The organism is Pseudoalteromonas sp. CH_XMU1449-3 (assembly GCF_037027245.1).
Taxonomy (GTDB): Bacteria; Pseudomonadota; Gammaproteobacteria; order Enterobacterales; family Alteromonadaceae; genus Pseudoalteromonas; species Pseudoalteromonas shioyasakiensis.
Genome location: NZ_JAYMDY010000008.1, coordinates 1 through 57,671 on the forward strand (window position 1 = coordinate 1; position 57,671 = coordinate 57,671).

A 57,671-nucleotide genomic window follows, 5' to 3' on the forward strand; every position below is an offset into this window, starting at 1 on the left:
CGCGACCATCTTAACTGTATCTGTGGTGTCTAACGACTCTTGAACGACTTTTATTTTAAATTCGAGGGAATATCTACGCTGTGACTTTACTTTCATGATTACTGACTCCAAAAAGGTGTCTACTTTTATGGAGTCAGATCATTCAGCTTATTAGAACGTCCACTCAACGTGAAGTTGTGGAACTGACTCAGTTGTGTCTGTACCTAGCTTGTTGTGCCAGTATTGCCACTCAAGGCCTAGCAGTAAGGTGTTTTCTTTCATGCTCATTGCGTGACCTAAATCCCACGTAATGATTGGCTGCGCTAAAATCCACGCTTTAACATCTTCGCCAAATTCATTTTCACGCTCTGCAATGTATTCAACATGGCCTGTTACGTTGAACTTTTGTGAGCCAATAGTAAATGGGTAGCCCCAAGCAACATCAATCATCCAGCTGTTTGTTTCAGTTGGTGCACCACCGCGTGCTACGCCTTCACTGTCATCGATGTAAGCGGTAAATAAAGTAGATAAAAAGCTAAAGCCCGGTGCTTGCCAGCTAAGCTTTACACCAGGTAAATACTTAAGAACTTTCGAGTCACCTGCGGCATTAAAACCTGCCGTTAAACCCACATCAGCAATTGCGCCGTATGAGAAATCACTGCCAGAGATTTTTGATAAGCTAAATGTTGAATACCACTCACCGTAAAAGTCTTTGTCTTGATAGCCATCTTGACGGTCGTCGTCGCTGTAATCAATAAAAAAGAAGTTGTCGCCATAGTCATAACCAGACGCATGCTGTAGTGATACAACCGTGGTATTTGACTTAGTTAATGAAAACGGGTTTTTGTGTTCACCGTTATTAACGTGTAATTGCGTAGAGCTCCAATTAGCGGCATAGCTCGAAGTACTTACTGCACAAAGCGCAGCAACAGAAAGGATCTTTTTCAAGTTCATATCTCAATATTGATGGTGTAAAGGGGGATACAAAGGTCGGATTATAGCAGATACACCCATATTTGGGCGTATCTTGAGAAAAATTATTTAACTTATGCTTTATTTCGGCGTAAGCAAATTACTGCAACGGCAGTAAAGGCAAGAATAAAGCAGTAGTAAGAAGAGGTAGAGACTTCCCATGGGCTAATTTTGAATGTTGCACCGAGTAGAAGTGCTTGTGCGCCATACGGCAATGAGCCTTGGGTAACACAAGCAAAAATATCAAGTAAGCTTGCTGAACGCTTGCCTGTAATTTCGCCATCATCTGCTAATTTTTTAGCAATTGGGCCTGCGACAATAATAGACACGGTATTATTGGCAATACATAAGTTACTAGTCATCACCAGTGCAGCAATACCTAATTGATCTGCTACTTTACGGTGCCATTTTGCAATGATTTTTGTAATTGCCTGAATTTTGTTAGCAATATAATCAAGACCACCATTAATACGGATAAACTCTGAAAGACCGCCAATAAACATCGATAGCAAGAAAATTTCCTGCATATCAGTAAAGCCTTTATAAACATCTTTTACAAAGCTTGCACCTTCATAGCTGCCAGTAAAGCCCATAAGTGCAGCGAAGATTATACCGCTAAACAGCACCACGAATACGTTAAAGCCCATTACCGCGAGCACTAAGATAAAGGCATAAGGTAATACTAGTAAGATATCGAAGTCTTGTGTCTCTACAGCTTCTGCTGCAGGCGTTAAGAAGAATAACAAGCCGATAGTTAATGCCGCAGCAGGTAAGGCGATTTTTAAGTTCTCACGAAATTTATCTTTCATTTCACAGCCTTGCGTGCGGGTTGCAGCAATAGTTGTGTCAGAGATGATTGATAAGTTATCACCAAACATGGCACCTGATACAATCGTGCCTGCCATCAGAGATGGATCAATGCCTGTTTTTTGGGCGACGGCATAAGCAATCGGGCCAATCGCACCGATAGTACCCATTGAAGTACCCATCGCAGTCGACACTACCGCAGCAATTAAAAATAATCCTGGTAGTAACAGAGCAGGTGGAATAAGTGATAAACCGGCATTAACTACGGCATCAACACCACCGGTCGCACCAGCAACCGCAGAAAACGCACCGGCCAGCAGATAAATCAAACACATAGTGATAATGTTGCTATGGCCAGCACCTTTAATAAAGGTTTCAACACTGTGGTTGATGGTATTTTTATTTAAGATAAACGCCAGCATGATGGCTGGCAAAATTGCCACAGGAGCAGGCAATTGATAGAAGGCGTAATCGACACCTTGAGACTGTAAGTATAAGCCAGCGCCTAAAAATAAGCCGACAAACACCAAAAGCGGCAGCAAAGAAAGTTTTGCTTTTGTTTTATTAAATGATGGCTGCATCATATTCCTCGTTAGATAACCAATAACACAGCCAAACACTTCTTTTAGCTGTATTTAGTTGTGTCTAAAAGACAACAACAGCGCCCGCAAGCCAAAGACCAAATCGGCGCAAAGGAAGAAGTTTAAATGTATAGATGGCTAAATGCAAAGACTATCTGTTATTATTGTTGTTCTATTAATAAATCTAAACTTAGCTCTGTATTTTTTATAAGCTAACCTGACTATTACATGAGTTTTCGATAAAATCCAGCCAGCTAAGAAGAATAGATAAGGTAACTATATGAACCGCATAGGTGTATTTGGCGCAAACGGCCGCATGGGACTTGCACTTTTAGAAGCTGTCTCAAAAAAAGATGACGCAACATTAACGGGCGCGTACGTGCGTGATAACTCGCCACTTTTAGATATTGCGGTTAATCAATTAAACAGCGCTGCATCAGCAGATGTATCATTTAGTAAAGAAACAGACGTAAAAGATGCAGATGTATTGATTGATTTCACTTTACCGGCAGGAATGCGCAACCATTTAAAAACAGCGGTCGAAAAAAATATCGCCATGGTAATTGGTACTACGGGCCTTAACCAAGATGATCTTGATGCGCTTAATGATGCCGCGAAACACATTCCGATTGTTTTTGCCCGCAACTATAGCGTAGGTGTGAATTTACTGCTTAACTTAGTGCAGACTGCGGCTGTGAAGTTTGGCGATGATATGGATATCGAAATATTTGAGGCCCACCATCGTCACAAAATCGATGCGCCATCAGGAACTGCATTGGCAATTGGTGAAGCGATTGCCGAGGCAAAAGGTTGGCAGCATGATGAAGTCGCGCGTTTTGATAGAAGCAATGACGAACACGCAAAATCGCAAAATGAAATCGGTTATTCAGTCATGAGAGGCGGAGATATAGTAGGTGAACACACCGCATATTTCGCAACTTCTGGCGAAAGGCTAGAATTAACTCATAAAGCAAGTTCAAGAATGACCTTCGCATTAGGTGCTGTAAGAGCTGCGGGCTGGTTGAAAAATAAACCAGCTGGACTTTATGACATGCAAGATGTGCTTGACTTGAAGTAGTTTAGTTTCTTTTTTGGCAGTTTCAGTGAATTTTTAGTTAATAACGCTTATTTTTACTATTTTATTAATTAAGATTAGATCTGAATGCTAATTTACTGTAGAATAGCGCCAATTTGCCAAAAATTCATAAATGCGTGTTTCCAATCGCTATAAACGGGCAGTAGAGCAAATGACTTTACTCCCGTTTTTTACTGTTAGGAGGTTAACTTGACTAAATCCGCTCTGTTAGTCCTAGAAGACGGCACAGTGTTTCGCGGTACTGCAATCGGCGCTGACGGCATGTCAGTCGGTGAAGTAGTATTCAATACGTCTATGACTGGTTATCAAGAAATTTTGACTGACCCTTCATACGCGGAACAAATCGTAACTTTGACGTACCCACATATCGGTAATACGGGTACTAACAGCGAAGACGAAGAAGCGGGTCAAATCTGGGCTAAAGGCCTAGTGATCCGTGATTTGCCACTGCTAGCAAGTAATTTCCGTAACGAGCAATCGTTAAGTGATTACTTAAAAGAACGCAATATCTTAGGTATTGCTGACATCGACACTCGTAAATTAACACGTATCTTACGTGATAAAGGCGCTCAAAATGGTTGTATCATTGCAGGCGACGAGTTAGATGAGAATAAAGCGCTTGAAGCTGCGCAAGCCTTCCCAGGCTTAAAAGGCATGGATTTAGCAAAAGTTGTCTCAACCAAGGAAAATTTTGAGTGGCGCGAATCAAGCTGGACGTTAGGTTCAGGCTTTAAAACGCTAGAAGCAGCAGACGAGAAGTTCCACGTTGTTGCTTATGACTTCGGTGTTAAACGTAATATCTTACGTATGTTAGTTGACCGCGGTTGTAAATTAACTGTTGTTCCTGCACAAACATCTGCAGAAGACGTACTGGCATTAAACCCAGACGGTATCTTCTTATCAAATGGCCCAGGCGACCCTGAGCCGTGTACTTACGCGATTGAAGCAATTAAAACTTTCCTAGAAACAGACACGCCAATTTTTGGTATCTGTTTAGGTCACCAATTACTTGCACTTGCTTCAGGTGCACAAACGGTGAAAATGAAGTTTGGTCACCACGGTGGTAACCACCCAGTTAAAGACCTTGACCGCAATGTTGTAATGATCACAGCGCAAAACCACGGTTTCGCAGCTGACGAAGCAACATTACCAGCGAATTTACGTGCAACTCACGTTTCTTTATTCGATGGTACGCTACAAGGTATTCACCGCACAGACAAGCCTGCATTTAGCTTCCAAGGTCACCCTGAAGCAAGCCCAGGTCCACATGATGCGGCACCATTATTTGACCACTTCATCGACCTGATGCAAGCACGTTCTAACTAATTTAACCGGAGTAACAATGCCAAAACGTACCGACATAAAAAGCATTCTTATCTTAGGCGCAGGCCCGATCGTAATCGGTCAAGCTTGTGAATTTGACTACTCTGGTGCACAAGCGTGTAAAGCACTACGAGAAGAAGGCTTTCGAGTAATTCTTGTAAACTCGAACCCTGCAACTATCATGACTGACCCTGAAATGGCGGATGCGACGTACATCGAGCCAATTCACTGGGAAGTGGTAGAGAAAATCATTGAAAAAGAAAAGCCAGATGCAGTACTGCCTACTATGGGTGGTCAAACAGCATTAAACTGTGCGCTTGATTTAGATAAGCACGGTGTACTGGCAAAACATGGTGTTGAGCTTATCGGTGCAACTGCTGATGCAATCGATAAAGCTGAAAACCGTGAGCGTTTTGACGTAGCAATGAAGAACATTGGCCTTGAGTGTCCGCGTGCAGAAATCGCTCACTCAATGGAAGAAGCACACGATGTACTTAGCCGCATCGGTTTCCCATGTATCATTCGTCCATCATTCACTATGGGTGGTACCGGTGGTGGTGTTGCATACAACCAAGAAGAATTTGATGAAATTTGTGAGCGTGGTTTAGATTTATCACCAACAAATGAACTTTTAATCGATGAATCATTAATCGGTTGGAAAGAGTACGAAATGGAAGTTGTTCGTGACAAAAACGACAACTGTATCATCGTATGTTCTATCGAAAACTTTGACCCTATGGGTGTTCACACTGGTGACTCAATCACGGTTGCACCAGCGCAAACACTGACTGATAAAGAATACCAAATCATGCGTAATGCATCGATGGCGGTACTTCGTGAAATCGGTGTTGAAACAGGTGGTTCAAACGTACAGTTTGGTGTAAACCCAGTTGATGGCCGTATGGTTATCATCGAGATGAACCCACGTGTATCGCGTTCTTCTGCACTAGCATCAAAAGCAACCGGTTTCCCAATTGCGAAAATCGCTGCAAAACTAGCAGTAGGTTACACCCTTGATGAGCTACAAAACGACATCACTGGCGGTAAAACACCAGCGTCTTTCGAGCCGTCAATCGACTACGTTGTTACTAAGATCCCACGTTTTAACTTCGAAAAATTCGCAGGTTCAAACGACCGTCTTACAACACAGATGAAGTCTGTGGGTGAGGTTATGGCGATTGGCCGTAACCAACAAGAATCACTGCATAAAGCACTACGTGGTCTTGAAGTAGGCGCAACGGGCTTTAATCCAATTGTTGCCCTTGATGATCCGAAAGCAAAAGAAAAAATCATCCGTGAATTACGTGAACCAGGTGCTGAGCGTATTTGGTACGTTGCTGATGCAATGCGTCACGGTATGAGCGTAGAAGACGTATTCGAGCTAACTAAGATTGACCCTTGGTACTTAGTTCAAATCGAAGACATCTTAAAAGACGAAGCAACAATCAGCGAAGTAGGTATGGCTGGTTTAAATGCTGAGTTTTTACGCAAGCTTAAGCGTAAAGGTTTTGCTGATGCGCGTATCGCTGAAATTGCCGGTGTTTCTGAAGCAGAAATTCGTAAGAAGCGTCACCAGTTAGATATCGTGCCTGTATATAAGCGCGTTGATACCTGCGCTGCGGAGTTCAGCTCAGACACAGCTTACATGTACTCATCTTATGATGAAGAATGTGAAGCTAATCCATCTGACAAAGATAAAATCATGGTAATCGGTGGTGGTCCTAACCGTATCGGTCAAGGTATCGAATTCGATTACTGTTGTGTTCACGCAGCATTAGCTTTACGTGAAGACGGCTATGAAACAATCATGGTTAACTGTAACCCTGAAACTGTTTCAACTGACTACGACACATCTGATCGCTTATTCTTCGAGCCAATCACGCTAGAAGATGTATTAGAAATCGTACGCGTTGAAAAGCCAAAAGGTGTTATCGTTCAGTACGGTGGTCAAACACCACTGAAACTTGCTCGTGAACTTGAAGCGAATGGCGTGCCAGTTATTGGTACTTCACCAGATGCAATCGACCGTGCAGAAGACCGTGAGCGTTTCCAACAGCTTGTTGAGCGCCTAGATCTTCTTCAACCAGAGAATGCAACGGTTACGTCTTTAGAAGAAGCGATTGTTAAGTCTGCTGAAATCGGCTTCCCACTTGTTGTACGTCCTTCATACGTACTAGGTGGTCGCGCAATGGAAGTGGTTTATGATGAAGACGATTTACGTCGTTACATGACTGAAGCTGTATCAGCGTCAAATGAAGCGCCAGTACTACTTGACCACTTCTTAGATAACGCAATCGAAGTTGACGTTGATGCTATCTGTGACGGTGAGCAAGTAATCATCGGTGGTATCATGGAGCACATTGAGCAAGCAGGTGTTCACTCAGGTGACTCAGCGTGTTCATTACCAGCTCACTCACTAACTGCTGAAGTACAAGACGTAATGCGTAAGCAAGTGACTGATATGGCACTAGAGCTTGGCGTAGTAGGTCTGATGAATACTCAGTTTGCTGTGAAAGACGGCAAAGTTTACTTAATCGAAGTAAACCCTCGTGCTGCGCGTACAGTACCGTTTGTTTCTAAAGCGACAGGTATTGCACTTGCTAAAGTAGCGGCACGTTGTATGGCGGGTCAGTCGCTAGCAAGCCAAGGTATTACAAAAGAAGTAATCCCTCCTTACTACAGCGTAAAAGAAGTGGTACTGCCATTTGCTAAGTTCCAAGGTGTTGACCCAATCCGTGGCCCAGAAATGCGCTCAACGGGTGAGGTAATGGGTGTTGGTGAAACTTTCGCCGAAGCATTCGCAAAAGCACAATTAGGTGCAAGCAACACTTTACCACGCGGTGGTCGCGCGTTACTATCGGTACGCAACAGTGACAAACCACGTATCGTTGAACTAGCTAAAACCATGACTGATCTTGGTTTCGAGCTAGATGCGACAGGTGGCACTGCAAAAGCACTTGAAGAAGCAGGCATTGCAGTTCGTCGCGTGAATAAAGTATACGAAGGTCGTCCTCATATTCTTGATAGAATTAAAAATGGTGAATACAGCTACATTGTAAACACTACTGAAGGCCGCCAAGCGATTGAAGATTCGAAGGTGTTACGTCGTGGTGCGTTACAGCATAAGACTAACTACACAACGACTCTGAACGCGGCATTTGCTAACTGTACTGCAAACCAAGCAGATGACCGTAGCAAGGTGACGTCAGTTCAGGAACTACATCAGCGAATGAACTAAGGAAATGTGCCAAGGGCGAGGCAATCGCCCTTGGGATTAAGTGAGAAAAATATGCAATCAATTCCGATGACAGTTCGTGGTGCAGCATTACTGCGCGAAGAACTTAACGAATTAAAAACAGTTACCCGTCCAAAAATCGTTGCTGATATCGCTGAAGCACGTGAGCACGGTGATTTGAAAGAAAACGCTGAATACCATGCTGCTCGTGAGCAACAAGGTTTCTGCGAAGGCCGTATTCAAGAAATTGAAGCGAAGCTTTCAAATGTGCAAATCATTGATGTAACTAAAATGCCTAACACAGGTAAAGTTATTTTTGGCACAACGGTCACTATCGTTAATGTTGAAACCGATGCTGAAGTAAAATACCAAATCGTAGGCGATGACGAAGCAGATATCAAAAATAACCTGATTTCTGTTAACTCACCAATCGCGCGTGGTTTAATTGGTAAAGAGGTAGATGATGCCGTTATCATTAAAACACCAAACGGTGAAGTAGAGTACGAAATCATTGAAGTTGAGTATATTTAGTAGCTTAACCAAGCATTGAGAAAAACCGCAGTTCATACTGCGGTTTTTTTATGCCTGTTTACAGGCGTGGATTTATTCGGTACGTTGGCTATCATACAGTCGTAATGAAGGAGTAATAATGGCAAAAATTCAGTATCCTAAACCGCTTGAGCAAGGTGATAAAATAGCCATATGTGCTTTTTCATCAGGTGTTGATAAAGCCTATCATGAGCGCTTAGACATAGTACTTAATGGCTTAACAGCCAAAGGTTTTACTGTTATTGAAGGTGCCTGCTTACGTCAGTCACACAACAGTGCAAAGCAACGTGCTGATGAGCTAATGCAGTATTTAACTGATGATTCAATAGCAGCCATTATGCCGCCATGGGGTGGTGATCTTACTATGGAGATTTTACCTCTTCTGGATTTCAATGCGATAAGTAAAGCAAGGCCTAAGTGGTTGGTTGGCTTTTCAGATATCAGCACGTTTGCATGTGCATTAACAACTCGTTGTGGCTGGGCAACTTTGCACGCTGCAAATTTAATGCAAATTCATCCTGACGATCCCGATGTTTATTTAGCAAATATATTCAGTGCCATGTCACTTGAAGAAAAACAGCAACTGCATCAAGTCGCGTCGCCTTTTTATCAGCAAAAGCCTATTGATTATAAAGCTAAGCCTGAGGCTCAATTTGACTATACCGCTCCAAGCCAATGGCGATGTATTAACTATAAAGATAAACGCCAAATTGAAGTGTCTGGGCGCTTAATTGGCGGCTGTTTAGATACGTTAGGTCTGTTGTTACCCTCAAATTACTATGCATTGCATGAATTTAAAAAGCAGTATGCGCCTGAGGGGTTAATTTTATACCTAGAAAATGCTGAGCTTAGTCCGATGGCCCTTGCACGTTGTTTGTTATCGTTAAAGTTGAATGATGTTTTTACTGATGTAAATGCGGTGGTATTTGGCCGCAGCCCTGCAATCAATAACGACTGCTACTTTGATGAATACCAAGCAATAGAGCTCTCATTTAAAGGTAATTTATTCCCAGTTATCGTTGATGCCGACATTGGCCACGTAGCCCCAAACTTAGCACTAATAAATGGAGCTGTTGCCACAATAACAGCAGATTTGTGTGAAGGTATGGCGAGCAATGTGGTTGTAAAGACTGACCTAAAATAACAATTATGCAGGCCAAGCCTGCATAATCTTTAGGCTTTAAACTACAGTAATCACCGCATCTTTATCTAAACGCGATTTTGGTAATGCAGCATTATAATCTTGCTCTGGCTCGTGATAACCAATAGCGAGTGCCACTTCACATACATAACCATCTAACTCATCAGCGAATAGCTCACCAAGTAAGTCTTTATCGACACCTTCCATCGGTGTTGAATCTAAACCTAAACGAGCCACTGTGTGCATGGTATTACCTAATGCAATGTAGGTTTGAGCTTTAGTCCAAGCGGCGTTAACACCTTGCTCATCTGTATTTAAATCAACAAAGGCGAAGGCACCAAAAGCCTGCTCTTTGTTTTCAGCTTTTGTCCGGCCATTAGCAATATCGGCATCAATTACTTTTTCATAATCAGCACGTTTATAGCTTGGGTTATAAGCAAATAAAATGGTGTGTGATGCCGCTTTTGCATGAACTTGGTTAAACTGAAACTTATTTGCAAAACTATCATGCAGACGCTGTTTACCTTGCTCTGATTCAATTACCACAAACTTCCATGGTTGAGAATTAATAGACGACGGCGACAGGCGTAATGCTTCTAAAATTACAGCTAAGTCTGCTTGGCTAATTTGTTTTGAAGCGTCGTAACGTTTACTTGTATAACGGCGTTGTAAGTCAGAAATGATTGGGTGTGTCATGATTTGCTCCCGCATGTATAACAATTAGGTGCAGTTTACGCCTTGCATACTTTGCGATAAAGCGCATAATCGAATAAACATTATCAAAAATTTTTAGTTAATATGTTGGTTGAAGATCTCAAATTAATCCTCAAAGTTGCTGAGTTTCGTAGTATTACAACCGCAGCAGCCAAATTAGACATGCGAGCCGCTACCGCCAGCGCTGCTATTAAGCGTGTTGAAGCAGCGCTGGGTGCGGAGTTATTTGTTCGAACAACTCGTCATTTGCGCTTATCTACGGCTGGGGAGCGCTTTTTACCTCAGTGTCAGCAAGCAGTGCTCATGCTTGAGCAAGCCACACTTGCGTTAAAAGGTGAGCATGATGAAATCGAAGGTGAGCTCAGGGTTGCACTATCTTCAGACTTAGGCCGCAACATCATTATCCCATGGTTAGATGAGTTACTTGATGAATATCCAAAACTGAGTATGCGCCCGCATATTAGCGATAGTAATGTCGACTTTTACCGAGACTCCGTTGATTTTGCGCTTAGGTATGGCTCGCCATCCGACTCAAATTTATATGGCTTTAAAATTTGTAATGTTCCGCGGCTGTTATGTGCAACCCCAGAGTACATTGCCGAACATGGCGCGCCGACACATCCCGATGAATTAAATCAGCATCAGGGTCTATTTTATCAACTGCAAGATATCATCAATAATGTCTGTGAATTTACCGATGGAACCGAGCGTTTTAAGGTGAAAATGCAAGGCCGTCGAGCATCTAATGATGGTGATTTGGTAAGGCGTTGGTGTGTGGCTGGTAAAGGCCTAGCGGTTAAATCATGTATTGATATCAGTGATGATTTACTAAGTGGGCGGGTAGTGCCAGTAATGCAAAATTACCCTCACTTATGTGCAGAGCTTTGGCTAATATGCCCAAGTAGACAGTCCATTACACCCGCGGTTCGTCTAGTGCGTGATATATGCCGAGAAAAAACCAAGGCGATACTCAACCAACTGATTGAAAAAGGCATATTAGATAAGCGGGTACTCGATAACTAACTATTTTGGGTATAGAATAGCGAGGCTTATTCATCTTATTGATTAAGCAACATTCTCAGGGCGGGGTGAAATTCCCCACCGGCGGTATACTTTAAATTTAAGTGAGCCCGCGAGCGCTTTAACTTTGGTTGAAGGTCAGCAGATCTGGTGAGAGGCCAGAGCCGACGGTGATAGTCCGGATGAAAGAGAATATAGTTTATCTATAAAACAGTAATTGGCTGCCTGCGGGTGGTCTTTTTTGCTGTGCCTTTCAATGTCCTGAATCTTTTCATATTTAATTTAATAGGTATTAAAAATGATGATTCAGTCTTCTTTACTCAGCCAATTTGGCGAACCACTTGAACGCGTTGAACGTGCGATTGCTGCTTTGCAGCAAGGTGAAGGCGTACTTGTGGTAGATGACGAAAACCGTGAAAACGAAGGTGATTTTGTGTACTCAGCACAGCACCTGACCACAGAGCAAATGGCCATGATGATCCGTGAAGGCAGCGGTATTGTGTGTCTTTGCATGGGCGATGAGCGTGTTAAACAGCTTGATTTACCACAAATGGTTGAGCATAACACCAGCCAGAACAAAACAGCTTATACAGTGACTATTGAAGCTAAAACGGGCGTGACAACCGGCGTTTCAGCGGCTGATCGTGTAACCACCATTAAAGCGGCAACAGCAGACAATGCAAAGCCTGAAGATTTATCTCGCCCTGGGCATGTGTTTGGACTGCGAGCACAAACCGGTGGTGTATTAGTTCGTCGTGGTCATACTGAGGCATCGGTTGATTTAATGCAGTTAGCGGGTTTAACACCGTTTGGTGTTATTTGCGAATTAACGAATCCAGATGGTTCAATGGCTCGCTTGCCTGAAGTTAGCAAGTTTGCCAGTGAGCACCACATGCCCGTTGTATCGATTGAAGATTTAGTTGCTTATATCCAAGCAACGCAAAAACAAGCATGTTAAAAGCTTTAAGTTTTGAGCTATAAGCTGTAAGTAAAAAATGAGGCCACTCTTGTGGCCTTTATTTATTGTAATTTCTCAATCGCTTGTTTAGCACTTTCACTGTCAGGATTAAGTTTTAACGCGCTTTTGTAACTTGTTAATGCTTTTTGTTTATGACCAGCTGCTAAATATGCTTCACCTAAACTGTCAAACGTATTTGCTGAATCTGGATAAGATTGATTGTTGAGTTCAAACACCTTGATTGCGGCGTCTAGCTCATCCATCTGCATCAATTCATAGCCAAAGTAGTTTAGCGACCTTTCTCTAGGCGTATTACCCTCACTCACCATTTGCTGATAGCTATTCTTTAGTCCTGCAATACCTTCACGTTTAAATGCGTTATATAGTTTACTATCTACATGCTCTGTCGCTTTTTCGTAGGTTTTGCCATAGTAGATTGCAAGTAAGCCATTAGTCATGGGGGTGAGTGGCGCACCACCGGTGTTATTTAAAATAATAACCAGTAATTTGTCTTCGATTATTCTACTTATAAATGCATTAAAACCATTAATACCACCGCCATGTTGGATACGTGTTAGGGGTTTTCCGTAGGTGCTTTTATCAAGGTTTGTAACTTCCCAACCAAGCGCATAATTTCTTTGCTCAGAAACTTGATACATCTGTTTTTTATATTCGTTGTTCAATAACTTATCTGTGTAGAGAGCTTGATCCCATTTTAGTAAATCTCGTGCTGTTGAATACATTGACCCAGCAGCATACGGGATAGACATATCTAAATAATCAGTATTGCTATAACCTGCTAGGTCATTGTCGTAACCCGATACGCGAAATTTAATAATTTTATTGTGAGAATCATAGCCTGTACTCTTCATATCGAGTGGATCTAAAATATTCTTCTGCAATACGTCTTGATATTTTTGACCTGTTACCTTTTCGATTACCGCACCCAAAATAAAATAGCCAGAATTGCTATAACGAAATTCAGTGCCAGGCTCGAACACTAGATCATCACTACATAGTAAGCGAATAAATTCATCAACACTGTAGGGGTTTCGACTGTACTCATCCCGAAACGATTTTGATTGAGTATAATTACCAAGACCAGAGGTGTGATTAAGTATTTGGCGAAGGGTGATTTTAGTGGCTATATCTTGTCTGTAATCAGGGAGGTATGTTGCAAGGTGATCATCGAGTTTAAGTTTTCCATCTTGTGCCAATTGCAAAATTAACATGGCGGTAAATTGTTTGGTAATTGAACCAATTCTAAATTTACTTTTATTACTATGTCTTATATCCCATTCAAAGTTGGCAAAGCCAACGCTTTGTTCAAACAGTACTTTTCCATTCTTTGCAACTAACACATTGCCATTAAACTGCTTAAAGTTATGAAAGCCATTAATAAAGTCAGCCATTTCTGCTTGCATGTTTTGGCTGTGTGCGAGGCTTGAAATTGCGAGTAGATAAAAAACTAGAAGTAGTCTTAATTTCTTAAAGAATATGTTCATTGCTGTCCTTGTTATTTGTTGGTTACATTAATCGATGTAAAACCTCATTGCGCATGGCTTGATTGATAAGGCTTACCATTCTGGTGTGGTCTAAATTACTGTAATGCACTATGGATACACTCTTATTTTGAAGTGCTTGCCAATAACTAGCGGGGCTTATTTGGTCAGCGTTACTGACATAGAGTGTGGTTCTATTAGCTGATTGTTTGCCGTTCAGTAGGGCGATTAAATCAAGTTGTGTTTCATCAATACCACTGCCTTGAATTACATTTTTTGCTGCGTTTTTAAAATCATTATCTTTGACAAAGTAGCTTAAGGTTGGGTGATAACTTTTAGCTACGGACATTAATGCGATGTCAAAGTGCATCATTGGTGCAACCATTACCTGTTGCTTTACATTAGGCATTTGCTTTGCAAGTTGCATAGCAGCAATACTGCCCATTGAATAACTTAAAATATCAATTTGTTGGTATTGGTTGGTATTTAAAAAATGCTTTAATACATCAAGACTATTTAGACCAAACTTGAATTCACTATACTGATTGCTCGCAGGCATGAGGATGACATCTTTGCCGGTAAAATGGCTAAGCCAACGGGCTTGAAAGCTATAAATTAAACTACTCACACCATAACCTGGGAATACTATAATTGCTGAATCGTTTTTCCGTTTAGCGCCATTTATAGAGGTCAAAGTTGTTTCAAATGTTTCCATTTCCTCTTTATATTTTAGTTTAAAAGTTATGCCAAATTGTTCACCTTGCTCAAAATATTCTATTAAGTCATTATGGGAAAATATTCTAACTGCTATACAGTTATGCGTAGTGTTACATGTTTTGTGAGGTATACCTTCGTAAACGGTATTTAACATTGGGTCGTCAGGGCCACCGTAAGATATTTCTTCTACAGGTTGAGTGATTTGATAAGCAATAAAACTTTGACAGCCACTAAGGGCTGAAATATAAAAAATGCAGAGGATAAAGCGCATAATTCCCTTTGTTGTTATTGTAGTATTTCCATTAATCACAACAACTTACCAATCAAGCAGTAATAATGCAATTGGATAATATTTATTCAAGGGTTATATGAAGCTTGCAATTACCACCTAGCGGTAAATCCACGGTTATCTATGTGAACAAAACCACCGTGGTGGGAGGCGGGTTTATAGCGGCCAATACCGCCATTATAGCGGCTCTGTTTTTGGAACTTTTCAAACACTTTATAAAGCACATCAACGTCAGCAATCGTTAGTTTACCATCGCCATTTAAATCGTCCATTCGGCCATCACCATCTTCATCTATATAAAGGTCAAAGGCATCGCCATATTGGTGTCGGCTGTGTTTGCCATTACCAATTGAGCGATTGTAATGGGGGGTTCTATAGCCGCTGATAAAGGCAAATTTGCTTACTTTAATCCCTTCATTTTGTACAAACGTGAGCAGCTCTTCGAGCATCATCAAGCCATCGTTGTTGACATAAAGATACTTTGGAAAGCCACTCACTTGCTTACAAATTACATTTTTAACTTGCACATGAGGAGTCAGCTGGCGTGTTAGGTCTTTCTCAAAAATTTCTATAAACCCGTTTGGCGCACTGTATTGTGTATAGCCTTTATAAGGGGCAGGGTAGAGGCCTATTTGATAATTATTCAATTGCTTATTGCTAGCATTGAATGGTTTTTTCACTATAACGAGTAAGCGTTTGCTCGTTTTGTTGTTACTCAGGACTAGGCTATAAAACCCTGCATTTCCTGGGGCATAAACGGCAATGCTATTTGGCCCTAATCGCTCAGTCTCAACATCTGATACTGCAGTTGGAACAAAATCAGCCGTGTTATCAAGTGTTAGAACTTGTTTTGCATCAAGTACAAGGCTGTGCAGCGAATCAGTTAATTCAATGGCAGCAACAGAGCATGTAGTTAACGCTAAGCACACACTAAAAATAATACGGCTGAAATACATAGTGACCTCTAAATTGTATTGTTTGCTAATGGTGTGGTGAGTGCTTTTAATAATGCGCCATCGCGATTATAAACGTCGGTATAAAATTGTAGGCCCTCGTCGTTACCCGCAACGGTCCAATACATTAAAAGTACGTCTAGCGGTTTTGATAAGCTGACTTTTTTAGTTTCTTTTGCAGCAATAGCGTCATCAATTTCACTACGACTCCAATTATCCGAGGTTTCTAAGATTTTCTCAGCTAAGGTGAATGGATCATCAACTCTTACACAGCCGTGGCTAAATGCACGTTGGTCTTGCTGGAATAAACTTTTTGCAGGAGTATCGTGCAAATAGATTGAGTATTTATTAGGGAACATAAACTTGATTTGCCCTAATGAATTATTCTCTGAAGGCTGTTGTACAAACCAATACGGGAAGTTTTTGCGGCTAGCATTCGGCCAATCTATACTCTCGCTATCAACTGGGTTACGGCGACTATCAACCACAACAAAGTCTTTCTCGTTTAAGTAGTTTGGGTTTTCTTTCATTTTTTTGATGATGCCACCTGAAATACTCCTCGGTACTGTCCAGGTTGGGTTCATCACGATATAGCTCATTTGCCCTTTAAATATTGGCGTTTTGGTGTAGTTTCTGCCTACGACTACATTGGTTTGCCATTTTAATTTATTGTCTTCAAATAAATACAGCAAGTAGCCTGCGATATTTACCACTAAGAAGCGCTCTGTTAGGGTGTTATCAACCCAACGAATGCGCTCTAGGTTTACTAAAATATCATTAACGTACTCACTGTAATCTTTGTTGAGTAGTTTTAACGTCGCATTGCCAATCACACCGTCATCAGCAACTTGATGCGCATTCTGAAAGCGTTTAACTGCTGCGACTAGCTCATCGTTATAATCAGTGGCATCACTGTTACTGCCGTCAAAATACTTTAGTCGTTTTAACTTTTGTCTTAAAAGCGGCACTGCTGGGTCTGATTGCCCGGGTTTTAATACCTTGTTTTGTAGTGCGAAGTCAGGTAACTCGCCAGTAGCATCAAGCTCTCGATAAAACACAAGGGCGTCTTTTAAACGCTTATAATGAGGCAAAACAGGTTTTAGATTTTCAAGTCCCTTATCAAGGCTTTTGGATTTTACACGTTTAAGTAATGAGGCCGCTGCAGCATCTGGGCTGACATCAAACTGTTCATAGTTCCATGTGGCTGCTAGTTGTTTAGGGTTAACTTTTCCGCGAATTAAGTGTTTTGCATAGGTCATGACGGCATCTGTCATCAGAACATCAAACTGGGCTTCTACGGCATCCGCTCCGCGTTTATCTATTTCGCTGGCCAGCGCCATTAATGTATCAAAGTGATAGTCGTTAGGAGATAGCCCTTCAAGTTCTGCTTGCGCAATTAAGTTGAGCGCTTGCTTGGCATATTTTACGTTGTCCCATACTCGTTCAAAACTATTTGCTTTATAGGTGGCAACGGTCATTTCAGGGGAGTGGATTTGTTGTCCTTCTATACTGTGAGATTCACCAATCAGAATAGGCTCAAGCTGTTGTTGTAAGTATTGGTTTTCAGCCAGCACAGGCATACAAATGGATAAACAACTTACCAAAGCTGTGTAGCGTAGAATTTTCATAGCTATGTCCTTATAACGTATTTAGTAATTTCTTGAATTGTTTCTTTTTTGCTCTTTTAAGCTTAGCAAAACAATACGATTTATAGGAACATATTTTTAAATAAAAAACGCTTGGCAAATTTATTGCCAAGCGTTCGGTTGGGATCTTGAGAGGGGCTTAATTACTGGTTGTTTGTAATTTTGCTTCTGGCTCTGCTTTTTTACCTCTTAGCTTGCCAATTAAGCGTTTAAAGTCTTCTAACGCGACGTACTGACAAGGGATTAAAATAAGCGTAATGACCGTTGCAAATAACACCCCGAATGCCAGTGATACAGCCATTGGGATAACGATTTTTGCTTGTAAGCTTGTTTCCATAATGATTGGTAATACACCAATAAAGGTCGTTATTGAGGTCAGTAATATTGCTCTAAAACGACGCGCACCGGCTTGCATTACAGCCTCTTTGATTGCTACACCTTCGGCGCGAGCTTTATTGACAAAGTCGACCATCACTAGCGAGTCGTTTACGACCACACCTGCAACCGCGATGATACCGAATACCGATAAGCTGCTCATTGTCATACCTAAAATCATATGACCGAACATCGCACCAATGACACCGAATGGAATAACCGACATGATAATAAATGGCTGTGAGTACGAACGTAGTGGAATAGCGAGTAACGCAAAGATAATCATCATTGATAAAGCAAAGTCACGTACTTGTTCTGCCACACTGTCCATTTCTTCTTGAATACGACCAGCTACATTACTTTCTACACCTGGGTAGCTTTTCAGTAGGCTAGGTAAGTATTCGTCACGAATTTCTTTTGCAATGGCAAATGGTTCAGCTTGATCAGTATTAACCGCAGCCCAAACGTTTACAGTACGTTTAGCATTTTCACGACGAATACGGTTTACACCATCTACAATGTTTACTTTAGCAACTTCAGCAAGCGGTACTTCAACACCAGTTGGTGTAATAATACGTGCATCTGTGATGTCACTTACTGCGTTGCGCGATTCACGAGGGTAGCGGATCATTACTTTGATCTCTTCGCCGTCACGTAAAATACGTTGCGCTTCTAAACCGTAGTAGCTAAAGCTAACTTGTGATGCCACATCTGAAAGGGTTAAACCTAAGCTGTAAGCAAGCGGTTTAAGTTCAAGTTGAACCTCATCAGTTGCTGATTGTAGTGAGTCATTTACATCACCTACGCCTTGCATGCTATTTAGCTTTTCTTTTAACTTAGCGGCAACCTCTTTGAGTTTATTGATATCTTTGCCTTCTAAGCGAAAGCTTACATCACCATCATCACGGCCGCCATTCATGATACTGTCTTCAATATTCAGCGTTTTCACACCTGGCAGTGGTGGCATTTGTTCGCGCCACATTGCACTTAATTGGAAGGTATCAATAGGACGTAAGTCCGGTTCGACCAAAATCGCCATAATGCGTGCACTTGTACGACCGCGTAAACTAACCGATAAGTCGCGGATCATCGCTTGACCATATTGCTCTTCAAGTTGTTTATCGACATCTAAAATCAGCTTTTCAATGGTTTGCGCTGTCTCAAGGGTTGCTTGCTCAGACGAAGATAAGTTCATTTCAACTGAAATACGCGGGAAATCATGTGGAATTTTAGGATTCGCAACAAATTTCACTAAACCACCAGCGAACATACCGCCACTAACAATAAGCACACAGATAAAGCCAACAATCACGGTGTAACGGTAATGAATACAGCGGCCAATAAATGGTGTGTAGTAATTATCAACAAAGTTCTTGAGGCCTTTATCCATACCTAAACGTAAGCGATGTAATGGATTTTTAGGATTCGCAGGTTTATTTTTCATGGCTGCTAAGTGAGCCGGTAAAATTAGTTTTGACTCAATTAGTGAGAAAATTAAACATAGGATAATTACACCACCAATGGCTTTAGAAAACGCAGAGCCAGGCCCTGTTGCCAGTGTTTGTGGTAAAAATGCGGCAATTGTGGTTAACACCCCAAAGGTTGCAGGAATAGCAACGCGTTTTACGCCGCGCACTACGTTATCTAGGCTGTGACCATGCTTTTCAATTTCAGCACTGGCAGACTCACCGACGACGATAGCATCATCAACGACTATCCCGAGCACCAGTATAAATGCGAATAAAGAAGCTAAGTTAACAGTGATGTCTATAAAGCCCAATGGCATCATTAAAAATGCACCTAGGAATGACACAGGTAAGCCCATCATTACCCAAAATGCTAAGCGTAGTGGTAAAAATAGCGCCAGTACTACCATCACTAAAATACCACCCCAAATCATGTTGTCGATCATCATGTTTAGACGACCTTCAAGGTAGTAAGTTAAATCAACAATCGGTGATAGTTTTACGCCTGCTGGTAACTGTGGTGCTTTATCTGCTAGATATTTTTTTAATACCGCAGCAACTTTAGTGATGTCTTGATCTTTCGACGCATTTACTTCAAAAGTTAGTGAGTTTTTACCGTTGTACTTAGAGTATTGTAAGCCTTCTTCAAAGCCGTCATTAATTGTTGCTACATCACCTAAGAAAACTTGTGCACCATCTGGTAAGTGTAATAAAGGCAGATTTTCGAACTCTTTACCACGATACGCTTGATTTTCAACACGCATCGAAATGTAGCCATTTTCAGAGCGAATTTGACCTGCAGACATATTGGCAGAAAAGCTGCGAACGGCTGTGGCAATATCACGGAAAGTTAAACCATACTCACGTAGTTTATCTGGGCTGATTTCAATGCCAATTTCATAGTTTAAGCCACTGTAAAAGTTGACCAAGTTAATTTGTGGTAAAGCTTGTAGCTCATCTTTTATGTCGTTACCAAGTTCTTTGAGCTGGTAGTTACTCATATCGCCATACAGCGCGAGAATCATAACTTCTTGCTCAAACTTTTCACGGCGAACAATTGGGCGTTCCATCTCCGCAGGGAAGGTATTGATTGAATCAACCTGCATCTTGATTTCATCGAGTACTTCTTGCGGGTCGTACTTTTCTTCGATTTCTATCCAAGCTTGTGAAAAACCACGGTTCGAATAGGTAATTAAACGCTTAATGCCTTCGAGACCCTCTAAAGACTCTTCGACCTTAATGGTGATGCCTTCTTCTACCTCTTGTGGCGCAGCCCCTGGGTAGACAGCTTGAATACTGATCCAGTTACTTTCAAATTGTGGGAACATTTGCTTACGCACCGACATTGCAGTCAATAAGCCACCCACTAAAATGAAAATCATAAGTAAGTTTGCAGCAACTGGGTTGCGAGCAAACCAGGCAATAAGCCCTTTTTCTCTGTGCGTGGTCATGGCTTATTCCTCTTTTAACGCTAACTGTGTTGTTGGCACACTCAGTTTTGCGTCATCTAGCTTGACCGCCATGCCTTCAGTTGGGTATTCAAGTGCCGAGGTAATCAGTTGCTCACCATTAGCAAGGCCATTATCGGCGATCACCATGCCATTTTGTTCGCGAACGATGTTAAGTGTTTTAAAGGTAAGCGTTTCGCCATCTTGTAAAACAGCGACTTTTTTGTCTTTAACTAAATGGTGCGGAACAACAATCGCATTATCCAGCGCTCGGCCTTCGATAGTGGCGTTAATGTATGAGCCAAAACGTAATGGCTGCTTTTGCTCATAAGGCGTTGCTACTTGCGCTACCAAGTAATTCATGCGACTACGTTGGTCCACAACTCCTTCGCTACGTACGATAGTTGCTTGCCAGGTTGTTTGTTTACCTGCAAATTCAGCGTTAATTGATACGCTGGCGCCAATTCCTTGGTTATTTAGGTATTGCAGATCTTTATCTGCCACAGGTAAACGAATTTCAGCCAATGACGTTGAGCTCAGGCTACCAAAGCTGTTACCTGGGTTTACTACACTACCTAAACTAATTAGACGCTCGTCTATAATCGCATCGTATGGTGCTTTAATATATGTACGTTCAAGATTACGTTTAGCTCGTTTTACACTCGCTTGCGCTGCACGGTAACTTGCAAGTTTTTCAGCAAGTTGTGGTTTACGTAAATAAAGCTCAGATGGAATAACTTGGTTTGAGTCACCTTTGATGCGGTCCCACTCAGCTTGCGCAACTGACACCTGTGCACGTTCAATCTCGAGTGCAGAGCTTGCTTGTGCCAAACCGGCTTCGGCTTCAATGAGTGCTGCTTCGTAATCATTTGGGTCAATACGTGCTAGAATGTCGCCTTGCTTAACAAATCCACCTTGTACAAATTGATCTGATAACGACACAACCTGACCACTCACTTGCGCAACAAGTTCAGTTTGGTTTTTAGGTTTAACAATACCGTATGATTTTACATCAAGGGTAATAGCGTCAAAACTTAACGGTTTGATTGATACAAGCGGGCGCAGATCTTGTTCTGGTTTTTCGACTGGCGGTTGCTTCATAGAGGCAAATGCGAATGCCATTCCAAGTCCGCCGACTAATACGGCGATAGGGAGAATGATTTGTTTTTTACTAGCCACGGGATAGTCCCTCACGGTTGACGGTAATTAAAAATAAATTTGATAGGTTAAGCATACGCAATAAAGTGTTTACAAGGCGTTTGAAGATGTAACAAACCATTACACATATTACAAAGGCGCTACAAAGGTTCTATAAGAGGTACTCAATGACAGATAAAATGGCATGTAGATTAGGCTGTGGCGCCTGTTGTATTGCACCCAGTATTAGCTCACCGATCCCAGGAATGCCAAACGGCAAAGCAGCGGGGGAGCGCTGTATTCAACTTGATGATAATAACCTATGTAAATTATTTGGTGATGAATCAAGGCCTAAGGTGTGTAGTGACTTTTCTGCCACTATTGATGTGTGTGGCACTACTAATGAACAAGCACTGTATTTAATTACCGAACTTGAGCAGATGACTTAAAAAAGATTAAACCTTTAACACTTTTTAACGGTTGCTGAGGTGTAATTTTTATAAGCAAAGTTTTCTTTATGGCGTTTAATATAATTTTGGTTATGGTTTGATAGATACCTCGAAAGGTAACGTGACACAATAATGCCAGTCAATTGACTGGCATTATTGTTTTTGCTTACCACGTATAGGTAGCGCTAAGAGTGTATTGTTCGCCGCGGCCTGGGGTACCCGGTACTTCTTCGAAAGATTCATCCCAAATGTTGTCAGCTGCAAAGGTAACAAACACATTATCAAGCTGAGCTGGGGTGAATTTTAGCGTTAACTGCGTGAAGAAGGCTTCATCATCAGAGTTACGTAAGCGGTTACTATGTTGCTTACGCCATTCGTTATCGATACGCAGCTCAAGTACATCCATTGGTTGCCATACTGCACCCAGTGTTACACGATGATCAGGGTAGTTAAGCGCATAAAAGCTCGCATCAATATCTGCCGTGCCATAGTCTTCTGACTTTTCTAAATAGGTGTAGCTGGCAATCAACTCAGTGCTTTCAAACGATTTATTCGCTAAAAACTCAACGCCTAAGGTGTCTATATCAACCGGGTTTGCAAAACGAGCTGAGGTTGCATCAAAGCGATATGTCCAATCCGTAAGGTTTTTATCTTTACGGTAGAAAATAGCTGAATCTAAACGCCATGAAGACTGTTCAATCAGTAAACCTAATTCAAGGTTATCGGTGGTTTCGCGCTCAAGGCTGTAGTTACTTCTGAATAATCCGCCCGTTTCACTGCCGCCGATGGCGGTATAACCGGGAACTTGTGTTGCCTCGGCGTATGACGCATACCAAGTATGTTCACTGCCATTTTGATTAGCTACTTTAAGGCTGGCATCGGCAATAAATGAGGTAGCTGAACTATCACGGTTCGTATCATCAAATGCAGCGCCAACACGTAAAGTAAGCTCTTTGTTTGCTGTAAGGGCTGATTTGTACTCAGGCAAGATACTTAGCTTAGTGTAATTACGTGATGTAAAATTGTTTTCAAGAGATGTTGATTCAATTTCATCAGCAATAAATTGCCCAGCATAATTAATTGCATAGCGGTCATTTAAACGGTGACGTCCAGATAATGCTAATGACTTAACCGTGGTTTCGTGAAACGCTTCAAAAATAGCTGGGTTTTCACGAGACAAAACGTAATGGTCGTTATGTTTACGATAATAACCAGTCACTTCAAGGCTATTGCTCTCACCATACATTTGCTTGTGATTGAGCATGAAAAGCTTGGTTTCAAGATCTTCTGTTTCGTTAAAGTTAAATGGCGTATAAAGGTTTGGCCAACCAAAAAACTTCTCTTGGCGTCCGAACATTAAATCAGTTTGTGAGCTAGAGCTTGCAAGTTGAATACGCGCTGAGGCACGTTCAAAGTCGTGGTCGCCATTATCAATTGAGCCATCACTTTTTGAGTGCGAGTATTCACCCTCAAAACCTAATCGCCAATCAGGTTTGCTATCCAGCTTTTGGCTATGAGCAGCATGAATACTTTGTAAATTAAAGCCATTCGTACCTGTGCCAAGTGAAACACTACCGGTACTCGTGATAGGGCGCCAGCCAAATGAAACCGTACCAACCGAGCTATTCATTCCATAAAGGGCATTATCAGCACCTGTAAGTACTGAAGGTCCTGTTAGCATTTGTGGTGCAATTGGAATTTCAGCAAAGTAGTGACCAGATTGAGGGTCAAATAATGTACTGCTGCCGACACGAAAGCCAGTATTTTCAAAGATACCACCGCGAATGGTGACATCAGCTTGTGCTTCAGCCATATTACGCGATTGCAAATCGACACGCGGGTCATATTCTAAATTTGATACCGGCGCATCAAAAGTACCTACAGGTTCTTTATTTGCGGTTGCTGAAACTTCAACGGTGATTTGTTCAATATTGTTGGTGTCTTCTGCTAGTACTGAGCAAGTGACGAATAATGCGGGAAGTGTAAGCTGTACTGCGCGTACCATCTAAAACTCTCTTGATTTTGTTTAATCTGGGGTAGTGGCTAGTTAGGCGCACTGAAAATTGTGGGTATTGTATCTGAATCACTGAGTTATACCACTCCAACCAGATTTCAGCAGGCAATAAAAAACCGCGCTAATTGCGCGGTCTTTTAACTAAAACAGTGTTTAGTTTTGATTAATTGATTGCGGTGGGAAGTTACTTAGAATGTTAGCAACAGTTTCTTTGATAACTTCAGTGCGCTTTTCAGGTGATTGGTTCTTTTGTAAACGACCTTCTTTCGCACCACGCCAAACTAATTGGTTAGAAGCACGGTCTACCACGTCTAGAATTAACGTACCCACTTCGTATTCGCGAGCAGTTGTTTGCGTGTTGTAACCCATACCCCAGTAATTCCAGCGTGCGCCGTAACCCACGTTAAAGGTATCTACATCAATTTTAGTATCAACAGAGGCGTGATAGTTAATTAGTACATCTGCTTGCGCTAAATCAACTAGCTTCATACCGCTTTTTTCAAGTTCAGCATTTACAGCGTCACGAACCCGTTTTTCCATTAAAGGGCTAATTTGGTAGTTCGCTACGTTTTTAGTCAAGCTGGCATTAGGTACCCAAGAGAAGGTTTTATAATTACTAAAATCTGCTGATTTGTCGTAATCCCAATCAGGCGTTTTAGCACAAGCCGCTAAAAATAATACAGCCGTCGCGATTAATAAGTTCTTCATATTGTTTGCTCCTTGGCAAAATTTCCACTACTTGATTGATAACATAACACAAATAATACTCAACTGAATGATTATTTAAAAACTATGGCACATTTACAAAAAAGTACTGTAATAGTTTGTAAACATAGTCATCCTTGACTGAATCAATGATTAATTTTTGTAATTAAACGGTGTGTTCCACTTCTATCCAGTCTTTTTCATCCACCCAGTTTTGAGCACCATCTTTAACAGTACGAATAGGGACGATGTAATCACAGCTAACTTGTGGTTTAACTGAGGCAAAAATCGGCACAAAGCCAAAGCTAAGAGCAGTTTCGATAATTGCTTTTTGGTTTTGTGGGTCGATATCGGCTGCTTCATCGATATAAATCGGAATACGATACAAGTTTTGTTCTTGGTCGCTTAATAAGTAACGAATAAACAGCATGCCACAAAGTAGCTTAATGGTGATACGTGTACCATTAGAGCCGGCTGAATCGATTTTTTCGAAGTGCTCAGTTTCACCAGCACGGTTCACGACTTCAAAACGAATATCGAATAAGTCGGTCAGTGTTAAACCGGCTTTTTCTGAGGCAAGCTTAATCAAATGATCTTTCGCTTCGTTTACCGCAGATTCGCTATAAGGCTCTTGGCTTAATAGATCTAGGGTATCGCCTTGCTCAAACTGATTTGAGGTACTGATAATAGTATCAATGCTATCAACCAGCATCTTGCGCGGAATAACATTAATTTTGAATGCTTGAAGGTTAGAGATACGGTGCTGACTAATGCCTTTATTAAAGCTGTTCATTTCGCGGCGAAGGCGGTCCAAGTCTTCACGTAAGCCCTTAATAGTGGCGGCTACTTCGGTTAACGCAACTCGGCCTTGACGTTCAACCGCATCGCGCTCGTTATCGATGTTATGAAACGCGCTAATAAGCTTTTCGTATTTAGTAAACTCATCGTTTTCGTTATCAAATTTAGTAATACCCGCATTGTAAATATGCATGTAGGTGTTACGTACGTTGATATCAAAGTTACGTAGCTCTTGGCAGTCTTTGTTAAAGTGATGAATGAGGTCACTTAAGTTATCAAAATCAATACTGATTTCAATCATATATGGAGTGACTTTGCCTGAGTAAAAATCAAGCGTGTGATCGATACGTTCAGATTTAACTTGGCGTAAACGGTCGGCTTGGCGGGCAAGCAAATCTTTTTTCGACTTGATAATTGAGCGACGGTCGCTGATTGAGCCACTATTTTTTTGAATGTCTTGCAGATAGTCGTCAACTTGTTCGCGTTCTGCATTTAACTGCTCTTTTAGCAGAGTTTGTGCATCGATAGATTGCTGCATCACTTCAAATTGTTCAAAGCGTTTTAATGCTTCTTCTGAGGCCATTAGCTCATCATATAAAGCATCTTTTTCTTTTTGCTTTTCGGCGACATTAGCAGCGACTTCGCGTTGTTGTTTAAACTCTTTTAGTGAGTTTTCTAGGGCAGCGAGTTGCGCGGTTAATTGCTCTTTATTTTCGCCCGTTTGCATTTGCACTGGGCTTAGCTTTTTAAGTTTAATCGTCGCGCCAGGAAGAGTCAGTACACCGCCTTTCACATTTGCCGATAACTGCTCTAAGAACTCACCAAAGGCATCTTCGTCTGTGATCTCAACATCACCATTGCTGGTGGTGGCAAACGATAAGATATCAGGGTTTAGAATACGCGAAATCTCTTCAACTTCTTTTAAAGATAAATCTTCACGCATACGGGTGAATAAATTGAACTCAAGGTTCTTTAACTGCAGTTTTAAGCTCTTAATTTGCTTTTGTGTTTCGCTAATACGGTAATCAAGCGTGTGCAAGCTTTGCCCTTGGGCACTGCTTAATGAATGCGATAGCGATTCATAATCTTGTTTAAGCTGAGTAAGGCTTACTTTTAAGGTGGCTTTATTAACTAATTCAAACTCAGATTTAAGTGCTCGATAGTCTAAAAACCATTGTTCAATTTGTGTTTGCTTACGTTCAATATCACGGGATTGCTGAATATACAGCTGCTGCTTTTGGTCGAATTCATGCTTTTTGTGTTCGATATCCTCAAGGGCAATATTAAGCTCAGCGAGTTGCTCTTGTTGATAGGTTTCAAAGTCAATCAGTGCTTGGTCAATTTTTGGCGCATAGGCTGCAAGTTTGCCTTTTAAAACCGTTTGGTTTTCAAGCATAGATTCAAGAGCTGCAATTGGCTCTTGCATTGACTCAAGGGCTTTTAATTCACGTTTAGCACGATTCACTTTATCGAATGAACGTCGCCACACTTCATAAAAGTCGACCCGTGAGTTTGACATATGGCGCTCAAATACGCGTAACATAAAGCGCTTAACATCACTGGCACCTAACTTGTGCAAGTTAAGAATACGGCGGAAAATTTCTTTGTAAATCGCGGAGTCTTGCACGTTATTGAGGGGGATCATCTTTAAGTTGATATCGCCATCAAATGGGGTTGCGCCGCCAGTGAGTAGGGCGTTTAGCTCTTGCGCCTTTAATTCAATTGGATTGAAACCTTGCTCTTTTAAGTGATTAAAAAGCTTGGTGAATTTTACAATGGTTTTGCCTTGAGTGTAGTGTTCAAGGTTCAACTTACCTTGGTAGCAAAAAAACTGATGCGCGTAACCAGCAATTTTACCAAGGCCGGCAACACCAATCACCACAGGGCCATTAGGTAGGTCAGCTTCGAGTAAAATATAGGATTGATCTGACGAAAAGTAGAATTTTCGGGTTTCATCTAAATCGTGGCCATCCCATTCTGTTAAACGTAAATCATTAATCAGTGGAAATTGTAGGGCATTAATTACCGAGCTTTTACCAGTATTATTAGGTGCACAGATTGAGCTACTTTTATCCAGCGGGATCACGCATTTTGCATAGCCAGCGGTATTTAAAAGCGCAAGTTTGCTGAGTCCGTATAGGCTTTGGCTTTGCATTAGTCGTCATCTCCTAGGTAGGTTTCTTCGTTTACTTCCATTAATGCATCGATATAACGATAAATAGGTGCTTGCAGCATAAAGCCGTTTTCTACTTCGCGAGCAAGACCCAAACGTACCATACGTAGATAAACGTCTTTACGTAAATCTGAGCCTGAGAAGATTTCTAATTGATCAAACAGGTGCTTGTTGATTTGCACTAAGGTTTGCATCAGTTCAAGGTCGTTTACTTCGTCAAACAAGGCACGCATTGGATCTTTACCAGTATTGGCATAATGCTCAATCAAGATGTAGATAGTCAGTGCGATGGCACGCGAAATTTTACCCATATTTGGGGTGCTTTCGTCGCTGCCAAAATAGTAATAGCCACGGCTATCATGTTGTAGGTCATGGCCAAGGGCGTTAAATAATGCGCGATAAGCATCAATGTGTTGATCAAGCTCTTGCCACATCAGCGTGTCTTGTTCGCTAATGTGGTAGCCTGATGTGAGCTTTTTATTAATAGCTTGCAGATGCGTTAAATCATCTAAATTAATATCTGTCATGGTTATTGCTCTGTTGCTTTATTATCGTCAGCAATCGATGAGTTAAATGGGTAAAGAGAGAAGTGTTGCTGGGCAATTTTTATTTTTACTTTCTCTTGGCTTTGGCTAATCTCAAGGTCGCCATCGCTAATTAATTTTTGATACAAGAACAGCATTTCGTCAGCTTCTAAGTCTGGGTAGCTTTCATCTAAGAAACTAAGCAGCGGCTGAGCTTTTTTGCTGGCTTTTTTAAAGCGTTTTCTAAATTGTGTTTTAACGTCGTTGTAATCAGGAATATGTGGGCTTTGATAGGCGGGCACATCATCATGTTCTGGTAGTTGATATTCATCGTGCTCAAAGTCAACTAAGCCTGCCATATAGGCCACGATATGACGTTGCTGACCAAGTGAAAAACGTTGCGCGTCTGAGACAAAGTTAGGCTGTACTGCACTTAACATGTTATCGACGCCATTTTTACGCACTAAACCAAGCACTTTAGCCGCTTGACGCGTAATTAGGTTGTTGCGTCGTAACTCTTCACGTAGTGGCATCAACATATCGGCGCTTTTACGTAAACTTTCACGACCAACTAAATGCATTTCTAAAATACGGGTACGTAATTGCTCTAGCATGCGTTTGTCTTGGTATGACTTACCAAGGTGGTCAATTTGCTCTATTTGCGCGCTAATTTGCGCTTCGATGGTATTAAAGCAAGCGTGGAAGTCACCACGAATATCCACCATTTCCAGCATAGGCTCGATGTATTCATCGAATGCTTCAATTACTGCTTGATAGCGTTTTTGCAGTGATTGCACCGCGTTGTCTGCTTTTGCTTGCTCAACAATATTTAAAATTGCGTTTTCATTGTGGGCAAACAATTTCATTATTTTGCGTACCCGATCATCCATAATGCGGCTAAAGCGGCGAAGCTCGTCGTAATCTTCAATTTCACCGGCTTTAGCAAGGCGATTGCCAAGGCGAGCTAAGTCATCAACGAGCACGCTAATTTCTTGGGCAAGACCTAAGTGCTCTTCTTGTAGCAAGAAAGTCGCAAAATCGGCGATCGCACGGTTGATTTCTAACTGCGATGATTTTGCCAGTGGAATGATAATATCTTGATTCAATAAACGATTTGTTTCTTTATAAATGCGTTCATTTGACCATGAAGGTTGTTTTTGTTTTATCGCATTTTGTACGTCTTTCAAGCTGAAATCAGCCATCTTAAAACGTTTAAATAGCAGTTCTAACACCCCCCAATGTTCAGTAAGGGTATTTAATAACTTTTTAGCTGGGATCATAAGGCTCCAGTAAATTCAGACTTTGGTGTTAGCGATTAGTATTAAATTATGTAATTGAGAATAGTTTTATGCTTTCTATGCTGCTAGAATCCGCGCCGAAACACTCGACTTACAATTTTTACATTATTATAAAGGTTGTTCAAACACCATGGTAACCCCACTTATCCTAACCCTGATAGCGGTGGCATTTTTGCTTATCGTTATAGAGGATATTATCCATGTAAACAAGGCCAAAACGACGCTTTTTTTTGGCACTTTATGCTGGATTATCTTATTTATCTCTCCAATTCATGGGCAAAGCCCAGAAACCATACAACATCAACTGGATCACAACATATTAGAAATCGCGACTTTGTGGCTGTTCTTAATGGCTGCGATGACCTTTGTAGCCTATTTGAACTCTAAAGGCTTTATCCAGAATATTGTTCATAAAATTATGCCAAATCAAATCAGTGAACGAAAGCTGATGTTTCTGATTGGTGGCTTTGCGTTTTTATTTTCATCAATATCAGACAACATAACCGCGACTTTAATCTCGCTTGCGGTGGTGATGTCACTTAAGTTAGATCCTAAAAAATTAATAAAATATGCAACCTTAATTGTATTTAGTGTTAACTCGGGTGGGGTGTCGTTGATCACGGGTGATGTTACAACCCTGATGATTTTCTTAGACGAAAAAGTCACTATTGCTAATCTACTATTATTAATTGCCCCTGCACTGACAAGTGTTGCTCTGCTCGCGGCGATGTTGTCGGTGGGTATGTCGGGTAATGTTGTGTTTGAAAAGCAAGCAGCCCGTCGTATCGAAAAGACAGATATTACCATTGCGGTTATCTTCTTCTCGACGATTATTGCTACGTTAACTTTGAGTGTGCTTTATAGTGTGCCGCCGTTATTAACCTTTTTATTTGGTTTATCTCTGATGTTTTTGGTTGCGCAATTCTTAATGCGCAAAAAAGACGTTAACAAAAAAATCATCGATTATATTCGTGAAATTGAATACGACACCTTATTGTTCTTCGTTGGTGTTTTATTGCTGGTTGGCGCATTAAAAGAAGTGGGCATGCTTGCTAAATTTACTCACTTATATGAGTTGATGGCACCGGAATATGCCAACTACTTGATGGGGCTATTATCAGCGGCGGTAGATAACGTACCTCTAACTGCAGCACTATTAAAAGCAGACATCGTAATGAGCCCTCAGCAATGGCTATCGTTTACTTACGCAACAGGGGTAGGTGGCTCAATGCTTATAATCGGCTCTGCGGCAGGTATTATTGCCATGAGTAAGGTAAAAGCACTAACCTTTATGAGCTATCTTAAAATGTCGGTTTATTTATTAATTGCTTATACCGTTGGTTATTACGGTTCGCACTTAGCGGGCAGTTTAATTTCATAAAACAACTTGACAGCTAGACGTCTAAACGTTAACTTTCGAAGCCTGCTTTTAACAGCAGGCTTTGTTATTTTAACCAGGTGTTAACTTAACATTCAGAAGAGGTGCGATACTTAGGTAATTAATGTGAGGTGACGAACGCCGATGACCATTAATGAGGGAAGTACTCGCCGAGAAAATTAACCGGGCGTCACGGTTATTTTTCGGTTTATGGGGCTGAATCCTCAAAACTGTCACCAAACTAGGTGGAGAGCTTCTGGCATGGACTACTCTTTATTTTCAAAGCACCCCCTTGCCGAGTTCTTCTTGAATTACTGTGGATAGTTTTCCACAAAAGGAGACGACATGAATACCCAATTAGCCGCCAACACAAAATCAGATTACGTTGTTGCAAAATTTGGTGGCACCAGTGTAGCTAACTTTGATGCTATGAGCCGCTGCGCTGAAATCATTTGTGCTGATAATCAAGTACGTATTGTTGCTGTGAGTGCCAGTGCAGGCGTGACCAATCATTTAGTTGCATTGTGTAAAGCTGATTTGAGTGCGGCTGAACGTGATGAGCATATTACTGGCGTTGTCGCCATTCAAGAAGCAATCTTGGCGGAGCTGTCACTGGATGCTGATTTAGCACATGGCTTTAATGAAACGCTTAAGGCTTTTCAAAAGCTAGCATCAGACGGGGCTAAGTCAGTAGCAGATCAAGATGAACTACTGAGCTTTGGCGAGCGTTTATCATCGTATTTATTTACTCAAGTATTACGCGGGCAAGGTCTTGATGCGGTGCGTTTTGATGTACGTAAAGTGCTAAAAACAGATAGCCAATTTGCTAAAGCTACCCCAAATGTTGCAGCAACCGCTACGGCTGCTAAAGAGCATTTAGTGCCGCTACTTGATGACCATGTTGTGGTAACCCAAGGTTTTATTGGTAGCAATGAGCACAATCAAACGACCACTTTAGGCCGTGGTGGTTCAGATTACAGTGCTGCATTACTCGCTGAAGCAATTAACGCAAAAAGCGTGCATATTTGGACCGATGTTGTGGGTATTTTCAGTACTGATCCGCGTTTATGCGCTAAAGCAAGCCCAATTGCACGCTTAAGCTTTGATGAAGCGGCAGAAATGGCAACGTTTGGTGCGAAAGTACTGCACCCGGCAACAATTTTACCTGCAAGCCGAAGCCATATTAGTGTGTTTGTTGGTTCAAGCCGTGAGCCGCAATTAGGTGGAACATGGATTGAAAAAGAAAAATCTCAGCAACCAGGTATTCGTGCCGTAACACAGCGTAAAAACCAAATTCTGTTAACGGTTAAAAGCCCAGAAATGCTCCTAGCGAGTGGTTTTTTAGCCCGTGTATTCACTATTTTAAGTGAGTTTAATATTTCGGTTGATTTGGTTACTACCTCAGAGATCAGTGTTGCAATCACTTTAGATAACGCACCAAATGCATCACGCCCTGAGCTTGATCAAGCTTGTTTAGATAAGCTTTCTGAGTTTTGTCATGTGTCGGTTGAGAATAACTTAACGCTGGTGGCTTTAATTGGTTCTGAGATTCAATTACGTCAGCAAGAAATGAACTTAATGCAGGTATTGAGTGATTTTAATATTCGTTTAATTTGCCACGGTGCAAGTAAACATAACCTGTGCTTCTTAGTTGAGCAAAGTGAGTCAGATGAAGTCGTGCAGGCTATTCACAGCCGACTATTAGAAAGCCAAGTCGCGGCGTAAGTCATTAAAGTTAATAAAAGAGCACTGCCAGTCAGTGCTTTTTTGTGCCACAACACTTATATCAAACCCTTCAATAGAGTTACTACTCGCGCTGAAATTATGTTTGCTCAATTCTTCAAATACATTAGGGGCAAGTAGTTTCGCAATAGGCTGAGCACTTGCTTTGGCAAGCGCTTCTTTTAACGTCCAAATTCTAAAAAAGCACTGTGCCTGTTCATCGGGAGCATCAAAACGGCTAATTAAGTCAACTTCATCTTGATGATAAAAGTACTTTGCGAGTTTGAGAAAAGGGCGAGGTTTATTGCTTTGTTCAATATCAAAACCAAATAGCTGCTGTTCTGGGTTAAGAGCAGCGCCAATTAAACCATTTGAATGTGATAAACAGGTCCACACAGGTTCTCTAACCGGGGTATGTAGCTTTAGCTTGCTGTCTTTGTCATCAAACTGGCTCGATATTTCATTGAGGGCTAAATCGTCATTAGGGTAAGCGTGTTGATACAAATATTTTAACGTTAGGCGAGTCGCTAAGTACTCTTGCTTGGCAGCAGGGACTTTGCGTTTTTCAAGCACACTTAACTCAAACTCACTAAGTAATTTATCAAGGGGTAAACTTGCAACATCAATACGTGCTGCATCCATCAGCATAATTTTTTTGGCCGTTGATTGGCTTTGCTGCTCGATGATAAGAGTATTCGAAAAGTAGTGACAGCTCATGGTTTAACGCTTACACGAAGGCTCGTATTTAGTTTTGTTTATTTTTACAGCAGATGCACATTTATAGGCACGAACAAACGCAAATAGTTTACGCAGTTGACTGTAATTATGGTTTAATGAGGAAAAATAATAACAGATTTGTAGATGTATGGCACAAGTTCGTGACGGCTTTCAAAGTCGATTAGGTTTCGTTTTAGCAGCTTCTGGTGCGGCGGTAGGTTTAGGTAATATTTGGGGCTTTCCAACACAAGCGGCAAACCATGGCGGCGGTGCATTTTTACTTGTTTATTTTATTGTTATTTTCTTATTAGCGCTTCCAGCTCTTTATACTGAGCTATATTTAGGCCATCAAGCACAAGCTAATCCGGTAAAAGCATTATCAAATGCATGGCAAGAGACTGCGCCTAAAGTAGGCGCTGCAGCAGGCTATGTTGGCTTGTTTGGTGCGATTGTAATGCTAAGCTTTTATTCGATTGTCGCAGGCTGGATGCTCGCTTATGCGCTTGAGCCAATCGCAAACTTCTTTGGTTTTACTGAGTTAAGTAACTTTTTACACAGCGACTCCATGGCACGCAACTTTGTGTTTACACCGCTGATGCTTATTCTTACTGCGAGTATTATTTTAAAAGGCGTTAAATCAGGTATCGAAACTTGGTCACGCCGCTTAATGCCATTATTGCTAGTGTTATTAGTGGCGTTAATTGCTTATATCGCCACACTTGATGGTGCGATGGATGGTTTTGCAGCCTACTTAGTACCAGATTTTAGTCAAATTCTTGATGCAAACTTAATTATTGCGGCAATGGGGCAAGCGTTCTTTTCATTGTCGTTAGGTGTAGGATGTATGATGGTTTATGGCTCTTATTTAAAACCAGATGCGAACCTACCTAGATTAACTGGCACTGTAGCTCTACTTGATACCGGTGTGGCCTTTTTAGCAGGTTTATTGATTATTCCGGCTATTTTTGTTGCTCAGCATAACGGTGTAGAGGTATTTAGCGGTGGTAAATTGGTTGGTGAAGGGCAGTTAATATTTGCGATTTTACCTGAGCTGTTTAGCACTATGGGCCAAGTGGGTTTACTCGTTGGCTTATTATTCTTTGTATTAATGTCGATTGCCTCAGTGACATCAACCATCTCATCGACCGAAATTCCAGTGGCATTTTTAGTTGAGAATCACAGTATTGAGCGTAAAAAAGCAACCTTATTTGTGACGCTAATCGTATTTATTGCCTCATCACTTATCATCTTAAACTTTGACTGGTTATTTGGCTTAGTGATTATGGTGCTTACACAGTACCAATTACCTTTAATGGGACTGTTCTATTTCATTACTGTTGGCTGGTTATGGCAGCGTGGTAATAATTTGCATCAAGTATCTAGCGGCCCTCATTATTGGTTTGCCCAGTACATTCGCTTTGTCTGTCCGTTATTAATGACGGCGGTTTTTGTGAACGTGGCGTTGTTGAAATAGAAACTTGAGTTGCTAGTTGCTAGTTGCTAGGGAAAAGGAAAAAGTAAAAGGCGTGGGGTTTAAACCTCACGCCTTTTAATTTAAGGTGCGCTTGCTTTAAATAACTTCGTTAGTTAATGGTAAACCTTGGCTTATTTCATTGGCGCTTTGCAATGTAGTGCAGGCTATTTCGCTAAGTGCTTCTTGGGTGAAGAAGCCTTGGTGGCCTGTCACTAACACATTCGGGAAGCTAATAAGGCGTGAAAAAATATCGTCTTGCATGATTTCTTCACGGTGATCTTTAAAGAATAACTCTGACTCTTGCTCATACACATCAAGCCCTAAGTGTCCCAGCTTTTTAGACTTAAGCGCTTGAATACAGGCTTGAGTATCGAGAAGTGCACCACGAGAAGTGTTAATCAGCATGACACCGTCTTTCATTTTCTCAAATGCGCTAGCATCAATTAAATGATGGGTATGCTCGTTGAGCGGGCAGTGCAATGAGATGACATCACTTTGTGTGAGTAATGTGTCTAAATCGCATAGGGTGTAAGGGCCTTCACCAGCCATTGGGTCGCAAACGAGTACTTTCGCCCCAAAGCCATTTAATATATTTACCAGTGCTAAACCGATTTTGCCACAGCCGATAATCCCAATAGTTTTTTTAAACAGATTAAAACCAAGTAAACCGTTTAAATCAAAGTTGCCTTCACGTACTCGGTTAAAGGCTTTATGGGTTTTTCGGTTGAGCGTTAGCATGAGTGCAATACAATGCTCTGCTACTGCTTCTGGGCTATATGCAGGCACGCGGCAAACCTTGATGTTATGCTCTTTGGCAGCATCAAGGTCAACATTGTTAAAGCCTGCACAACGTAATAAGATTGCTTTAATGCCAACAGCCGCCATATCTGCAATGACGTGTTTGTCGACCGTATCGTTTACAAACACGCACACTGCATCAAAACCTTGGCAGAGGGGCGTGGTATTGCTGTTTAAGGATTGCTCAAAATAACTGAGCGAAACAGACTCAGCGTATTCAGTTAGATTCCTTTCAAAAAACGGTTGCTCATACTTTTGCGCACTGAATAAGGCCAGTTTCATCATTTAAATTACTCTCTATCACCATTTTGAGGGTTTCGGGTTTGGTGCGCGGGGCATATCGCGCAACGAGTTGACCCTCTGAGTTTATAAGAAATTTGGTGAAATTCCATTTAATTGCGCGGTTTTGTGCTATTCCACGGGTATGACACTTTAAATAATTAAATAAAGGATGGGCCTCTGGGCCGTTCACTAACACTTTGTTAAAAATGGGAAAGCTAACATCAAAGTGTTGCTGATAAAAGGCTTGTAGCTCATTGCCATCTAGAGATTCATTGTGGCCAAATTGATTACAGGCAAAACCGAGTACGGTAAATCCTTGCTGTTTATAGTCTTGATAAAGCTTTTCAAGGCTTGCCATTTGCACTGAAAAATTACATTTGCTGGCTATATTGACAATAAGCGCTGTTTTACCTTGTAACGATTCAAGGCTAAAGTTTTCTCCAGATGCAAGCTGGGCATTGAAACGATATATACTATCCATGTTTTACCTGTGTGTTTTTGAACTGTTTAAATGAACTTTTTTTCATTCGCTTTTTAGTTATTCGGTTGAGATAATGAAATTATTACTAATTTATCACTCAAATAGGTCAGTTTTATGTCAATGAAAGTCGCCTTCATCGGATTAGGTGTAATGGGTTACCCAATGGCGGGTCACCTTGCCAACGCAGGTCACACCGTGACAGTTTACAATCGCACAACGGCTAAAGCGCAAAAGTGGGTATCAGAATATCAAGGTGAATACGCTGAAACTCCAAGTGAAGCCGCAAAAGGGGCTGATATCGTTTTCTTGTGCGTAGGCAATGATGATGATTTACGTTCAGTTGTTTATGGTGAAAATGGTGTGCTGTCAAGCATGCATGAGGGCAGCTATTTAGTTGACCACACTACAACATCAGCTGAAGTGGCACGTGAAGTGGGTGCTCAAGCGAAATTACAAGGCATCGCATTTTTAGATGCGCCGGTTTCTGGCGGCCAAGCGGGTGCAGAAAATGGTGTATTAACTGTGATGGTTGGTGGCGACGAAGCTGACTTTAATGTTGTTCAACCTGTCATGGCTGCTTTTAGCCGTTTTAGCCAATTATTAGGTGAAGTAGGCTCTGGTCAACTTTGTAAAATGGTAAATCAAATTTGTATTGCTGGTGTGGTTCAAGGCTTGGCTGAGGGTTTACACTTTGCAAAACAAGCTGGCCTTGATGGTGAAAAAGTAATTGAAACCATCTCTAAAGGCGCTGCAGGCTCATGGCAGATGGAAAACCGCTACAAAACAATGTGGGCTGGCGAATACGAATTTGGTTTTGCTGTTGATTGGATGCGTAAAGATTTAGGCATCGCTTTGGATGAGGCAAAGGCAAACGGCGCAACTTTGCCGATGACGGCAACAGTTGATCAATATTACGCCGATGTACAAGCTTTAGGCGGCGGCCGCTTCGACACCTCTAGTTTATTAGCGCGTATCGAAGCGTTACATAAAAAGTAATATTCATAAAAAACGCGACAATTATTGTCGCGTTTTTTATTACATGCTTTGTGCGTAATTGTACAAGGCTTTTAAAATATGCAGGTTCTTCTCGTTATCATCATTTTCATGCGCTAGATTTTCTAGGGTGATCATGAAATCTTGGCCACTGATCGACGGGCTGTCTTCACCATGCATTAGCTTGTTTTGGCAATATTGGCGCCAAGTGGCTAATTCATCTTGGTTAAGGGTGTGTGGCCAGTTTCGAGCACGGTATCTAAATAACAAGGTAGAAAACTTTTTATCATCAAAATCAAGCTGCATTGAGGCTAATTGCTCAGGGCTTGCATCACGTATCATAGCAAATTTAGCTTTATCTGCATGGCTGGTAAAACCATCATAAAGTTGATAGTCAGGGTTAGTGGTTTCGCCGTAATCACGCTGTTCGTTAAACACTTCGGTGACTTTGTCGCGAAGTTCTGTGTTGGCTTTTAAAATAGCGAGATTTTGTAAGCATTTTTCGCGGTCAATACCTAATCGGGCTGCGTTCTCTGGCAACAAGGTTTTTGCTGGTGCAAGAATAGGGCACTTATTTAAATGCACGAGTTTTAAGCCTACCGGTGCTTCGTCTTCACCAAGGTCGCTGTGTTTTGTGTAAAGACGCGTGCGTAGCTCTTCAACTGATAAATCTAATAAGACTTGCGGATCTTCTGTCAAATTAAAGCAAATAATGGCGTTTTTATTGACTGGGTGAAAGCTCATTGGTGCAATCCAGCTGGTGCAGCCTTGGGTTGCTGGAATTCGTGATGAGGTGTGCACCAATGGTGTCATGTTAAATACATCAACTAAATCAGCCAATGCTTTTTTAGAGCGTAAGCTAAAGAAGAACTGATACAACTTAGGTTGTTTTTCTTTTATTAATTTTGCCAACGCTATGGTTGCCGTTACATCACTTAAAGCATCATGAGCAGCAGCGTGTTCAATGCCATTGGCAACGGTTAAATGCTCGAGCTTAAAGCTCGGCGTACCGTCTTCTTTAAGCGGCCATTCAATGCCTTCTGGGCGCAGTGCATAACATGCTCGGACTAAATCAATAATATCCCAACGGCTATTATTGTTTTTGTATTCACGCTCGTAAGGGTCATAAAAGTTACGATATAAGCTGTAACGTGTAACTTCATCATCAAAGCGGATGCTGTTATACCCCGCAACGCAGGTATTAGGTTGGCTAAATTCAGCATGGATCTTTGCCATAAACTCAGCTTCAACTAAGCCTTTTTGCATCGCAACTTGTGGGGTAATACCCGTTATTAAACACGCCTCAGGATGGGGCAAGTAATCGGCAGCTGGCTTGCAATACTCAATTAACGGCTCACCAATAATATTCAAATCGAGATCGGTACGAATACCTGCAAATTGACTCGGGCGGTCCTTTTGCGGGCTTGCGCCAAATGTTTCGTAGTCGTGCCAATAAATTGTTGGTTGCTGTTGTTCTGGATATGCCATGCATTAAACCTTGCTAAGCGTTGGGCCGCTTTGACTTATTTTTTGAATTAACAGAATTATGGCATAGAGCCTAGCTAGTTTATAGAGCTAAACGGTTTGATGCTGTTCAGCGTACGTTTTGCACACACGGTTAGTATAAAAAATGGCCTAACGGTTTAATTTTATGCTTATATAGGGTCTAGTCGTTAGTTTTTACCCAAATTTGTATTTTAGTGGCTCGGTATTTGCTAACGAAAACTATCTTTAACAATGAAGGAACAAAAAAATGACTTTATCAGCTTTATTACTATCTACTTTAGCATTCGACGCAGCACCAGCTCCTAGCTTTGATACTACAAAACTTCAAGGTACTGGTGGAATTATTATTCTAAACCCTAAAAAGAAAAATCAAGAATTACAGGGAACTGGTGGGATAATCATTCTTAACCCGAAGAAAAAAGAAAATTAATATAAAGTAAAGAAAACCAGCCAAGAGCTGGTTTTTTTTATACTATAAGATTATGATTATGAACATCTTTAGTAGGATGATTCATGCAATATTTAGTCGAATTATACAATGAGTTGCTTGTAGCAACAGCTGTTCATAAAGTGTTTTCAGTGCAAGTTATCATTGCAATAAGTTATGCAGTTGCTTTAGTCCTATCATTTTATAGAGCACTACGAAATAGAGAGCTCTTCAGTGATTTCTTATCAATAGCCGTGGTTGTTTTTAAATATCAACTTACATCTCTACTGATGGAAAAAGTACTGATCTACGTGCAAGAAACCGGTGAAAGTGGAATTGCTCAAAATGTTTATCTGAGTGTGGCTGGGATAAACCTCTTAAGTTTATATATCCTATACAAATTGCATCAGCGATTCAGCTATAAGTATGGAGAGCTGTTTTTAAGTGTATTTAAGCTTACGATCGTAGTGACAATCGCACATTTAATTGTGTGGGTTAAATTTGTTGTCTTAAACATTCAAGAAGAACACGCCTACATACACTACATGTATAGCTTTATAGTGCTCTACATTAGTATTGTACTTGCTGTTGTGATGTTGTTTCCGGGTCTTTTGAAAACCAAATTAAAACTATTACTTAGTCCAAGCTGGCCGTTTAGAACAAAAAATTAACATTAATTATTAGATGATTTTCAGTCTCATACTATCATTTATAATGCTTTTTCCTGATATATTACGGACCAAGTTTGGGTGTATAGTAACATTTAGTTTACCGAGGGAACGTAATGCTTGAACTAATTTACATAGCCATTGCCGTTTTAGCCATCTTGCTGATTGCAAGTACATGGTTGATTGCGCGCAAAAATATTTTTGAAGATCAAATCAGGTCTAAGTCTGTTGAGGTGGTTTGGTGCACGTTACAAGCCGAGCATGAAACAGATATCAGCAAAGCAATTAAACTATTCAATAAAGCTGAACAACTAAAGAACGAAATTGCGACCTTAATGGGCAATTCACCGCATGCTGCACACTTTAAATTAGCAGAACCGACTGGGCTTGATAGCGATAAAATAAAGGAGTTATCGCTTGGGGAGCTGCAGCGATACTACGATAAGCAAAACAACATATCTGACATTTACGAGAAAATGTACAAAGGTAAGAATTAGTAAAAAGCCAGGTTATTTAACCTGGCTTTGTATTTTGAGCTCTTTTGCTATTTGTTTTAGCTGAATATCTGCAAGTTGGCTAAGTGCTTCTTGCGTTTGGTTTTCACCCTTAATTAACCCCGCCATTGATAGCTTTTTTATACTCTTGATAATACCGTTACTCACTGCTTCTAATACCGGCCCATCGAGTGTAGCTGTGGTTTGGTTATTACCATTAAGTAGTGAATCAAAGCTAACCTCAGAAGCTTTAGCCACTTCATCAATTAACTCATAAGGAACAGTTGCAAGCTCAATACTTTGCTCACAAAAGCCACGTTGTAATGATAAATGTTGCTCTAATTCTAAATTATTTTGCACCTGGCAAAGCGTACATAAGCGCATAAAAATATCACTTACATGCTGTTGCTCAGTGCTAAGCGTTTGATTGAACATAGCATGTCCTTGCACTGCTTTTTTATTTATATTAAACGACTTTTTAAAAAATCTCATGCATAAAGTGATAGTTAGCAATCTTTTAATTCATATACAATGCTATTTGATGATACAAGCCAATTCCTAGTAATACATTGAAAGGAAAGGTAATACCTAAAGAACATAACATGGCTAAGCCTATATCAGCATCAGGAATCGCTGCTTTAATAGCCGCTGGAGCAGCAATATAAGAGGCACTAGCAACTAGGCTTGCTAATATTACTACCGAGCCCAGTTCGAGTTGCAGGGCAGTACCAACACAGACGCCGATAGCACCCAATAGGTTAGGTGTTATAAGTGCAAATAATGCTAAACGCCAATGATGCCATGGAATAGGGCGCAGTGTTTGTGCGGCCATTAAACCCATTTCGAGCAAGAATAACGCTAATACAACTTTAAAGCTGTTTGTTAACAGGCTAGTTACTTGGCTGCCTTGTTGTGTGCCGTACATCATGCCAATAATTACACCACCTACAAGCAGAATCACGCTTTTGTTAGTCAGTGTTTCATGCCATAGCGCTTTGAGTGATAGGTTTTGCCCAGACCCATTTCCAAGACGGCGGAATAGTAATAAACCAACGATGATTGCAGGTAACTCAAGCATTACTAAGTAAAGCGTGACTTCAGCACCCACATTAAGTGAGTTCGATTCGGCATATGCTAAAGCAACGGCGAATGTACCTGCACTTACAGAACCATAGTGGGCGGCAATACTTGCGCTATTAGCAACGGAGAGGTTTAGCAGTTTGTTTAAAACTGGGTAAAGCATTAAAGGTATTAAGCCGCCAAGCAGTAATACAGCGCCCATTTCGGGTAAGAGTTGCCAATGTAAATTGCCATGTAGCACCATGCCGCCTTTTAAGCCAATGGTGAGCATCAACAATAGGCTAAGGGTTTCATAGGTTGCTTGCGGAATTTTTAGGTCAGAGCGAAGTAATCCGGCTGTGAGTCCTAAAACAAAAAACATTACAACAATATCAGGCACTTTGTTCTCCTCTTGGTTAAAAGCGCCGCTATTCTAGATAAAAATTCACATAGTAAATAATTAAATAAGTGGTAGTATCTTATAGATAATCATCTATAGGTTGGGTTTTATGGACTTAAGACATATTTCTTTTCGCTTACTAGAAGTGTTTATGTGTGTGGTAAAAACGCGCTCTATCAGTGAAACAGCAAGGCAGTTACACTTAACGCAACCAACGGTTTCGCAACAAATTAAACGCTTACAAGAAACAGTTAATGAGCCATTAGTGATGGTTAATCAGCAGCGTATACATGTTACAGAAGCGGGTTTTGCATTGTTTCAAACATGTCAGCAGGTGTTTGGTCATTTTGATGATTATCAAGACTATTTAGCTGAGCTTAGAGGTGGTGAGCGCGGGCGCTGTAAAATAGCCATGGTTAACACTGCACAATATATTTTGCCTAAGTTACTCGGCCCGTATAGTAATTTACATCCGCATGTTGAATTGCCACTAGAAATTGGTAATCGTGCTGAGGTGCTTGCCCGATTTGAACGAGGCGAAGACGATATTTATGTATTTAGTCACCCCCCTTCGTTAGAACACGCAAAAGCGGGCCGGTTTTTACAAAATCCTTTGGTATTTATTGCGGCAAATAACCATAAGCTTGCGAGTAAAAGTCATGTAACTTTACATGACTTAGTGAGTGAACGTTTTTTACTTCGCGAGCCAGGTTCAGCTACGCGAATGCTGTTTGAGAGTGAACTGCAAAGCAGAGGATTTGTCCTTAGCAACACAGTGCAAATGGCGAGTAACGAGGCTATTCGTGTTGCTGTTGGCTCAGGAATGGGGCTGGGGGTGGTTTCGCGCCATGTATTGCCACCTCACGATACGAGTTTTTGCATGCTAAATGTTGAAGATGTGAATTTGGCCAGCCATTGGTATTTTGTGGTGCGCACCGATCGCCATTTATCACATGCGGCGCGCAACTTTTTAAAATTTGCCCAACTGAACTTAGAGCAATGCTTAGATAAACAGTGGGTGACCAATGAGCTAAGCCAGCTAAATGAGAGCTTAAATTAAACTAACAAGTTGTGCGTTAAAATGCCATGGTCACAACCTGATTACGGCCATTTAATTTTGCTTTGTATAAGCCTTTGTCGGCCTCAGCCAGTAATTCGTTAACATTATTGGTGCCCGACTTATGGGTGATGATACCGATACTGATAGAAAGGTTTATTTTATGGTCATTGTGCACAAAGCTATCATTATGAATAGCTAAACGAATTCGCTCTGATAAGATTTCTCCTTGAGCTTGGCTAGTATTGGGTAGTATCACTGCAAACTCTTCACCGCCAATCCTAGCCACTAAATCGTGCTCACGTAGCTGGCTTTTAATCTTTTTAGCAACCCACTTAAGTGCTTCATCACCTGTTTCGTGGCCATGCTGATCATTAACTCTCTTAAAGAAATCGATATCTATCATCAAAGCGCAAAGTTTTGTTAGATTGTTGTTTGCTTGTTCTAAATAATTGTTACTAACGCTGATAAACGCTCGACGATTCAATAAACCGGTTAGCGAATCACGATTAGCAAGGTCACTCAGTACCTGCTCATGCTCTAAGAACATCATTAATGGCCAGATCATGGCGGTTAGTGTGGTAATAACAATATGGCTTATGAGAATAACAGCTAATATTTGTTTCAAGTCTGTTTGCAACAAACCTAGGTAATCACTAAGTAGTAGTGAAAACTGGGTTACCATAATCAAAGCGTGAATGACGAAACACAACTTGAGTAATACTAAATGCATGATGCGTTTAACATGCAACTTCCTTAGCGCGAAAGCTGCATAGCTAAAACATGCTGCAATTATGGCTGTTGTGAATAACTGGCTAAATGGTGAATCATAAACAAGGAGTAATATTACTGCAGATGCAACTAACACATATGCACATTTATTTTGACATTTTTTGTCTGATTGACTGTAAGTATGAATACCTAGTATGGCTGCTAAGGGAGCTGAAATTATCAGTAAATCAGCTAGATAATGTGTAATTAGAGGAAGGTCGATAAAAATACGCAGAGAAGCTGCTATTTGTGCGCCTACAAATATGAGACACGAGCTACCCCAATATAAATAACTTGATTGTTGCCTTAAAAAATACAAAGACAATAAGAACGACCCAATAATCACATTCAATAAAATTGAGATGCTGATTATGGTGGGTAAATGCATCATGACTTTCCCTGAAGAATCACTCGACTAAAATCTATTTAATTATTATGTATTAGTTGGGTATTAGCAACCCGTACATTGTAACTATAATTTCAGGCTTTCTAATGCCGGCTTCAATGTTGGATAGTGGAAGCGGTAATTGTGACTAAGTAGTTTATTCGGAAGCACAAATTGACCATGAAGCAGAAGATCAGACATTTCTCCCATCATCAATTTTAAAACCCAGCTAGGCATACGTAGCATAGCAGGTCGCGAAATCACACTCGCGAGTGTTTGACTAAATTCATTATTATCAACAGGGTTTGGCGCAGTGGCATTGACAGGCCCGTGTATTTCTTGATGTGAAAGCACAAAAAGGATGAGTTGGATCATGTCGTCAATATGGATCCACGACATTCCTTGTTGACCATGGCCTACTGGTCCACCCAAGCCAAATTTAAAAGCAGGCAGCATTTTACCTAAAGCACCACCTTGCTTAGCTAATACGATACCTGTACGAAGTAGGCATACTCGAGTTTGGTCAGATTGTGCTTTTGTTGCTGCATGCTCCCAATCACGGCATAGAACATGGCTAAATTCAGGATAAATATCATTAAAGCTTTCATCAATTGGCTGGTTTTCTTGGCGGCCATAAAAGCCAATCGCACTGCCAGAAATAAAGGTATGAGGCGGCGATTCACAGCGGCTAATTGCTTTAGTTATCTGTAAGGTAAGATTAATCCGGCTATTCAGTAAAGTGCGTTTTTGCGATTCACTCCAACGTTTGTTGACTATTGGTTCACCTGCTAAATTAATGACAGCGTCAATCTCTTCAAAGTTAACTTCATCGAGTGACTTAACAGTGTGTACTTGATGAGTCAGTATGACCGCGGCTTGAATAGGGTTGCGTGTTAGCACAGTTACCTTGTGGTGATTCAATAAAAAAGGGCACAAATGTCTACCAATGAGGCCTGTTCCACCTGTTAATAAAATATGCATAGTGCTGCCTTAATTAATATCTGTGTGTATTTTTTTATACATAGTGATGATGATTTTTGCAAATATATACGGATAAAGCAGTAATTTAGATTAGTCTTCTTGATTGTGGTTGTTGTAAATATGATAGCTATTTTTTAACTCATGTTTAGCGTGATACATTGCTTGGTCAGCTAATCTCAGCAATTCTTGGTGATCTAGGCTGTGATCTGGAGCAAGGGCTACCCCAATACTTAATGAAATATTTAATGTGAGCTGTTCAAATACAAATGGGTTATCAAAACGTGCTAATAGATGCGTGATCATGGCATTAATGTGTCTGTATTTAGCGATATTATGTGTAATTATGACGAATTCATCTCCCCCATAACGATACACATCATCATCGGCTCTAACTGATGACGTAATCCGTTTTGCGGTTTCAATAAGAACTTGGTCACCAATTAAATGGCCGTATTCATCATTGAGTTGTTTAAATTTATTTATATCTATAAATATAACAGCCAGTTTATTGTCTTCAGAGCAAGTAGTAATGGCTTGCTTCAATGCTGGCTTTAACTCTGTGCGATTTAAAACGCCTGTTAGATGATCATGACTAGCTTGAAAATTTAACTTACTCGTTCGCTCATAAACGATGTCACTCATGCGTGCAAAGCGTTTTAACACATAGCCAATTTCATCATGGCTACTAATCGTCAACGTTTTTGGTTTTTCGCCTTTTTCTAGTTGATCAGTGTTTTGAATTAATAACTTTAGAGGTTTAAAAAGCTTTGCATTGATATAAAAAGCGCAAAAAACTAACAAGATGAGCATTAATGGTATTTGCAAAGTTACGAAGTGAGTTATAAATAGTCTGTTTTTTTGGTAGTCAGCATTTTGCTGTTCTAACTTGGCAAGCTCAGTATTTTGAAACAGTAAAATATGCTCGCGGATCTGGTCCATATACTTTTTACCCTCATTCGTTAACACAACCGCTTTAGCTTCTTTGAGGGCATATGGCGTGCCTTGCATTACAAGTGTGACAGTTAATGCTAGCTCTGCTAATTTTTTGTCGACCAGCTCATCAATTTCAGTAAGAGTGTCTTGTTGTTCGGGGTTATTTAGCGTTAGCTTATTGATAGTCAAAAAATGTTGTTTAACTTGTTCAAGTGCTGTGTAGTAGGGTTCTAAATAGTTGAGGTCTTGAGTTAATAAATAACCACGTTGCCCAGTTTCTGCGTTCGTTATTTGATTGTAGAGCTTTTCAGATTCATCGAGAACATCATGAGTATGGATCACCGCCTCAAGCTTAGCCTGACCTTGCTTATCTAATACATAGATAATGAAGGTATTGGCTACCACCATTAAAAAAATAGTGGAAAGTAGAAGGATAAATTTAGCTCTCAGCGACATTAAAATAGTAGTAACCTAAAAATATTAGTTCTTAGTTGAAAAGTATTGACCAATCATCGAACTTTGCCAATATATCAACAATAAACGGCTGTTTTAATGCTATTTCATGATGTTTTGAATGAAATTTGGTTCTTTAGCCTGTTTTAAGTGTACGCTCAGTAATTTATTGATATGCTAACTTGAACTAGATGCAGTTTTAAGTGACAAGGAGTGACTGTGAACTTTCTGCGCCAATTCCACGATATAGTATCTAATCAAGAAATTGATTTTTCAGACAAAGTAATCAAGTTACTAGAATTTGGTTTAGAGGTATTTGATCTCGAATTTGCGATTGTGAGTCAAGTTGATGACAATCTCTATACGGTTATTCATGTGGTGGCGCCTGATAATGCAATCCCGGTTGGTACGCAATTCGATATGGAAGGTACCTATTGTGCTCACACCTTAGAAGCTAATAAAGCGCTTTCATTTCACCATGCCTCAAATAGTCGGATTGCACAGCACCCTTGTTATGTAAATTTTCAACTCGAATCTTACATTGGCGCGCCTATTTTTGTTGGCAAAAAGGTGTTCGGCACAGTTAACTTCTCAGCGCCGAATGTATCAAAACCTTTTAGTGAAGAGTCTCACGATTATGTAGAGTTATTTGCTCAGTGGTTAGGCAACGAAATAGCACGCAATGCTTCTTCAGAACGGTTAATAAAAAAGAACTATATGCTGGCGCAAGTTGAAGAAGTTGCTCGAATAGGTTCTTGGGAGTTCGACTTGCTAGAAAATAAGTTGTACTGGAGCAAGCAAACTAAAGCAATCCATGAAGTGCCCGTTGATTATTCTCCAAACCTTGAGACGGCTATTGAGTTTTATAAAGAAGGTGAAAGTCGTGATGCAATACAACAAGTAGTCCAAGAAGCAATCGAGCATGGTAAAGATTGGAATATTGAAATTCAGCTCATCACAGCGAAAGGTAATCCTGTATGGGTTTCAACGTATGGCGAAGCAGAATTTGAAAACGGGGAGTGCGTTCGTTTAATAGGTACTTTTCAAGATGTAACGAAAGAGGTGTTACTTCGTGAAGAGCTTAAAAAACAAAAAGCTGATGCACTACGCACACTTGAAGACCGAAGCATCTTACTCGCCAAAATTAGCCATGAACTGCGCACGCCGTTAAATGGCATTACAGGCATGCTAACGACTTTACTTTATGAAAAGTCAGAGCAAAAGCGAGAAGAAAAACTCAAAGTTGCACTACGAAGTGCTGATATTTTGTTAAACATCATCAACGAAGTGCTCGACTTTTCTAAAATAAATCATGGTGAACTCAAATTAGAGCCTAGTCACTTTTTATTAAAAACAATTTTTGTTGATTTAGCGTCTTTGTACTTACCTTTATACCAAGAAAAAAATCTTAATTTTGACGTCGATATTGATATAAGTGAAGAGTGTTGGACTTACTGTGATAACACCCGACTCACTCAAATTGCGTCTAACTTACTGAGTAATGCTTTAAAGTTTACCGAGCAAGGCACTATTAAGTTATACGTATCTACTAGGGTTCAAAATGACGATGTCATTTTGAATTTAAAAGTTTCAGATACGGGCATAGGCATGACAGAAACCTTTATGAAGTCACTGTTTTCACCATTTACCCAAGAGCTAAATAAGGACCGAAAAAAGGGGGGCACGGGTCTTGGCCTTGCAATAGTGAAGGAGCTTATTGATTATATGGGAGGCACAATAAAGGTCAGTAGCGAATTCCAAAAAGGCAGTTGTTTTGATATTCAACTACCTCTAAAACTAGGACAGCCACAATCACATGATACGCTGCATGCCTCTGATATCGACTTTTCAGCCTTGCCTTTATCGATTCTGGTTGTTGATGACAACCAAATTAACCGCTTTGTGTTAAAAGCACACCTAGAAAAGTTAGGCTTAACGGCCGATTATGCCTGCGATGGTATTGATGCAATAAATAAGTGCAAGCAAAACAAATACAATCTGATTTTTATGGATTGCGTAATGCCAGAAATGGATGGCATTGAAGCAACACGTATTTTAAGAGATGAGCAAATTTGCCCAACTGATACAACTTATATTATTGCTTTAACAGCCAATACTTCTGCAGATGATAAAGCAGCTTGCAAACAAGCTGGAATGGATTTATTTGTTTCAAAACCTGTTAAAAATACGGCTATTGAGCAAGCAATTGTGACAGCTAAAGAGCATTTTTTAATGTAAATCATTGCTGGCTAAATGAGTAGTTATTTTAGGCAATTTTCAAATTTAACCTATACTTTTAACGGGTTTAATATGTTGGAAATACTAAATGGGCTACTCAGATAACCGCCGAGACTTTTTAAAAACATTAGGTGTTGGTGCTGTGGCTTCAACACTTGCCTTTAAAGCTCCCTATGTATTCGCTAAGAATACTCCCACAATTAGGGTAATGGGCACACATGTTACTTTGCAAGAAGAGCTCAGACAAAAAGCCATGCTTGAGCTGGGTATTAATATTGAATTTACCCCAATGGGCAGTGCCGCAGTGCTGCAAAAAGCTGCGGCTGATCCAAGCAGCTTTGACTTGTACGAGCAATGGTCAGATTCAATTAATATTCTTTGGCAAGCAGGTGCTATTCAACCTATCGAAACAGAGCGGTTAACCTATTGGCATGAAATCAATCCACTTTCCAAAACAGGTAAAATCGTGCCAGATGCCAAGTTAGGTGCTGGCGATTCACCGAACAAACTTCTTTATGTGCAAGCAGATGGTTCGCTTGCAACTACACCAACTAATTCGATTAGTTTCTTGCCTTACGTGCATAATGTCGACTCGTTTGGTTATAACACTCAGTTCATAGAAAAGGGTATTCCTTACCAAACTGAGTCTTGGTCTTGGTTACTCGATGAAAAGAATAAAGGCAAAGTCGCCCTTGTTAATGCACCAACAATTGGTATTTTTGATGCAGCCTTAGCTGCCGAGGCGCAGGGGCTGATGACATTTAAAGATATGGGCAATATGAGCATTAGCGAAATTGACCAGCTATTTGCAATTTTACTGCAAAAGAAAAGGCAAGGTCATTTTGCCGGTTTTTGGACTTCGGTACCGCAGTCTGTCGATTTTATGAAAATGAAGCGCGTTACGATTCAAAGTATGTTTTCGCCCGGTGTTAGTGCCTGCAAAGGGCAAGGTATCCCCGTTGTTTATGCTTCACCGAAAGAAGGTTATCGTGCTTGGCATGGAGTAATGTGCTTATCTGCTAATGCACAGGGACATGTTAAAGATGCTGCCTATGAATACATGAATTGGTGGCTTTCAGGCTATCCAGGCGCGTTTATCGCAAGACAAGGTTATTATATTTCTAATCCTGAGCGGAGTCAGCCTCTTATGTCAAAAGCAGAATGGCAATATTGGTATGAAGGGCAAGAAGCATCCATGGATTTACGCGGAACAGACGGCAAAATATCTGTTCAAGCGGGTCAAGCTCGTGATGGAGGAAGCTATATCAAGCGTTTTTCCAATATAGCGGTCTGGAATACGGTAATGCCGAATTATGATTACAGTTTAGATAAATGGTATGAGTTGTTGAACTCATAAGGAGCTACATTGCTAACCATTTTTTCTAGGTCTTTAGCAGCTAAGGTGTTATTGGCATTAACCCTCGTTTTACTTGTAATGGGGGCGAGTTACTTTGTCTTGAACAAGCGATTGCAAAGAATTGAAACATCTTTTAACGATATAAGCCGCATTAGTAATTATGCCGTGGGTATACTTCGTATAAATAAAGATATTGTTGAAATGCAGCGGGATATTTCAGTTTATGGATTCTCAGGTAGTAAAACCGTATTTAGTAAAATAATAGAGAACTTTGAAAGTATAAAAGCACGTTTAGAAAGTGTTGATCTGAAGAGTGATGAACTTGAAAGCCAAGTTTATTTAAATTCAATGTCTCAGCTGATTTCACGGTACGGCGAAAATCTAAACGTGCTTGCCAAGCGTTATGAAATCAAAACAGAGCTCACTGACGTTGAGCTACCGCAAATCTATTTAGCTGCCATTAATGAATTAAACAACCTCAAATTAACTGCGACTAGCAATGACGAGAAGCTGGCTATCACTGAACATCTCAATGTATGGCATGAATTACATCGTGATGCGTCTTTGTTTCTGGCCAAAAAGGATTATTCGAAAAGAGCATCTGTTAATAAGGCGCTGGCTATTTTATCAAATCAGACACAAACCAACACTGAGCTAAGTAATAACCGTGAACATGCTAAAACATATAAGCAGGCATTTTCGAAAGGTGTGCAGGCTAACCGAAATTATTTAAGCTTGGTTAATGTTGTTATGGCTGGCGATGCTATTGAGTTCAGTACCCTTGCAGATAAACTAAGAGAGAAATCTTTAGCAAAATTACAAAAGATTAAAAGTGAAGCGCAAGAAACAGTAATAAAATCAGATCAAACTCTGCGTTTTCTTGCTGTTGGCGTGGTTATCTACATTATAGCGCTTGCCATCTTTTTCCACCTGCATATATCGCGCGCAATCACACGTTTAACTACAAGTTTCCAATACTTCTTAGCGGGTGATTTATCAGCTCCTATTTATGACTTAAAGCGTAACGATGAAATTGGTGTGCTTGCGACTGCGGCAGATAGATTTCGGGTGCTCAGTCAAGATTTAACTCAGGCGAAGAAAACAGCCGAGCATACAACTAAAGTTAAATCAGAGTTCCTAGCAAATATGAGCCATGAAATTAGAACCCCTATGAATGGCATTTTAGGAATGGCGCGGCAGTTGAGCCGTACCAGTTTGTCGCATGAACAAATGAAGATGCTTAATATTATACAATCTTCAGGGGCAGGTTTATTGGTAATCATCAACGACATTTTAGATATAAGTAAGATTGAAGCCTCTAAAATTGAGTTAGAGTCTGTGCCTATACATCTAAATTCGCTACTAGATGAGCTTCAACATTTATTTAAAGAGCAAGCCCAAAGTAAGCATATCAAGTTGAATATTTCTGTTGCTGAAGAATATCAACATTGTGTTTTCTTTGCTGATGAAGCCCGCCTAAAACAAGTGTTGATAAATCTGTTAGGGAACGCAATTAAATTCACCGAGAAAGGCAGTGTGACGCTTAGCGTAAAAATTAATGAGCTAGGCGGCGATGATCTGAGCATCAAATTTGGCGTGATTGATACAGGAATAGGTATCGCAAAAGAAAATCTCGGTAAGCTATTTGAAGCGTTTTCTCAAGCTGACACCTCAATTACACGGCGCTTCGGTGGTACAGGTCTCGGCCTTGCTATCTCAAGTAAGTTACTAAATTTGATGGATGCCCCTTTACAAGTTGAGAGTGAAGTTAGGCAGGGGTCTCACTTTTATTTTGAGCTAAAAACAACACAGGTTATTGAGCAATCTGAGTTTGAAGTCGTAAATAGGCAAGAATCTGAAGAGGAACAAGCAGACTTTTCATCATTACATGTGCTTGTAGTAGAAGATAATGACATTAATCAGGTTGTTATCGAAGCGATGTTAAATGAGTTTGGTATAAGCTCAATAAAAATAGCAGGGGATGGCGAGCAAGCTATTGCGCTATGTAAGGAACATAGTGGGGAAAATAATCTGCAAAACAGCTTTGATATTATATTTATGGATATGCAGATGCCTGTACTTGATGGCCCGCAAGCAACAATACGTATAAGAGAAATGCCAGAGTATAGAGCTATCCCTATTATTGCCTTAACAGCCAATGTACTTGAAGCTGATAAGCAGCGATGTTTTGCCGCAGGAATGAATGATTTTGTTGCCAAGCCGATTGACTACCAATGTGTTAAAACGGCTTTACTAAAGTGGTCTAATACCAATCCGCAATAATACTTAGTCATTTTGAGGGATTAAACCTGTCGCTACCCGCGTTAAAAATTTCTGATTTAGAACAACTAAAAAACGAAATTTTTGCCTTGTTATCAACGAGGTTTTCTTGCCTCAAAATAGACCACTTAATTAAGCGAATTGGTATAAAGTGAAGTGAGCGCTACAAGTGACTGCTAAAAATTGATTTTAAGTCGCTGAAATAAAAAAGAGTTACCTCTTCGGTGTTAAACACACTGAGGTAACTCTCTTATAGCTAATTGATTAGGTTTAAATGAATTAAACCAGTTTAGCTAGGATGTCATTAAATGTTGAGCTTGGACGCATTGCTTTGAATGCTAACTCATCATTTGGTTGGAAGTAACCGCCAACACTCATTGCTGGACCTTGTGCATCGTTTAATTCAGTAACGATTTGGTCTTTTTGAGACTCAAGATCAGCAGCGATTTGTGTGAACTGCGCTTTTAATTCCGCATCATCATTTTGTGCAGCAAGTTCTTGCGCCCAGAATAATGAAAGGAAGAAGTGCGAACCACGGTTATCAATCTCTTTCACTTTACGTGAAGGTGATTTGTTTTCAGCTAGGAAAGTACCTGTTGCTTTATCAAGTGTATCAGCAAGTACTTGTGCTTTCTTATTACCTGTATTAACCGCTAGGTGCTCTAAAGAAGCCGCTAGTGCTAAGAACTCACCTAATGAATCCCAACGTAAGTGGTTTTCTTTTTCGAACTGTTGAACGTGCTTAGGAGCTGAACCACCTGCACCTGTTTCGAATAAGCCACCACCATTCATAAGTGGTACGATTGAAAGCATTTTAGCACTTGTACCAAGCTCAAGAATTGGGAATAAGTCAGTTAAGTAGTCACGTAAAACGTTACCAGTTACTGAAATAGTGTCTTTACCTTCTTTGATGCGCTCTAATGAGAACTTAGTCGCTTCAATTGGTGCTAAGATGTGGATCTCAAGACCATCAGTATCATGTTGTGGTAAATACGCGTTTACTTTTTTGATTAGCTCAGCATCGTGTGCACGGTTTTCGTCTAACCAGAAAACTGCTGGCGTGTTAGTTGCGCGAGCGCGATTAACAGCAAGTTTAACCCAATCTTGGATTGGTGCGTCTTTCACCTGACACATACGCCAGATATCACCTTGCTCAACAGCATGCTCAAGTAAAGTCGTACCAGCTGTGTCAACTACACGGATTGTACCAGCAGCAGCTACTTCAAACGTTTTGTCGTGTGAACCGTACTCTTCAGCTTTTTGAGCCATAAGACCAACATTAGGTACGCTACCCATAGTTGTTGGATCGAATGCACCATTTTCTTTACAGAAATCGATAGTTGCTTGGTAAACACCTGAGTAACAACGATCTGGAATTACAAAGCTAGTGTCTTGTAATTTACCTTCGCTATTCCACATTTGACCGCTAGAACGGATTGCAGCAGGCATTGATGCATCGATGATCACATCACTTGGTACGTGAAGGTTAGTGATACCACGGTCAGAATCAACCATTGCAATAGCAGGGTTGTTGTCATATACCGCTTGGATATCAGCTTCGATTTCAGCTTTTTTAGCTGCATCTAGGCTTTCGATTTTTGAGAATACATCACCAAAGCCGTTGTTTACGTCAACATCTAGTTCTTTAAAAAGATCAGCGTGTTTCGTGAATACGTCTTTGAAGAAAACTTTTACAGCGTGACCGAAGATGATTGGGTCAGACACTTTCATCATAGTTGCTTTCATGTGTAATGAGAACAACACGCCTTTGTCTTTTGCTGCTTGGATTTCTTTTGCAAGGAAAGCTTGAAGCTTAGCAGCACTCATGCGAGACGCGTCAATTACTTCACCCGCTAGTAATGGTGTGCTTGCTTTAAGTACTGTAATGTCACCATTTTCAGCAACATGCTCGATACGCACATCAGTTGCTTCTGCAACAGTGACTGATTGCTCAGAACCGAAGAAGTCGCCTTCTTCCATGCTAGCAACGTATGACTGAGAATCTTTGCTCCATGCACCCATTGAGTGTGGATTGTTACGTGCGTACTCTTTTACTGAACCTGGAGCACGACGGTCTGAGTTACCTTCACGAAGTACCGGGTTTACAGCAGAACCTTTGATTTTGTCGTAAGTTGCTTTAACTTTCTTTTCTTCATCAGTTTTTGGCTCTGAAGGGTAGTCAGGTAATGCGTAACCTTTTTCTTGTAACTCTTTGATTACTGCACGTAGCTGAGGGATAGAAGCACTGATATTAGGTAACTTGATAATGTTAGCTTCAGGTGTTTTAGCCATTTCACCTAATTCTGCAAGTGCATCATCAATACGTTGATCTTCAGTTAAGTACTCAGGGAAGTTTGCAATTACACGGCCCGCTAATGAAATATCGCGAGTTTCAACTTCAACACCCGCAGCGTTTGTATACGCTTGGATGATTGGTAACAATGAATACGTCGCAAGAGCTGGCGCTTCATCTGTTTTAGTATAGATAATTTTTGATGTCATCATCATTCCTAGATAGTTGGCGTAATGTTTGGTAATGACTGCTAGCAGTAACCCTTAATTAGCCATATTCAACAATGCAATAGATAGCCTTGAATTACCAAGCTTAAGTGCCTTGATAAAACAACAGCAAGCAGTCTGTTAGCTGTTGCAACTCAATACATAGTATTAAAATAACCACAGCTGACAGACTGTAAAATTCTTATAGCTCAAATAAGCAAATTATGAAATTAGCCAAAAGCCTTACGTCAAAATGACGAAAAAGCTAAATTTAAGCAACAAGAGTGTAACAAGCTTGGCTCTAAAGGGCTAATAACAATTAAACAATTGGGGTGAAGAAATGGAATTTCAAGGGAAGTGAGAGATATATTTAAATGAGAAGAGTAAGCGAGGATCTTAACAAGGTCGCTCGCTTGATACTCGAATAGGTTTTACCTAAGAGATTTCATCGTTAGGCGCAATATTCGTTGCGTGTAACCCTTTTGGACCTTGTTGCAATTCGAATGTTACATCTTGACCAGCTTTAAGTGTTTTATAACCGTCCATTACAATCGTTGAGTAATGAGCGAATATATCAGTCTCGCTGCCGTCTTCTACGATGAAGCCAAAACCTTTGGCATTGTTGAACCATTTGACTTTTCCACAAGCCATACTTCTACATCCTTCTATAAGTTGACTAATTTAGTTATTCTAAACCGTGTAATTTGCTAGACTGACTAATGATTAATCAATCTATATTTGACTGTAGTTTATTTAGCCAGTCAGTCAAGTGTTTTAGACTATTTTTTAACAATTTATTTATTTTTTTATTCAAGTTTGCTTGAGTTCTAAAGACAAGACTATATTTAATTATGAGTGGCATGAAAGATTCTGGTGTTATTGAAACAGTTCGCGACAGTGAAAAGCAAAAATTGCAACCACCGCGAAAATATAAAGTCATTTTAAATAATGATGATTACACGCCTATGGACTTTGTGATAGAAGTACTAATGACGTTTTTTAATATGGATAGCGATAGAGCAACAGATGTGATGCTTCAAGTTCATCATAACGGTAAAGCAATTTGCGGTGTTTACAGCGCCGATGTAGCTCATACCAAAGCTGAACAAGTTAATCGTTACGCACGAGACAACGAGCATCCACTGCTATGTAGTTGTGAGCAGGAATAAATACCAAGGTAGGGTGAACCAATTAGCCCGTCACAACGGTATATAAATATTATCTCAGTAAGGGGTTGCCAATGCTAAACAAAGACTTAGAACTAACCTTGAATGCGGCGTTTCGCGAAGCGAGAACACGCCGTCATGAATTTATGACTGTCGAGCATCTTTTACTTGCACTGCTCGATAACCCTTCTGCTGGAGAAGCGCTAAACGCCTGCGGCGTTGATATGGGCGCATTAAAAGTCGAATTATCAGATTTTATTGATGAAACAACGCCGGTTATTCCTGATCTTGAAGAAGACAGAGAAACGCAACCGACGTTAGGTTTTCAGCGTGTATTGCAGCGCGCTGTATTTCACGTGCAATCATCTGGCAAAAACGAAGTAACTGGTGTTAATGTGCTAGTGGCAATTTTTTCTGAGCAAGAAAGCCAAGCTGTTTATTTACTTAAAAAATCAGATGTTAATCGTTTAGATATTGTTAACTTTATTTCGCATGGCATTTCTAAAACAGATGATGATATCGGCGGTGAAGATCACGATGACATTCATGAAGAAGTGCAAGAAGTGCAAGGTGAAGAGCCGACTAAGCTTGAAAACTTTACGACTAACCTGAATCAGCAAGCGATTGATGGCAATATTGACCCATTAGTGGGTCGCGACAACGAAGTTGAACGCACTGTACAAGTGTTATGTCGTCGTAAGAAAAATAACCCGCTCTTGGTTGGTGAAGCAGGGGTGGGTAAAACAGCCATTGCTGAAGGCTTAGCTTATCGTATTGTAAATAAAGAAGTTCCTGAAGTGATTGCCGATGCTGTTGTTTACTCACTCGATATGGGCGCATTATTAGCGGGTACCAAATACCGTGGCGACTTCGAAAAGCGTTTCAAATCGCTGCTTAAAGAGTTACAAGCTAAACCAGGTTCAATTTTATTTATTGATGAAATTCATACCATCATTGGTGCCGGTGCAGCATCGGGTGGCGTAATGGATGCATCTAACCTAATTAAACCGCTACTTTCGAGTGGTAAGCTGCGCTGCATGGGCTCAACGACTTATAACGAGTTCAAGAATATCTTTGAAAAAGACCGTGCGTTAGTACGTCGTTTCCAAAAAATTGATGTGCTTGAGCCAAGTGTGGCTGATACCACGAAAATTCTTAACGGTTTAAAAGAGCGTTACGAAGAGCATCATGGTATTCGTTATACACAAAAGGCATTGAAAGCGGCAGCAGAACTTAGTGCTAAATACATTAATGAACGTCATTTACCAGACAAGGCTATTGAT

46 protein-coding genes and 2 riboswitches (1 of these 48 running past the window's edge) are annotated in these 57,671 nt (G+C 40.7%); of the genes, 21 read left to right on the forward strand and 25 right to left on the reverse strand.

The annotated features are described in order from the left end of the window. Nucleotides 1–150: 150 nt before the first annotated feature. Both WA256_RS11320 and WA256_RS11325 read right to left on the reverse strand, forming a co-directional pair. On the reverse strand, nt 151–933 hold the full coding sequence (locus tag WA256_RS11320) for a nucleoside-binding protein (RefSeq protein ID WP_058585218.1): 783 nt from the start codon (nt 931–933) through the stop codon (nt 151–153). A gap of 92 nt (nt 934–1,025) precedes the next feature. Next, nucleotides 1,026–2,339: a Na+/H+ antiporter NhaC family protein gene (locus WA256_RS11325; RefSeq protein WP_054561704.1), complete on the reverse strand. Its 1,314-nt coding sequence runs from the start codon at nt 2,337–2,339 to the stop codon at nt 1,026–1,028. 280 nt (nt 2,340–2,619) lie between these two features. Between WA256_RS11325 and dapB the strand changes: the two genes are divergently transcribed. The 5 genes from dapB to WA256_RS11350 all read left to right on the forward strand — a co-directional run bounded on the left by dapB (nt 2,620) and on the right by WA256_RS11350 (nt 9,686). Beyond that, on the forward strand, nt 2,620–3,417 hold the full coding sequence (gene dapB, locus WA256_RS11330; protein ID WP_269407896.1) for a 4-hydroxy-tetrahydrodipicolinate reductase: 798 nt from the start codon (nt 2,620–2,622) through the stop codon (nt 3,415–3,417). Nucleotides 3,418–3,624: 207 nt separating this feature from the next. Then, nucleotides 3,625–4,761 (forward strand): glutamine-hydrolyzing carbamoyl-phosphate synthase small subunit, encoded by a 1,137-nt coding sequence (gene carA, locus WA256_RS11335; RefSeq protein ID WP_055020805.1) that lies wholly within the window; start codon nt 3,625–3,627, stop codon nt 4,759–4,761. Nucleotides 4,762–4,777: 16 nt separating this feature from the next. Continuing rightward, entirely contained in the window at nt 4,778–7,996 is a 3,219-nt protein-coding gene (gene carB / locus WA256_RS11340; protein WP_054561701.1) for a carbamoyl-phosphate synthase large subunit, read from the forward strand. Nucleotides 7,997–8,047: 51 nt separating this feature from the next. Beyond that, complete coding sequence (gene greA / locus WA256_RS11345; RefSeq protein WP_054551507.1) at nt 8,048–8,524, forward strand: transcription elongation factor GreA; 477 nt, start codon at nt 8,048–8,050, stop codon at nt 8,522–8,524. Nucleotides 8,525–8,642: 118 nt separating this feature from the next. Beyond that, on the forward strand, nt 8,643–9,686 hold the full coding sequence (locus WA256_RS11350) for a S66 family peptidase (RefSeq protein WP_063527509.1): 1,044 nt from the start codon (nt 8,643–8,645) through the stop codon (nt 9,684–9,686). A 36-nt stretch (nt 9,687–9,722) separates the two neighbouring features. Here WA256_RS11350 and WA256_RS11355 read toward each other — a convergent pair whose 3' ends face one another. Next, entirely contained in the window at nt 9,723–10,379 is a 657-nt protein-coding gene (locus tag WA256_RS11355) for a nitroreductase family protein (RefSeq protein ID WP_335991490.1), read from the reverse strand. A 102-nt stretch (nt 10,380–10,481) separates the two neighbouring features. Between WA256_RS11355 and WA256_RS11360 the strand changes: the two genes are divergently transcribed. Continuing rightward, nucleotides 10,482–11,420, forward strand: coding sequence for a LysR family transcriptional regulator (locus WA256_RS11360; protein ID WP_335991492.1), 939 nt, complete (start codon nt 10,482–10,484; stop codon nt 11,418–11,420). A 47-nt stretch (nt 11,421–11,467) separates the two neighbouring features. Beyond that, a riboswitch (FMN riboswitch) is annotated at nt 11,468–11,615 on the forward strand. 106 nt (nt 11,616–11,721) lie between these two features. Further along, nucleotides 11,722–12,375, forward strand: a complete 654-nt coding sequence (gene ribB / locus WA256_RS11365; RefSeq protein WP_130167185.1) for a 3,4-dihydroxy-2-butanone-4-phosphate synthase — start codon at nt 11,722–11,724, stop codon at nt 12,373–12,375. 62 nt (nt 12,376–12,437) lie between these two features. Here ribB and WA256_RS11370 read toward each other — a convergent pair whose 3' ends face one another. The 6 genes from WA256_RS11370 to WA256_RS11395 form a co-directional block, all read right to left on the reverse strand. Then, nucleotides 12,438–13,880, reverse strand: a complete 1,443-nt coding sequence (locus tag WA256_RS11370; protein ID WP_335991493.1) for a serine hydrolase — start codon at nt 13,878–13,880, stop codon at nt 12,438–12,440. A 22-nt stretch (nt 13,881–13,902) separates the two neighbouring features. Then, nucleotides 13,903–14,904: an alpha/beta hydrolase gene (locus WA256_RS11375; RefSeq protein WP_335991495.1), complete on the reverse strand. Its 1,002-nt coding sequence runs from the start codon at nt 14,902–14,904 to the stop codon at nt 13,903–13,905. Between the two features lie 71 nt (nt 14,905–14,975). Then, a complete protein-coding gene (locus WA256_RS11380; protein WP_130167104.1) occupies nt 14,976–15,839 on the reverse strand; it encodes a D-Ala-D-Ala carboxypeptidase family metallohydrolase in 864 nt (287 codons plus the stop codon). Between the two features lie 8 nt (nt 15,840–15,847). Next, entirely contained in the window at nt 15,848–17,464 is a 1,617-nt protein-coding gene (locus tag WA256_RS11385) for a L,D-transpeptidase family protein (RefSeq protein ID WP_304637795.1), read from the reverse strand. A 157-nt stretch (nt 17,465–17,621) separates the two neighbouring features. Beyond that, nucleotides 17,622–20,774, reverse strand: a complete 3,153-nt coding sequence (locus WA256_RS11390) for an efflux RND transporter permease subunit (protein ID WP_130167106.1) — start codon at nt 20,772–20,774, stop codon at nt 17,622–17,624. A gap of 3 nt (nt 20,775–20,777) precedes the next feature. Then, nucleotides 20,778–21,950, reverse strand: a complete 1,173-nt coding sequence (locus tag WA256_RS11395) for an efflux RND transporter periplasmic adaptor subunit (RefSeq protein WP_055020814.1) — start codon at nt 21,948–21,950, stop codon at nt 20,778–20,780. Between the two features lie 158 nt (nt 21,951–22,108). On the opposite strand from WA256_RS11395, the gene WA256_RS11400 reads away from it, so the two are divergent. Further along, the gene (locus WA256_RS11400) at nt 22,109–22,357 is read left to right on the forward strand and encodes a YkgJ family cysteine cluster protein (RefSeq protein WP_054562006.1); all 249 of its coding nucleotides are present in this window, start codon (nt 22,109–22,111) and stop codon (nt 22,355–22,357) included. 166 nt (nt 22,358–22,523) lie between these two features. Here WA256_RS11400 and WA256_RS11405 read toward each other — a convergent pair whose 3' ends face one another. From WA256_RS11405 to WA256_RS11425, 5 genes are all read right to left on the reverse strand, one after another. Then, on the reverse strand, nt 22,524–24,362 hold the full coding sequence (locus WA256_RS11405) for a TonB-dependent receptor plug domain-containing protein (RefSeq protein ID WP_335991502.1): 1,839 nt from the start codon (nt 24,360–24,362) through the stop codon (nt 22,524–22,526). A 162-nt stretch (nt 24,363–24,524) separates the two neighbouring features. Next, complete coding sequence (locus tag WA256_RS11410) at nt 24,525–25,079, reverse strand: DUF4136 domain-containing protein (protein WP_058585205.1); 555 nt, start codon at nt 25,077–25,079, stop codon at nt 24,525–24,527. 163 nt (nt 25,080–25,242) lie between these two features. Continuing rightward, the gene (locus WA256_RS11415; RefSeq protein ID WP_335991504.1) at nt 25,243–28,029 is read right to left on the reverse strand and encodes an ATPase; all 2,787 of its coding nucleotides are present in this window, start codon (nt 28,027–28,029) and stop codon (nt 25,243–25,245) included. Further along, nucleotides 28,029–28,574, reverse strand: a complete 546-nt coding sequence (locus WA256_RS11420) for a condensin complex protein MksE (RefSeq protein ID WP_058585203.1) — start codon at nt 28,572–28,574, stop codon at nt 28,029–28,031. The genes WA256_RS11415 and WA256_RS11420 overlap by 1 nt, the downstream gene beginning before the upstream one ends. 2 nt (nt 28,575–28,576) lie before the next feature. Beyond that, nucleotides 28,577–29,851: a hypothetical protein gene (locus WA256_RS11425; protein WP_335991507.1), complete on the reverse strand. Its 1,275-nt coding sequence runs from the start codon at nt 29,849–29,851 to the stop codon at nt 28,577–28,579. A gap of 148 nt (nt 29,852–29,999) precedes the next feature. On the opposite strand from WA256_RS11425, the gene nhaD reads away from it, so the two are divergent. Together nhaD and lysC are read left to right on the forward strand one after the other, a co-directional pair. Then, a complete protein-coding gene (gene nhaD / locus WA256_RS11430; RefSeq protein ID WP_054551492.1) occupies nt 30,000–31,250 on the forward strand; it encodes a sodium:proton antiporter NhaD in 1,251 nt (416 codons plus the stop codon). Between the two features lie 88 nt (nt 31,251–31,338). After that, nucleotides 31,339–31,511, forward strand: a riboswitch (Lysine riboswitch). 81 nt (nt 31,512–31,592) lie between these two features. Then, nucleotides 31,593–32,972 (forward strand): lysine-sensitive aspartokinase 3, encoded by a 1,380-nt coding sequence (gene lysC, locus WA256_RS11435; protein WP_269407906.1) that lies wholly within the window; start codon nt 31,593–31,595, stop codon nt 32,970–32,972. Here lysC and WA256_RS11440 read toward each other — a convergent pair. Next, nucleotides 32,949–33,686: a 4'-phosphopantetheinyl transferase family protein gene (locus WA256_RS11440; protein ID WP_335991512.1), complete on the reverse strand. Its 738-nt coding sequence runs from the start codon at nt 33,684–33,686 to the stop codon at nt 32,949–32,951. The two genes, lysC and WA256_RS11440, sit on opposite strands and share 24 nt — an antisense overlap. 148 nt (nt 33,687–33,834) lie before the next feature. On the opposite strand from WA256_RS11440, the gene WA256_RS11445 reads away from it, so the two are divergent. Beyond that, nucleotides 33,835–35,160, forward strand: a complete 1,326-nt coding sequence (locus WA256_RS11445; protein ID WP_335991514.1) for a sodium-dependent transporter — start codon at nt 33,835–33,837, stop codon at nt 35,158–35,160. Nucleotides 35,161–35,256: 96 nt separating this feature from the next. Here WA256_RS11445 and WA256_RS11450 read toward each other — a convergent pair whose 3' ends face one another. Next, nucleotides 35,257–36,240 (reverse strand): 2-hydroxyacid dehydrogenase, encoded by a 984-nt coding sequence (locus tag WA256_RS11450; protein WP_130167186.1) that lies wholly within the window; start codon nt 36,238–36,240, stop codon nt 35,257–35,259. After that, nucleotides 36,206–36,721, reverse strand: coding sequence for a glutathione peroxidase (locus tag WA256_RS11455; RefSeq protein WP_335991515.1), 516 nt, complete (start codon nt 36,719–36,721; stop codon nt 36,206–36,208). Before WA256_RS11455 ends, WA256_RS11450 begins: the two co-directional genes overlap by 35 nt. A 114-nt stretch (nt 36,722–36,835) precedes the next feature. On the opposite strand from WA256_RS11455, the gene WA256_RS11460 reads away from it, so the two are divergent. Continuing rightward, a complete protein-coding gene (locus tag WA256_RS11460) occupies nt 36,836–37,717 on the forward strand; it encodes an NAD(P)-dependent oxidoreductase (RefSeq protein WP_335991518.1) in 882 nt (293 codons plus the stop codon). 39 nt (nt 37,718–37,756) lie between these two features. On the opposite strand, the gene sbcB is transcribed toward WA256_RS11460, so the two are convergent. Next, entirely contained in the window at nt 37,757–39,202 is a 1,446-nt protein-coding gene (gene sbcB / locus WA256_RS11465) for an exodeoxyribonuclease I (RefSeq protein ID WP_335991520.1), read from the reverse strand. Nucleotides 39,203–39,467: 265 nt separating this feature from the next. On the opposite strand from sbcB, the gene WA256_RS11470 reads away from it, so the two are divergent. From WA256_RS11470 to WA256_RS11480, 3 genes are all read left to right on the forward strand, one after another. After that, complete coding sequence (locus WA256_RS11470; RefSeq protein WP_062564539.1) at nt 39,468–39,650, forward strand: hypothetical protein; 183 nt, start codon at nt 39,468–39,470, stop codon at nt 39,648–39,650. Nucleotides 39,651–39,733: 83 nt separating this feature from the next. After that, entirely contained in the window at nt 39,734–40,318 is a 585-nt protein-coding gene (locus tag WA256_RS11475; protein WP_062564538.1) for a hypothetical protein, read from the forward strand. Between the two features lie 113 nt (nt 40,319–40,431). Next, a complete protein-coding gene (locus WA256_RS11480) occupies nt 40,432–40,812 on the forward strand; it encodes a hypothetical protein (RefSeq protein WP_063528781.1) in 381 nt (126 codons plus the stop codon). A gap of 12 nt (nt 40,813–40,824) precedes the next feature. Here the strand turns inward: WA256_RS11480 and WA256_RS11485 are convergent, their stop codons facing one another. After that, nucleotides 40,825–41,244, reverse strand: a complete 420-nt coding sequence (locus tag WA256_RS11485; RefSeq protein ID WP_239963750.1) for a hypothetical protein — start codon at nt 41,242–41,244, stop codon at nt 40,825–40,827. An 82-nt stretch (nt 41,245–41,326) separates the two neighbouring features. Then, on the reverse strand, nt 41,327–42,268 hold the full coding sequence (locus tag WA256_RS11490) for a sodium-dependent bicarbonate transport family permease (RefSeq protein ID WP_054561675.1): 942 nt from the start codon (nt 42,266–42,268) through the stop codon (nt 41,327–41,329). Between the two features lie 109 nt (nt 42,269–42,377). Between WA256_RS11490 and WA256_RS11495 the strand changes: the two genes are divergently transcribed. After that, complete coding sequence (locus WA256_RS11495) at nt 42,378–43,328, forward strand: LysR family transcriptional regulator (protein WP_054561674.1); 951 nt, start codon at nt 42,378–42,380, stop codon at nt 43,326–43,328. A gap of 16 nt (nt 43,329–43,344) precedes the next feature. On the opposite strand, the gene WA256_RS11500 is transcribed toward WA256_RS11495, so the two are convergent. From WA256_RS11500 to WA256_RS11510, 3 genes are all read right to left on the reverse strand, one after another. Further along, the gene (locus tag WA256_RS11500; RefSeq protein ID WP_269408927.1) at nt 43,345–44,193 is read right to left on the reverse strand and encodes a GGDEF domain-containing protein; all 849 of its coding nucleotides are present in this window, start codon (nt 44,191–44,193) and stop codon (nt 43,345–43,347) included. Between the two features lie 375 nt (nt 44,194–44,568). After that, entirely contained in the window at nt 44,569–45,462 is an 894-nt protein-coding gene (locus WA256_RS11505) for a TIGR01777 family oxidoreductase (RefSeq protein ID WP_335991532.1), read from the reverse strand. Between the two features lie 90 nt (nt 45,463–45,552). Further along, on the reverse strand, nt 45,553–46,851 hold the full coding sequence (locus tag WA256_RS11510; RefSeq protein WP_335991534.1) for a diguanylate cyclase domain-containing protein: 1,299 nt from the start codon (nt 46,849–46,851) through the stop codon (nt 45,553–45,555). Nucleotides 46,852–47,067: 216 nt separating this feature from the next. Here WA256_RS11510 and WA256_RS11515 point away from each other — a divergent pair, with 216 nt between their 5' ends. From WA256_RS11515 to WA256_RS11525, 3 genes are all read left to right on the forward strand, one after another. After that, nucleotides 47,068–49,086: a hybrid sensor histidine kinase/response regulator gene (locus WA256_RS11515; protein ID WP_335991535.1), complete on the forward strand. Its 2,019-nt coding sequence runs from the start codon at nt 47,068–47,070 to the stop codon at nt 49,084–49,086. Nucleotides 49,087–49,174: 88 nt separating this feature from the next. Next, complete coding sequence (locus tag WA256_RS11520) at nt 49,175–50,443, forward strand: ABC transporter substrate-binding protein (RefSeq protein ID WP_269408686.1); 1,269 nt, start codon at nt 49,175–49,177, stop codon at nt 50,441–50,443. Between the two features lie 9 nt (nt 50,444–50,452). Continuing rightward, nucleotides 50,453–52,726 (forward strand): ATP-binding protein, encoded by a 2,274-nt coding sequence (locus tag WA256_RS11525; protein WP_335991538.1) that lies wholly within the window; start codon nt 50,453–50,455, stop codon nt 52,724–52,726. Nucleotides 52,727–53,002: 276 nt separating this feature from the next. Here the strand turns inward: WA256_RS11525 and WA256_RS11530 are convergent, their stop codons facing one another. Both WA256_RS11530 and cspD read right to left on the reverse strand, forming a co-directional pair. After that, nucleotides 53,003–55,225 (reverse strand): NADP-dependent isocitrate dehydrogenase, encoded by a 2,223-nt coding sequence (locus WA256_RS11530; protein WP_062564528.1) that lies wholly within the window; start codon nt 55,223–55,225, stop codon nt 53,003–53,005. Nucleotides 55,226–55,657: 432 nt separating this feature from the next. Further along, nucleotides 55,658–55,873, reverse strand: a complete 216-nt coding sequence (gene cspD / locus WA256_RS11535) for a cold shock domain-containing protein CspD (protein WP_036968098.1) — start codon at nt 55,871–55,873, stop codon at nt 55,658–55,660. A gap of 209 nt (nt 55,874–56,082) precedes the next feature. Here cspD and clpS point away from each other — a divergent pair, with 209 nt between their 5' ends. Both clpS and clpA read left to right on the forward strand, forming a co-directional pair. Further along, nucleotides 56,083–56,391, forward strand: a complete 309-nt coding sequence (clpS, locus tag WA256_RS11540) for an ATP-dependent Clp protease adapter ClpS (protein ID WP_161804337.1) — start codon at nt 56,083–56,085, stop codon at nt 56,389–56,391. A gap of 71 nt (nt 56,392–56,462) precedes the next feature. After that, a protein-coding gene (clpA, locus tag WA256_RS11545) for an ATP-dependent Clp protease ATP-binding subunit ClpA (protein ID WP_054561665.1) crosses the window boundary here: on the forward strand, nt 56,463–57,671 show its 5' portion. 1,056 nt of this gene lie beyond the right edge of the window; only the first 1,209 of its 2,265 coding nucleotides appear in the window; the start codon lies at nt 56,463–56,465; its stop codon lies off the right edge, out of view.

Excerpts from the sequence above, each read along its gene's own strand:
- WA256_RS11320 (WP_058585218.1), bottom strand. The coding sequence starts at position 933 with ATGAACTTGAAAAAGATCCTTTCTGTTGCTGCGCTTTGTGCAGTAAGT.
- WA256_RS11325 (WP_054561704.1), bottom strand. The coding sequence starts at position 2,339 with ATGCAGCCATCATTTAATAAAACAAAAGCAAAACTTTCTTTGCTGCCG.
- dapB (WP_269407896.1), top strand. The coding sequence starts at position 2,620 with ATGAACCGCATAGGTGTATTTGGCGCAAACGGCCGCATGGGACTTGCA.
- carB (WP_054561701.1), top strand. The coding sequence starts at position 4,778 with ATGCCAAAACGTACCGACATAAAAAGCATTCTTATCTTAGGCGCAGGC.
- greA (WP_054551507.1), top strand. The coding sequence starts at position 8,048 with ATGCAATCAATTCCGATGACAGTTCGTGGTGCAGCATTACTGCGCGAA.
- WA256_RS11350 (WP_063527509.1), top strand. The coding sequence starts at position 8,643 with ATGGCAAAAATTCAGTATCCTAAACCGCTTGAGCAAGGTGATAAAATA.
- WA256_RS11355 (WP_335991490.1), bottom strand. The coding sequence starts at position 10,379 with ATGACACACCCAATCATTTCTGACTTACAACGCCGTTATACAAGTAAA.
- WA256_RS11360 (WP_335991492.1), top strand. The coding sequence starts at position 10,482 with ATGTTGGTTGAAGATCTCAAATTAATCCTCAAAGTTGCTGAGTTTCGT.
- WA256_RS11370 (WP_335991493.1), bottom strand. The coding sequence starts at position 13,880 with ATGAACATATTCTTTAAGAAATTAAGACTACTTCTAGTTTTTTATCTA.
- WA256_RS11380 (WP_130167104.1), bottom strand. The coding sequence starts at position 15,839 with ATGTATTTCAGCCGTATTATTTTTAGTGTGTGCTTAGCGTTAACTACA.
- WA256_RS11385 (WP_304637795.1), bottom strand. The coding sequence starts at position 17,464 with ATGAAAATTCTACGCTACACAGCTTTGGTAAGTTGTTTATCCATTTGT.
- WA256_RS11390 (WP_130167106.1), bottom strand. The coding sequence starts at position 20,774 with ATGACCACGCACAGAGAAAAAGGGCTTATTGCCTGGTTTGCTCGCAAC.
- WA256_RS11400 (WP_054562006.1), top strand. The coding sequence starts at position 22,109 with ATGGCATGTAGATTAGGCTGTGGCGCCTGTTGTATTGCACCCAGTATT.
- WA256_RS11405 (WP_335991502.1), bottom strand. The coding sequence starts at position 24,362 with ATGGTACGCGCAGTACAGCTTACACTTCCCGCATTATTCGTCACTTGC.
- WA256_RS11410 (WP_058585205.1), bottom strand. The coding sequence starts at position 25,079 with ATGAAGAACTTATTAATCGCGACGGCTGTATTATTTTTAGCGGCTTGT.
- WA256_RS11415 (WP_335991504.1), bottom strand. The coding sequence starts at position 28,029 with ATGCAAAGCCAAAGCCTATACGGACTCAGCAAACTTGCGCTTTTAAAT.
- WA256_RS11420 (WP_058585203.1), bottom strand. The coding sequence starts at position 28,574 with ATGACAGATATTAATTTAGATGATTTAACGCATCTGCAAGCTATTAAT.
- WA256_RS11425 (WP_335991507.1), bottom strand. The coding sequence starts at position 29,851 with ATGATCCCAGCTAAAAAGTTATTAAATACCCTTACTGAACATTGGGGG.
- nhaD (WP_054551492.1), top strand. The coding sequence starts at position 30,000 with ATGGTAACCCCACTTATCCTAACCCTGATAGCGGTGGCATTTTTGCTT.
- lysC (WP_269407906.1), top strand. The coding sequence starts at position 31,593 with ATGAATACCCAATTAGCCGCCAACACAAAATCAGATTACGTTGTTGCA.
- WA256_RS11440 (WP_335991512.1), bottom strand. The coding sequence starts at position 33,686 with ATGAGCTGTCACTACTTTTCGAATACTCTTATCATCGAGCAGCAAAGC.
- WA256_RS11445 (WP_335991514.1), top strand. The coding sequence starts at position 33,835 with ATGGCACAAGTTCGTGACGGCTTTCAAAGTCGATTAGGTTTCGTTTTA.
- WA256_RS11450 (WP_130167186.1), bottom strand. The coding sequence starts at position 36,240 with ATGAAACTGGCCTTATTCAGTGCGCAAAAGTATGAGCAACCGTTTTTT.
- WA256_RS11455 (WP_335991515.1), bottom strand. The coding sequence starts at position 36,721 with ATGGATAGTATATATCGTTTCAATGCCCAGCTTGCATCTGGAGAAAAC.
- WA256_RS11460 (WP_335991518.1), top strand. The coding sequence starts at position 36,836 with ATGTCAATGAAAGTCGCCTTCATCGGATTAGGTGTAATGGGTTACCCA.
- sbcB (WP_335991520.1), bottom strand. The coding sequence starts at position 39,202 with ATGGCATATCCAGAACAACAGCAACCAACAATTTATTGGCACGACTAC.
- WA256_RS11470 (WP_062564539.1), top strand. The coding sequence starts at position 39,468 with ATGACTTTATCAGCTTTATTACTATCTACTTTAGCATTCGACGCAGCA.
- WA256_RS11475 (WP_062564538.1), top strand. The coding sequence starts at position 39,734 with ATGCAATATTTAGTCGAATTATACAATGAGTTGCTTGTAGCAACAGCT.
- WA256_RS11480 (WP_063528781.1), top strand. The coding sequence starts at position 40,432 with ATGCTTGAACTAATTTACATAGCCATTGCCGTTTTAGCCATCTTGCTG.
- WA256_RS11485 (WP_239963750.1), bottom strand. The coding sequence starts at position 41,244 with ATGTTCAATCAAACGCTTAGCACTGAGCAACAGCATGTAAGTGATATT.
- WA256_RS11495 (WP_054561674.1), top strand. The coding sequence starts at position 42,378 with ATGGACTTAAGACATATTTCTTTTCGCTTACTAGAAGTGTTTATGTGT.
- WA256_RS11505 (WP_335991532.1), bottom strand. The coding sequence starts at position 45,462 with ATGCATATTTTATTAACAGGTGGAACAGGCCTCATTGGTAGACATTTG.
- WA256_RS11510 (WP_335991534.1), bottom strand. The coding sequence starts at position 46,851 with ATGTCGCTGAGAGCTAAATTTATCCTTCTACTTTCCACTATTTTTTTA.
- WA256_RS11520 (WP_269408686.1), top strand. The coding sequence starts at position 49,175 with ATGGGCTACTCAGATAACCGCCGAGACTTTTTAAAAACATTAGGTGTT.
- WA256_RS11530 (WP_062564528.1), bottom strand. The coding sequence starts at position 55,225 with ATGACATCAAAAATTATCTATACTAAAACAGATGAAGCGCCAGCTCTT.
- cspD (WP_036968098.1), bottom strand. The coding sequence starts at position 55,873 with ATGGCTTGTGGAAAAGTCAAATGGTTCAACAATGCCAAAGGTTTTGGC.
- clpS (WP_161804337.1), top strand. The coding sequence starts at position 56,083 with ATGAAAGATTCTGGTGTTATTGAAACAGTTCGCGACAGTGAAAAGCAA.